This window comes from Enterococcus sulfureus ATCC 49903 (genome assembly GCF_000407605.1).
In the GTDB taxonomy this organism is placed as follows: Bacteria; Bacillota; Bacilli; order Lactobacillales; family Enterococcaceae; genus Enterococcus_G; species Enterococcus_G sulfureus.
In genome coordinates, this window is sequence record NZ_ASWO01000005.1 from 461,371 (window position 1) to 519,041 (window position 57,671).

The following is a 57,671-nucleotide window of genomic DNA, read 5'->3' on the forward strand; positions in this document are numbered from 1 at the left end:
GATAGCTGTGACACAAACAGCACCACCTAGTGGAAATGTGCCTTCTGTTGTCATATCTGGAAAATTTAAAATTCGAAACGTCATAAAAATTCCTAATCCTAATACACTCCATAAAAATCCCTGTCCAATTGATGAAACGATCATCTTACTTCTCCCCCTTTACATGTTTGACATCGTCTAATTTATTATGCACAATTCCAAAACGTGTTGCTTGTGTATCATTAATGATTTTTTCGCCCGTTGACACTACTGTAAACGGCAATGTTTTTTCTTCTTTTAAGGTTTTGACCGCTAATTGAGCTGTCTTTACTCCAAGATCATACTGGTTTTGACCAACCGTGGCCAATCCCCCTTCTTTGACCATATTGTCAACAGACACAAAAATCGGGAGATCTTTTTTATCCGCTTCTGAGACTACGGTTTGAAACGCACTTGCCAATCCATTGTCTTGAGGAATGTACAGTACATCTACAGGTGCCATTCCTTGGATCGTTGTGGCGATCTCATTACTTGAAGCAATCGCATAAGCTTTTGTTACAAGTTGATTTTTTTCTGCTTCTTTTTCGATAGCGTTGACATAACTTTTAGAATTTTCTTCGTTAGCAGAATATAAAATCCCAATGGTTTTGGCCTCTGAAAGCAACGTTTGTAAGAAAGCCACTTGATCTTTTACGGGTGCTTCATTTTTTACCCCAGTTATATTTTGTTCAGGATGTTCTAAACTTGACACAAGCCCTGAACCAATTGGATCTGAGATACCGGCTGCAACGATTGGAATCTCTTTTGTCGCATTTGCCACTGCTTTAGCAGCAGGTGTCGCAATAGGAATAATCAATTGATTGCCTTCGTCCACAAGCGCTTGACTCATCGTCGCCAGTTTCGCTTGATCACCTTGGCCATTTAAAAAATGGATCGTCGTATTGTCGCCATCTTTAAAGCCTTCTTTTGCTAATTCATCGATGATTCCTTGTTTGATTTGATCCAGTGAAGGATGACTGATGTATTGTAAGATTCCGATATCGTAGTGTTCGGTCTTTTTTGAAACAGTCGAGGACGGTTGATTCTTCCCTACCATATAACCGCCTAGACCACATGCAGCAAATAATGCGACGATACCGAGTGAAATCCCTAATGTATGCTTTTTCATCTAGTTTCCTCCTACGATCTTGGCTTCTTTTTGAATAGCTTCTGGAATGGTGATACCAAGTGTTTTGGCTTGTTCAAGATTTAAGATCGTATCGCCTTTTGTAAAGGTATAAACGGGTGTCGTCGCAGGATCTGCCCCATTTAAAACGTCCGCTACCATTTCACCTGTTTTTACACCTAAATCAAATTGATTGATTCCAACCGTGGCCAAACCGCCTTGTTCGACCATCGTATCTACTGAAGGAATAACTGGTGTATTCGATTTATTGGCTTCAGCAACAACACTTGGCATCGCATTGGCAATGGTATTGTCTAACGGAATGTAAATAAAATCATTTTCTTGTCCCATAACTTGGACGGTTTGACTGATTTCGTTTGTTGACGGAACTGCATAGGTCTTCACTTCTAAACCTAACGCTGCAGCAGCTTTTTTCGCTTCTGCGACTTGGTATTTTGAATTGTCTTCAGCAGAAGAATATAAAATCCCCATTTTTTTTGCTTTCGGAAGGAGTTTGGTTGCGAGTGTAATTTGCGCAGCAATCGGTGCCTTATCCGATACACCGGTGATATTTCCACCAGGTTTTTCCATATTTTTGACCAAATTGGCTCCCACTGGATCTGTAATAGCCCCTAATACGATTGGAATCTCACTTGTAGCATTCGCTAATGCTTGAGCTGCCGGTGTAGCGATACCTACAAGTGCATCAGCTTGTTTATTTACCAGTTGTTGACTCATCGTCGCTAATTTACTTTGATCGGCTTGTCCATTTTGAAACAATAACGTGAGATTTTTTCCTTCTTCGTAGCCTTTATTTTTTAGACCTTGTATCACTCCTTTATAGATACTGTCTAACGCGGGATGACTGACGTATTGTAAGACACCAACTGTTTTGTTAGTATCGTCAGATTTAGTCTGTTGCTCGTTTTTTGTACCTAATCCATACCCAAACATCGTAACGAGAAATAACCCTAATACCAAATAGGAAAGACTTAATTTTTTATTTTTCATATGATTCCACTCCTTTATTTTGAATAAAAAACAGCTGCATCCTATGACGCAGCTGTACAAAAAAGCCGCGTAGAACGTTGCTCTACGCGGAAGAACGATATACTAATTCCGACATAGATACAGCTTTTAGACATGTACTCTAAAAAGTCGTATCTATGGATGAAGTCCATCTATACAACTTATCTACGCCAGTTTTGCCATGTAGTGTGTTCGTTGTACATCATTGGTCTTCACTCCTTCTTGTAATGGTGATAAAAATATAACGTAATTTTTTGACTTCGTCAATCTTTTTTTTGATCTGTTAGATTCCACATCGGCAAGCGATTGATTTCAGGAATCAATTCTTGGTTTACATCAGAAAGTGTGCTGGTCAGCACACGTTTTTTTTCTTGTCCATTTTGAAAAAATAAAAAGGTCATCTCATGTGGATCTATTTTGTAAGTATTCTCTAACCCAGTCGTATCATAAACCACAGGATACCAATAGATTTTGCGATTCAGTTCGTTTTCTTTTTGTTTGATCAGCGTCAGAACCGTTGTCGCCTGTTTCGCTGTTGGTGCACCAAAAAGAATCGATACAGCTGGTTTCTCTTGAATAAATTGCTCAAGCGTTCCATAAGGGATCAGCTCTAATTTATCCGATGTATTTTCTGGTGCGACAAGTTCATTGATTTGTTGTGCGCGAATCGATTGATTGGTCATCGTAATTGCGAAAAAAATAAAAATACCAAAGAACAGAACACCTACCATTAGTCCAATGGTCGTTTTGGGTGTTAACTTGTTGGTGTTTCTTTTTTTTGCAAAACGCTGAACACGCGTTAACTCTTCATTCATCCCATCACCTACTTTTGAAATTCGTCTTAGTCATAGTAGCAATAATAAAAGCCATTCGTCAAGATATTGACCACACATCCAGAAAACTTAACAGTCAAAGAAAGAAAATTGGTATTCTAAGTCAAATTCGTTATAATAAAACGAGAATAAAAAAAGAAATGAGGGATGCAAAATGTCATTTGACGGCATTTTTACTCATTTAATGATCAAGGAATTAACGCCTACTTTATTAAATGGACGAATCAATAAAATCCACCAACCTTATCCAAATGAAGTCGTGTTGGTGATTCGCTCGCAAGGAAAAACACACAAGCTCTTACTGTCTGCACATTCAAGTTATGCTAGGATTCAGTTGACCACGATGGCTTATGCCAATCCAGAAACACCGCCTAATTTTGTTATGATGCTAAGAAAATATTTAGAAGGAGCGATTTTAACGGCGATCACACAACTAGAAAACGATCGGGTTGTTCATTTTACCTTTAGTAAACGCAATGAGTTAGGCGATTTACAATCTATCGTCTTAGTTGTGGAACTGATGGGTCGTCATTCTACGATTTTATTGTTAAATCAAGAAACCGGAAAAATCTTAGATGCAATCAAACATATTGGAAGTTCACAAAACTCCTATCGCTGGTTGATTCCTGGAGCTGAATATATCGCACCACCCAAACAAGAAAAAGAAAATCCGTATACGATCTCAGATGTCGCTGCCTTTCAGCTTCTGTCTCAGCAATCAGAATTAACCGCTGCAACGATCCAACAGCTCTTTCAAGGATTTGGTCGTGATACTGCAACTGAATTGGCGTATCGCTTAAATGAGGCACCAAATGATCGCTTACGTGTATGGCAAACCTTTAGACATCAAATCGAGACACTTCAAACAAGTGTGTTGTACCAAATCAAACAAAAAGAAAGTTTTCATCCTTTTGCTTTTGCTTCACTTGACGACCGCGCAGATGATCGACAGGAATTCTCAACGCTAAACGAATTACTTGATGCGTTTTATCATGAAAAAGCAGAAAAAGATCGTGTGAAGCAACAAGGAAGCGAATTGGTCAAAAAAATCGAGAATGAATTGAAGCGAAATCAGTCAAAATTGCAAAAACGTGAGCAAACCTTAGCCGACTCTGCTTCTTCAGAAGAATTGCGTCAAAAAGGCGAATTACTAACGACTTTTCAGCATGAAGTTCCTCGCGGAGAAACTGCCGTTGCGTTGCCAAACTATTATATTGAAGACCAGCTAACCACTATTGAGTTAGATCCTTCATTAACTCCGATTCAAAATGCGCAGAAATATTTTCAAAAATATCAAAAACTGCGAAATGCAGTAAAATTGATCGATGCGCAAATTGCAGAAACGAAACAAGAGATTGCTTATTTGGAATCCGTCTTATCTCAATTAGAACTGGCTCAACCAGCCGAATTGCCACTCATTCGTGAAGAATTACAAGCAGAAGGATATATCAAAAAGCAAAAACATGGCAAGAAACAAGACAAAAAATCACAACCTGCAAAATTTTATGCTAGCGATGGGACTGAGATTTTAGTTGGAAAAAATAATTTACAAAATGATCAACTGACTTTACGGACGGCTAAAAAATCAGAATACTGGTTACATGCGAAAAACATCCCAGGCTCTCATGTCATCATACGTTCAGAAGACCCTAGTGAGGAAACGATTTTAGAAGCAGCTGAACTAGCGGGTTATTTTTCAAAATATCGGCATTCTGCTCAAGTTCCTATCGACTGTGTCCAAGTTAAACATTTAAAGAAACCAAATGGAGCAAAACCTGGATTTGTCATTTATGAAAATCAAACAACTTATTTTGTGACACCAGAAGAACAAGTGGTTCAAAAATTGTCTCAACACCCTTAACATAGCTTTTTAGTCTATTAAAAAACTCCACGAATCACGTGATTCGTGGAGTTTTTGCTAATCAAAATAATAAATCTTACGACCATTTAGCGGTTGCGTTGGGCGATTGTTTACGACAAAATGATGGTCTGGTAAAGTTTTTAAAAAGTCTTTTGATAATGTTTGGACGGTATCAAATACAAACCATTGAATCGGACCTTTTGTCGGTGGTGTTGTTAACGATCCTTCAAAATGAAATTTAGAAGGTATTTTAGGTAAAAATTCAATTGGATTGAACGTTAATGTGTCCGTTGACGGAACAAATTCAATGGTTGCCTCTTGTTCTTCAAACGTACACAACACACCTACTACTAAATTTTCTTGCGCTTCATTTGTATGCACAAAATGAAACTCGATCGCTTCTTGTTTCCCATTTATCGTATGTTCACTTGGACGATGAAAATGAACATCTGTTAGTGTATACTTCATCTCACGATACACAACATAATTTTTTGTATCATTGGGTACATAATGGATCGTTCGGTTAATTTCTTCTTTATGAAAACTTGCGGCTTCATATGAAAATAAAATATTTTCAGCTTGATGATTTTTTGTCATAGTTTCTTGATGGGATAACGCAATTGGGGATTGATAGGCAAATTGTGCCGCTTGCGTAAATTCATCGCATAATGTCGCCCAAGAATCTGGACCTTTGATTTCGTAATCCCATGTTGTTATATTTGTCATGCTTTTCCACTCACTTTCAACCTAACATCTTGAGAGTCTCTACTTCTCTCATTTATCATTTTACAATAACTATTGTCATTCATTAGGTTTAATGCTTGTTACAAAGTGATCAAGAAAAAGCTATTTGGACTTATTTAAGCTCACCTGATTTGTTCCAATGCTCAGGGTCTTGTTTAAATGTCTCGAGTAATGCATGCTCTTGTGATGTAATTTGTTGGTATTCTTTTGCGACTTCGATCAATGTTGTATAGTCTGTCAACGTGATCAAAGGACAATGTGCTTCATCAAATCTTGTCGTAGCTTGTGTCAATTCATATGTAAAGATCGCTGCTACACCTAATACATCTGCCCCTTCATTACGTGCTGCTTTACACGCTTCTAAGACACTTCCTCCAGTTGAAATTAAATCTTCAATTACCACTACTTTAGTTCCAACCTCTAATTTTCCTTCGACTTGTTTTGTTTTCCCATGTCCTTTTGGTTTGCTACGAATATAGCTCATCGGCAGTTCAAGTTCTTGTGCGATGAAGGCAGCATGTGGAATCCCGGCTGTTGCGGTTCCGGCAATCATTTGAACATCTGGAAAAGCCGCTTTGATCTTTTTCGCCAGTTCTTTAGCGATTTGCGTACGAAATTCAGGATAACTCATCGTTAAGCGATTGTCGCAATAAATTGGGCTTTTGATCCCGCTCGCCCAAGTAAATGGTTCTGTAGGACTTAATGAGACTGCTTTGATGTCGAGTAATCCTTTGGCAATTGTTTGTTCCACAGTTTGATTCATCATTTCACTTCACTCCATTGTGTTTGAATTGTTTGGTAGGCTTGATAAGGATTTGCTTTCGTAGTGATCGGTCGTCCCACTACAATATAGTCTGCCTGATTCATTCGGGCTTTTTTAGGTGTCATCACTCGTTTTTGATCACCTATTGCATCTGTTTCTAAACGAATCCCTGGCGTGACACATAAAAATGCATCTGTGGTCAGACGATGGATCGTTTTGGCTTCTTGAGCAGAACACACTACCCCATCTAAACCTGAAAGTTCAGTCATTTTTGCGAGATGATAGGCACTTTCATGGACATCTTGATTGATTTTTTGTTCAAGATGGACCATTTGATTGTTTGTTGACGTCAGTTGTGTGACCGCGATCAATTTAGGAACAGCTGTTTTTGCTCCTTCTACTAGCCCTTCTTTTGCTGCGTGCATCATGTCGATCCCGCCTAAAGCATGAACGTTGGTCATTTGAATATCTAATTTACCGAGCGATTTCATCGCGTGATAGGCTGTATTTGGAATATCATGGACTTTGACATCTAAGAAAATATCGTGTCCTAATGCACGTAATGTGCGGATACAATCTGGACCTTTTGCATAAAATAATTCCATTCCAACTTTTAAAAATAACGATTCTTCTTTAGGGAAATGCGCTAAAAATTGCAAGACTTCTTCCATTGTTGCAAAATCTAATGCGATGATCGGTCGTTTTTCCATGATTACACTCCTCTGACTTCAGCAATTAAGGCTTCTAAGCTTGAAATATTTAATTCATCCATTCGTTTAGGCAATTGTTCGATCAATTTAGGACAAATAAATGGATCCGTAAAATTTGCTGTTCCCACAGCCACTGCACTCGCACCAGCCATAAACATTTCTAATACATCATCTACGGTATACACGCCACCCATTCCAATAATGGGTAAATTCGTTGCCTGTGCGACTTGATGGATCAAGCGAATGGCAACAGGTTTGATTGCAGGACCAGATAATCCACCTGTTTGATTAGCTAAAATCGGTCGTCTAGTTTTTAAATCGATTCGCATACCAAGTAGTGTATTGATCATCGTAAATCCATCTGCTCCCGCTTGTTCGATCGCTTGTGCTATTGGCACGATATCGGTGACATTTGGAGATAATTTCGCATACACTGGAACACTCGATACTTGTTTGACTGCGTGAATCAATTCTCCTGCAACGGTTGCATCTGTTCCAAATGCAATACCTCCATGTTTGACGTTCGGACAAGAAATATTTAATTCGATTGCGGTAACATTTGGCACCATCGAAATCTGTTGGCACACCTCAACGTATTCTTCTTGGGTTGACCCAGCTACGTTTGCAATAATCGGTAGTTCAGGATAACGCTGATAAAGATCAGGCAATAGTTCATGTTTTACGACATTTAATCCTGGATTTTGCAACCCAATCGCATTTAACATCCCACTGGGTGTTTCGGCCACTCGTGGCGTTGGATTGCCGTAGCGTGCTTCCTTAGTTGTTGCTTTGACCATGATAGATCCTAGTTGATTCAAATCATAGTACTCACCATATTCTTTTCCAAAGCCAAAACAGCCGCTCGCTGGCATGATCGGGTTTTTTAAAGCCAAACCAGGTAAGTTTACTGCTAATCGTTCACTCATAATTGCACCATTCCAGCTTGGAACACTGGCCCTTCATCACAGACTTTCACACTCTTTTGTGGATCAGCTACTTTTGGACAAACACAAGCGTAACACGCTCCAATTCCACAAGCCATTCGTGCTTCTAATGAAAGTTGTACTTCCGTGTGTGTAAAATAACTTTCTACTGACTTTAATAAGCCATTATTGCCACAACTAAAGACGCTATCAGGAGGTGTGACTTGGTCAAATAATACGGAAATCAATCCTTTTTCTCCAAAAGAGCCATCATCTGTTGCTACTAAAGTCTTTCCAAGTTGTGAAAATTTATCCAAATGATACATTACTTCTTTTGTTGCAAATCCAAAAAGATGGGTAACCTGGATACCTTTAGCGACTAATTGTTTACTTAATTCATAAAGCGGAGGGATCCCAATTCCCCCCCCTACGATCAAGGCCTGTTGTCCTTTAACTAGATGCTCAAATTCAAAGCCATGTCCTAGTGGTCCTAGTACATCAAGTGTTCCTGTTGTTAATTCGGCCATTTGAGCAGTCCCTTGTCCTTCTACGCGATAGATGATCTTACAGGTTTGTCTGTTATGATCGATTTCATGAATACTGATTGGACGGCGCATTAAAAGATCCGCACTAGGAATGCGGATATGTAAGAACTGCCCAGGAACACTCATTTCAGCAGTGAGTGCTCCTTTTAATGTCAGTTCATAAATATGTGGGGCTAATTGGATTTGATTCACAATGGTCATCATTTCTTGCTTCATCAAACAATCTCCTTTTTAAATGGCATTTGTTGCAAATGCACGAGCTTCCATAACTTTCAAGATCGCATCGGCTGTGTCAAGTGAAGTGAGCAATGGTACACCGTGTTCTACAGCTTCACGACGGATTCTAAAGGTATCTTGTGTTTGTTGGTTTCGATTTTTATCCATGGTATTGATGGCAATTTGAATGGTACCATTTTGTAGTCGTTCAATTACGTTATGGTCTTCTTCATCTAATTTAGCTACTTCTTCCACTAACAGTCCATTGTCTTTGAAATAAGCAGCGGTACCTGTTGTAGCAGTCAAACTAAAACCAACATCGGTAAAGCGCTTGGCTAGTGCTAACGCCTCTTCTTTGGTTTCATCCGCGATGGTAAAGAATGCGGTGCCGTATTCTGGAATGTGTAATCCAGAAGCTTCAAAAGCCTTGTATAAAGCTTTTGCTAAGGTTTGGTCAGATCCCATGACTTCACCAGTTGATTTCATTTCTGGTCCTAAGTAAGTATCGACTTTATTTAATTTAGTGAATGAGAAAACTGGAGCTTTTACATGAACTAAATTTGGCGTAGCATACAATCCGTCTTCATACCCTAATTCTTTCAGACTTTGTCCCAAGATAACTTTCGTTGCAACTTGTGCCATTGGGATATTTGTCACTTTACTTAAAAATGGTGCAGTACGACTTGCACGTGGGTTAACTTCGATGACATACACGTCATCTTCAAAAATAACGAATTGTACGTTCATCATCCCAATACAGTTTAGTCCGATCGCTAACCGTTTCGTATAATCTACAATGGTCTCGATGGTCTTTTGACTTAGATTTTGTGGCGGGTAGACAGCCATTGAATCTCCTGAATGGACGCCAGCACGCTCAATGTGTTCCATGATCCCAGGAATCAACACATTTTTTCCGTCACAGATGGCATCGACTTCGCATTCTTTTCCAAGTAAATAACGATCGATCAATACAGGATGTTCTGGTGAAGCTTTCACTGCATGTGTCATATAGCTTAGTAAATCTTCTTCATTGTCGACGATCTCCATTGCACGTCCACCAAGGACATAACTTGGGCGAACCAAGACAGGAAATCCGATATGTTTTGCAATTTCCAACGCTTCACTAGTATTTGTAGCGGTGTCTCCTAAAGGTTGCGGAATATTAAGTTCTTTTAGGGCTTGTTCAAATAAATCACGATTTTCCGCACGATCTAGATCTTCGATCGTTGTGCCTAAAATTTTCACCCCTGCTTGATGCAATGGTTCTGCTAAATTAATCGCCGTTTGTCCACCAAATTGAACGATGACACCGATTGGTTGTTCTAAATCGATCACGTTTTGAACATCCTCAATCGTTAGCGGTTCAAAATAAAGTTTATCTGAAATCGAGAAATCAGTGGAGACGGTTTCTGGATTGCTATTCATAATGATCGCTTCATACCCTGCTGCTTGAATGGCTTTAACAGAGTGAACTGTCGCATAGTCAAATTCGACCCCTTGTCCGATTCGGATAGGACCTGAGCCTAAGACTAAGATTGAAGGTTTAGTCGATCGGACACTTTCGTTTTCAAATTCGTATGAACTATAAAAATAAGGTGTCTGTGAAGCAAACTCGCCTGCACACGTATCGACCATTTTATAGACTGGAATAATTTGTTCAGCGATCCGAAATTCACGTACTTGTTTAGGCGTTGTTTCCCATAAATCCGCGATTTTATGATCTGTAATCCCGTATGTTTTTGCTGTTTTCAGCAGTGAAGCATCAAATGGTTGACTAGATAAGGCGTGTTCTAGCTCGATAATGTGACGAAGTTTGTCTAAAAAGAACAAGTTGATCTTGGTCATTTCAGCGATTTCTTCGATCGTATAGCCTCGACGAATAGCTTCTGCAAGATAGAATAAACGATCATCTTGTGCTTTGATCATTTTTTCCGTCAATTCATCATCGCTAACTTCACTTAATTCTTTGATTTCCATATGGGTTGTCCCGATCTCTAAAGAACGAACCCCTTTTAACAATGCTTCTTCGATAGTTCTTCCAATCGCCATGACCTCACCAGTGGCTTTCATTTGCGTTCCTAATACTCGGTCTCCCGTTTCGAATTTATCAAAAGGCCAACGTGGGATTTTTGCAACGACATAATCAAGTGCGGGTTCAAACTCTGCATAGGTTGTTTCGGTTACTGGGTTTTTCATCTCATCTAAAGTTAAGCCAACTGCAATTTTCGCTGCTAATTTTGCGATCGGATAGCCAGTCGCTTTACTTGCTAAAGCGGACGAACGCGATACGCGAGGATTGACTTCGATGATATAGTACTGGAAACTATCTGGATCGATGGCCAATTGGACGTTACAACCGCCTTCGATTTTTAAGGCACGGATAATTGTCAATGAAGCATCACGTAATAATTGATATTCATAGTCCGAAAGGGTTTGACTTGGTGCAAATACGATTGAATCTCCAGTATGAATACCTACTGGATCAAAGTTTTCCATGTTACAGACAACAATCGCATTGTCTGCAGAATCTCGCATCACTTCGTATTCGATTTCTTTAAAGCCTGCGATACTGCGTTCAATTAAACATTGCGTTACTGGTGAAAGTTTTAATCCATTTTCTGCGATGTGACGCAATTCTTCTTCGTTTTGACACATTCCACCACCTGTACCACCTAGTGTGAATGCTGGTCGTACAATAACAGGATAGCCAATCGTTTTTGCAAAATCGATTCCTTCTTGCACGGTAGTGATAATCGCAGATTCTGGAATAGGTTGATCTAATTCTTGCATCAATTGTTTAAATAAATCGCGATCTTCTGCTTGATCGATGGCTGAAAGTTTTGTTCCAAGTAATTCGATTCCTAGTTCTTTCAATAATCCTGATTTTGACAATTCCATCGCCATATTTAATCCAGTTTGTCCGCCTAAAGTAGGTAAAATAGCATCTGGTCGTTCTTTACGTAGAATTCTTGACACGAATTCGAAGGTAATCGGCTCGATATAGACACGATCTGCTACTTCACGATCGGTCATGATCGTAGCGGGATTTGAATTCACTAAAATCACTTCGTATCCTTCTTCTTTTAAAGCTAAACATGCTTGTGTTCCAGCATAATCGAATTCGGCTGCTTGACCGATGATGATCGGACCTGATCCAATCACTAAAATCTTTTGAATATCTGTTCTTTTTGGCATTAGTTTTGCTCCTTCCAAGCATCCATCATTTCAATAAATTCATCGAATAAATGTACGGCATCATGTGGTCCAGGTGCTGCGTCTGGATGAAATTGTACACTAAAGGCTGGGTAATCACGATGACGAACCCCTTCAATCGTTCCATCATTGACTTCGATATGGGTAATCAATAGTTTCTCTGGATCGATCGATTCAGCTGCGACCGCAAATCCATGGTTTTGTGAGGTAAAATCGATTCTTCCTGTCGCGATTTCACGAACAGGATGATTCAAGCCGCGATGACCAAATTTCATTTTGTACGTATCCGCTCCATTGGCTAAGGCAAATAATTGATGTCCTAGACAGATACCAAAAATTGGAACTTTCCCTTGAATTTCTTGGATCATCTTCACAACTTCTGGTAAACTTTTAGGATCTCCAGGCCCGTTGGTAAGCATCACGCCGTCTGGTGCTAGAGAGAGGATTTCTTCAGCCGTTGAATGATAAGGTAAAACCGAAACATTACACGAACGCTTTGAAAATTCACGCATAATACTATGTTTTAATCCAAAGTCGATCATCACAACATTGTGTCCTGTTCCTGGACTTGGATAAGCTTTTGCTGTTGAGACTTGTTGCACTTGGTTAGTTGGGAGAACTGCCGCTTTTAATTGGTCATACGCATGTGAAAATTCATCTCCCACATCGACAATACTGGCTTTCATCGTTCCAACTTCACGAATTTTTTTAGTCAAAGCACGGGTGTCGATCCCTGAAATACCCGGAATGTTTTTTTGTTTTAAAAATTCATCTAACGTCATTTGACTACGCCAATTACTCGGAACGCGCGCATGTTCTTTTACGACAACTCCTTTACACGTTGGAATAATAGATTCATAATCGTCGCGATTGACACCGTAGTTTCCTACTGTCGGATAAGTAAACGTAATAATTTGACCATTGAAACTTTGATCAGTGATCGTTTCTTGATACCCTGTCATACTCGTTGTAAAGACGATCTCGCCTACAACATTGATTGGCGCACCAAATCCTTCTCCTTCAAAATGTGTTCCATCTTCTAAAATTAACCAACGTTTCATTTGTCTCCACCTCTTTGATAAACTACCGTACCATCAACGAATGTGTATAAGGTTTCTCCAAATACAGTCCATTGATCAAACGGTGTGTTTGTTGCTTTTGATAAAAAGTTTGTTGAATCGATCTTATGTTCCGTCTCTAAATCTAAAATCACTAAGTCAGCTTTTGCTCCAATGTCTAGCGTTCCGCGATCAATGTCAAATAGTTCAGCAGGTTTTTGACTCATCCAATGTAAAACTTGTTCTAGTGTAAAGATGTCTTTTTTGACAAAGTATGTGTACATCAAACTAAAAGCATATTCTGATCCGACGATTCCAAATGGTGCATGTAAGAAACTTTGACATTTTTCTTCGTGGCCATGAGGGGCATGATCAGTGGCGATACAATCGATCGTACCGTCTAGTAAGCCTTCAATCAATGCTTGTTGATCTTCACTTGCACGTAGTGGAGGATTCATTTTGTAGTATCCGTGATCTGTCGGGATATCTTCATCGATCAACAATAAATGATGCGGACAAACTTCACACGTCACATGAATTCCAGCCTGTTTTGCTTCACGAATAACTCGTACACTTTCTTTAGTGGAGACATGGCAAACATGATAATGTACGCCTGTTGCTTCTGCTAAAAGTAAATCACGTGCGATTTGTGACGATTCTGTCACACTAAGAATACCTGGAAGGTTAAGCTCCTTTGCACGCTCTCCAGCATGCATTACCCCGCCAAACAGTAAGGATTCATCTTCTGTATGGGCGACAATCGCTTTATTCACTCGTTTGGCTTCTTTCATCGCTTGATACATCGTACCGGCAGTTTGCACCCCAACGCCATCATTCGTAAATGCGAACGCGCCTTCTTTTGCTAAAGCAGACATATCCACAAGCTCTTCTGAACGTAAGGCTTTCGTAATCGAGGCATAAGGTAAGACATTTACACACGCATCTTTTGCAATTATTTTTTGAATATTCCGAAAATTATCGTTACTATCAGGGACAGGATCGACATTGGGCATCGCACAGATTGTCGTAAATCCGCCTCTAGCTGCAGCTAAGGTACCTGTTTTAATGGTTTCTTTATACGTATAACCAGGTTCTCTCAAGTGCACATGAACATCGATAAATCCTGGGGTAATCAGTCCGTTTTTTGCATCGATCACCTGATCAAATTGTGTGGGATCAAATTGTTTTCCAATCGCGTGGATGTACTGGTCTTTAATCCAAATCTCTACCGCGTTCTTTGCTCCATTTTGTCCAATAATAAATCCGTTTGTAATCAGTTGATCCATTTATGCTTCCTCCTTATAATGCATGACCGTATCTAAAATCGCCATTCTAGCAAATACACCATTACTCATTTGCGTTACGATTCTTGAACGTGGTGCTTCGACTAAGTCACTGGCCAGTTCAACATCGCGATTGACTGGGGCTGGATGTAAAATAATTGCTTGATCTTTCATTTGTTGTTCGCGTATTAGTGTCAATCCATATTGTTGATGATACTGTGTTTTTGAAAATTGTTCTTGATTTTCGTGACGCTCATGTTGAACACGAAGCATCATCATGACATCGACAAATGTCACAAGTTCATCCATGTCGACATATTGACCATAGTCATTAAACCTGTCATCAAACCATTCTTTAGGGCCTGAAAAGTACAATCGAGCACCTAAACGATGTAAGATCTTCATATTGGATTTAGCCACTCGTGAATGTCTTAAGTCTCCCACGATCGCAATATGTAATCCCTCAAAAGAACCAAATTCTTCATAAATCGTCATAATGTCTAGTAAGGACTGGCTGGGATGTTCACCTGAACCATCACCAGCGTTGATAATATGGGTTTGAATAGATGGGCTATCCAGTAACTCTTTATAGAATGCTTCTTCGTAGTGACGAATGACACAGATATCTGCCCCAATTGCGGAGAGTGTCAATACAGTATCGTATAATGTTTCTCCTTTTTGAACGGAACTCGTTGAAGCTTCAAAAGGAATGACGTTCATTCCCATTTTACGTTCAGCGATTTCAAAACTTTTATGTGTTCGTGTGCTATTTTCAAAAAATAGGTTAGCAACAAATACGTGTTGATAAGCTTGTGGCCATTCGTTTGCTTGCTTAAAGGCTAATCCTTTTTGGATCAAGTACAGCAATTCCTCTTTTGAAAATGGATCTAATGAAATAAAATGTTTTGTATTGGGTGCAGATAGTGTTTTCACCGTGTCGTCCTCCTAAACTTCGCTTTTTGCTTGATCAGGTAAAATCAAGTTTAAAAGAATACCTAAAACAGTAGCCAGTGCCATTGAAGAAAGTGTGAATGTTCCAACTTCAAAGACTAAACCGCCGATTCCTACAACTAAGATGACCGAAGCAATCAACAAGTTTTTCTTTTTGTCAAAATCAACTTTATTTTCAATCAAGATTTTTAAGCCGCTTGCTGCAATTACTCCGAATAAGACAAAGCTGATTCCTGAAATCACTGGGTTTGGAATACTTAAGATCAATGCAGTTAATTTTCCAACAAATCCGAGCAAGACAGCAAAAACAGCCGCGCCTCCGATCACAAACACACTGTGTACGCGTGTAATAGCTAAAACTCCAATATTTTCTCCGTAACTGGTTACCGGAGGGCCACCAACAAATCCTGCTACGATCTGTGCAAATCCGTCTCCCATTAACGTTTTGTGTAAGCCAGGTTCTTCAAAAAAGTTTCGTTTCGTTAATTTGTTTAATACCATCAAATGACCAATATGTTCCGTCATGGTTACAAATGCAATTGGTGCCATGGTTGTAATTGCACCAAGATAAAGCTTAGGCTCGTATTCGATAAATGGAACTTGAAAATCTGGTAAAGCGAACCATGCTGCTTGTTTGATGGGTTCAACATCTACAATCCCTACCACTAAAGCAAGTAAGTAGCCACACACAATGCCTAGTAAAATTGGAATCAATCCGATGAAGCCTTTTAAGTACATATTGAAAAAAATCGTAATCGCTAATGTCGCAAGTGCTACAAATACATATTTAAAGTCATATACTTGAGCATCGGCAACAGTCTTGTACATCGCGTTATTCGCAGCATTAGCAGCCAAACCTAATCCAATCACCATAATGACAGGTCCAACCACGATTGCTGGTAAAATTTTATCTAGCCACCCAGCGCCGATTTTTTTAATGATGAAGGACACGATCAGATATACCGCTCCTGTTGTCATCGCCCCTTGTGCGATGGCCGGATATCCATCTGTTTTCATCAATAATTGCATCGCAGCGATAAAGGCAAAGCTACTTCCTAGGTAAGCGGGAATTTTCCCCTTAGTCACACATAAGTAAACGATAGTGCCAAGGCCTGAACTAACTAAGGCAATACTTGGATTAATGCCGACTAAAATCGGAACTAAGACGGTTGCACCAAACATCGTAAATAAATGTTGTAGACTTAATCCGATCCAGTGTACTGGTTTTGGTCGGTCATGTATATCTAATACAGCATCATGGTTGCGAAACTTTTGACTCATGTTCTTTATTCCTCCGTTTGATCGATTAAGATACGGTCGTTCCCATCGATTTCTTCCATTTCAACGATAATTTCTTCTGTTTTAGATGTTGGAATGTTTTTTCCAACAAAATCCGCACGAATCGGTAATTCGCGATGGCCGCGATCGACCAGTACAGCAAGTGAAATTCGTCGGGGACGTCCGTAATCCATGACCGCATCCAGTGCGGCGCGAATCGTACGCCCTGTGTATAATACATCATCTAGTAAGATGACTTCTTTTCCTTCAAGGGATAATGGGATTGTAGATGTCGTTTCGATAGTTGCATCTACTTTTTGATCATCACGATATCCTGTAATATCTAATTCACCCACAGGAACATCGACATCTTCTAATTGTTTTAAACGTTCTGCAATGCGTTGTGCAATATAAATACCACGCGTTTTAATTCCAACAAGGACTAGATCTTCGATTCCTTTGTTGCGTTCGATAATTTCATATGTGATCCGTGTTAATGCGCGTTTCATTGTCACTGCGTCGATAACTTCTTTTTTCATGATGATTCCTCCTTATTTTTGGCCATAAAAAAACTCCTACCTTCTCGCAAAGGCAGGAGTGAATGTCAGATTGTAGACAGAAGATTGATGTATCGCAATACACCGAAATAATTAGATCTGTGGATACACGCATGTATCACAGGACTAATTCACACCTTTTTAGCCTCACGGGACTATCTTTAAAGGAATTTCTTATTTGATTTGTATTTACTATACCCTTTGTTTTTTAAAAAATCAACTGTTTTTTCGAAGATTTTCTAAAACTTCTTCAAAAGCTTTTGGTAGTGGTGCTTCAAAAACCATGGATTCATTGGTTTTTGGATGCGTAAAGCCTAAAAGTTTCGCATGTAGCAATTGTCCATTTGTTTTCAATGTTTTTTTAGGACCATATACTGGGTCTCCTGCTAAAGGATAGCCGATATATTGCATGTGTACACGAATTTGATGAGTACGTCCAGTCTCAAGCTGCAATTCAACTAAGGTAAATTGGTCGAAACGCTCTAAAACGGTAAAATGTGTAACAGCTTGTTTGCCATCTTCACGCACCGCTTGCATTTTACGGTCAACTTTTGAACGACCGATCGGCGCATCGATACGCCCTTTATCATGGCCAATCGAACCATGAACCAATGCGATATATTTGCGTAAAGAAGTTTTATCTTTTAATTGTTGAGCCAATGACTCATGTGCTTGATCATTTTTCGCTACCATCAATAGACCAGATGTATCTTTGTCGATGCGATGCACGATTCCTGGACGAATCACGTCATTGATACTAGAAAGAGACGTCAAATGATACAATAAAGCATTGACGAGCGTTTGATCAGGATGACCTGCTGAAGGATGAACGACCATTCCTTGTGGTTTATTGATCACTGCGACATCTTCATCTTCATAGACGATTTCTAATGGAATATCTTGTGCTTCTAAAGTCAATTCTTTGACTTCTGGGATAGTAATTAGGATATGATCGCCTTTTTTTACTTTATAATTCGCACGGCTTACTGTCCCATTGACAAATACACATCCTTCTTTTAACCACTGTGTAATTTGTGAGCGACTATGATTGTGTAACGTAGTGGCTAGGGCTTTATCAATTCGCCCTGTCTGATCGGTAATGATAACTTCAAGTTCATTTTGCATAATGTGTTCCTTTCAAGCGATCTTCTAAGATCGTATAAATAAAAATTAAAATAACACCAATCGATAGTGCCATATCAGCAACATTAAAAATTGGAAATGAAATAAACTCCGTTTGGAACATGTCGACGACGAATCCTAAACGAATCCGGTCGATAAAATTTCCAATAGCTCCTGCTAAAATCAAGGCTAAGCCTAATGAAAATAACCAATGCCCATGACGATTACGATAGAGTAAGTAACTAACGACTACGACGGCGATAATCGTAATAATGGTAAAAAAAGTTTGTTTCCCTTCAAATAAGCTCCAAGCAGCACCTGTATTTTGCAAGTAAGTAAAGGATAATACGTGAGGGATCACTGTAACCGATTCTCCAAGTGCTAAATGAGCGACAATTTGATATTTTACAAGTTGATCTAGTACGATCACAACTAAAGCAAGAATAAGATAAATAAGCATAGCATTCTCTCTTTCTAATTATAAATCTAACACGTCTCTTGGACGAATGATTCCTTCTAAATTTCCATCTGGTTCACCATGTTCTGTAATCAAGATCGCTTCTAGCGTGCGATGCTCTTTAAATAACTGCTGAACAAAATCGATTGTCGCGTCTCTTGAAACAAAGCGATAATTACTCTTCTTTCCCTCGACTGCCAAAAGATCTTCTACTTTAATATGTTCTAGATCCGGCGTGATATCCTCAAAATGCGTTGCAAACCAATAGCCTAACACACGCAAGGTAAGCAGCCCTTTGAATTGGCCTTTATTGTACAACGGAAATTGCGAGTAACGCTTATCGGCGACGATTTTTAACAACTCTTTGACTGAAAGATCAATTTCAAAACCAGTTACTGGTTTTTTAAATCGCGGGAGAACAGTTTCAGGTTCTGCTAATTCTTTTTCGATGGTTAAAATCCGATTGACGATCCATTCATTTGGTTCAGCAATAATAAAATCATCGCCGATTTGATCATGAACAATCGCATTACGTAATTGTGAGATTTGCAATAAATCCGCTTCATATTTTTTAACTGGTAAATGTGGATTATCTGAAAGAATACGCACCAATTGACTAAATCCAAGATTTTGGTCAGTTGGATTTTTTTGTTGCAACCATTTTTCGATACGATTAAAACTACTTAAAAATAGTTGAGCGGCTTCGGCCATCAGAAAAGCCTCCTTTTTTATGTGATCTGCTCAATTAGTATAGCTTAGTTTAATCAGAATGAAAACCACAATCCCTGAATTCTTATTGTTTCACAACTGTTTAGTTTACCATAATTTTATTTTGTTAATAAAAAGACTTCTCCGTAAAGTACGAAGAAGTCAAACATCCATTAAAATAAGCCAATTGCTTGTCCGGAATTTGTAACATCCATATTTAACGCTGCGGGAGCTTTAGGTAAACCGGGCATCGTCATCACATCGCCTGTTAAGGCAACGATAAATCCTGCACCTAATTTAGGCACAAATTCTCGAATCGTCAATGAAAAGTGATCAGGAGCACCTAATTTTGTTGGATCATCTGAAAATGAATATTGGGTTTTCGCCATACATACAGGCAAGTGATCCCATCCATAGGCAATAAAATCATTTAACTGTTTTTCAGCTTTCGGACTCAAATTAACTTCTTTTGCTCCATAAATCGTTTTTGCGATAGTCTCAGTTTTATCAAGTAACGTATCTTGCGGAGAATAAAGTGGAGTAAATGCCTTCGTTTCTTGAGTCAATTGTACGACTTCACGTGCCAATTGTTCTCCTCCGGCACCACCTTTTTCCCAAACGGCACATTGGGTTACAGGAACACCTTCTTGTTGGCATAGTGTGGTAAGTGTCTCGAACTCAGCTTTCGTGTCACTTGAAAATTCGTTGATGGCCACAATCACTGGAATCGTATACCGAGACATATTACGAATATGACGACGAAGATTGGCAAAGCCTTTTTCTAAAGCAGGGATATTTTCTTGTGTTAAAGAATCTTTCGCTAATCCGCCGTGCATTTTTAATGCGCGGATCGTTGCGACGATCACAATAGTATCAGGAGCCTTATTTAGATTTGGAACTTTGATGTCTAAAAACTTTTCAGCGCCAAGATCAGCTCCAAATCCAGCTTCTGTCACTGTATAGTCGCTTGTAGCTAAGGCTAATTTTGTAGCCATGATGCTATTACATCCATGTGCAATGTTGGCAAATGGACCACCATGAACAAAAGCAGGCGTTCCTTCGATGGTTTGAACCAAATTGGGTTTTAATGCATCTTTTAATAATAATGTCAGTGCACCTTCAACCTTTAGTTGAGCTACGGTAATAGGTTCTTTTTTTGCCGTATAGCCAATCACGATTTTACCTAGACGTGTTTTTAAATCGGTCAACGAAGTCGCTAAGCATAAAATCGCCATAACTTCGCTGGCTACGGTAATATCAAATCCATCTTCTCTAGGGACACCTTGCATTGGGCCCCCTAGTCCAACAACTACATGACGTAAGGCGCGATCATTTAGATCGACGACACGTTTCCATGTGATTCGTCTCGTATCAATACCAAGTTCATTGCCTTGTTGAATATGATTGTCTAATAACGCTGATAATGCATTATTGGCTGTCGTAATGGCATGCATATCTCCTGTAAAATGTAGATTAATGTCTTCCATTGGAATGACTTGAGCACGACCTCCTCCAGTCGCTCCACCTTTAACCCCCATAACAGGTCCTAGAGAGGGTTCTCGAAGTGCTAAAGTTGTTTGATACCCGATTCGGTTCATGGCATCCGCTAAGCCGATACTAACAGTAGATTTTCCTTCCCCTGCTGGTGTTGGATTGATGGAAGTCACTAAGATTAGTTTTCCTTGATCTTGACCTTCTGCTTTTTGAATCGTTTCATACGTGATTTTTGCTTTATATTTTCCATATTGTTCTAAATCATCTTCAGAAAATCCAACTTTTTGTGCAATGTCTATAATCGGTAGCATCTTGGCTTCCTGTGCAATTTCAATATCTGACTTCATGTACATCCCCCTATTTCACGAACAATTCAGAACTTTTTTGTTCTTTCATTAGTAGATTATCGTAAAAAACATAAAAAATAAAGGAAAATTTGGCGATAAATAAAAAAAGAGTGAGAATTCACTCCTTTACAGATAGATTCAATTGTAAATATTCCAGCAATCGACGACGTTCTGTTTTACGTAACCTGCCTTCCCAGGTCAATTGATGACTTTCAATGATCAAGTGTGCACCATCAAGGGTGATTTTTTCGATTGTTTCAAGCGGAATGACCGTTTTTTTCCAAAAACGTGCATACATGATCACAAGTTGACTTTCGGTAAGGATCATTTTTCTACGATAGCCTAAATAGCAAAAGAGTAACGAGATAGCTGTAACCAATAAGCTCGTAGGATAAGGTTTTGTATTTTCTAGTGCCATGATCCAACTGAAAAAAAAGAGAAATCCAGTAAGTGACCAATAAATTAAAGAAAAAGCAAGCTCAGGTTGCCAACGAAATTTTGTTTTCATGGATAAATTCCTTTCAATCTTTTGCTTTTTTTCGTTATACTAGTGGTAATAAAAAATGAGGTGAGTTTATGTTAACGATTCATGTCGATGCATCGACCAAAGGAAACCCTGGACCAAGTGGTGGCGGGTTTGTGCTATCAGGAGAAACACTGCATATCCAACAAGCTTTTGCGTTAAATGGAGATTTAACCAATCATCAAGCAGAGTTTGCCTCACTTTTATATACACTAGAGTATCTAATTGCGCACAATCTAACTGATAAAACGATTATGATTTATACCGACAGTAAGATTTTAGCGCAAACGATCGAAAAAGACTATGCTAAGAATTCAGAATATCAAAAATATTTACTAGAAATTAAAGAAAAATTACAAATGTTTCTATTGATTTTTATCAATTGGATTCCTGAAGCGAAAAATAAAGGTGCCGACCATCTTGCTAGACAAGGCTTATCCAAAAGACTAAAACAAGTCTAGAGTAAAACACTAAAATCGTGTAACTCTAGACTTGTTGGATTTATAAAATTGGAGACAATAAGCGTGAAAAGTTTTGTTTAAATCGCAACCATCGAGATTGCTTTTTAATCATTTCAGTAGTCAATAAAGTAGATTGCTCCATATCACGTTCAAAAATCGCAGCCAATTCCTCATTGACTTTATGGTTATATGCAAAAGCACTTACTTCAAAGTTCAATTCATAACTTCGAATATCTTGATTGGTCGTACCAAAACTAGAGATCGTATCGTCCATGATCATCGTTTTAGCATGGATAAATCCATTGTTATAGATATAGACTTTGACTCCACGTTTTTGAAGATAATTCGCATAATATTGCGTAGCACGATAGATAAATGGATGATCTGGCATGCAAGGAATCATCACACGAACATCGATACCCGATTTTACAGCAATGACCAAAGCCGCAATCATTGGATCATCTGGAATCAAATAAGGCGACTGAATCCACACTCGCTTTTCAGCTCCAAGCAGCATTTTTATAAAGCCACCTTTTAGTACTTGTTCCTCACGATTTGGTCCATCACTGACGATTTGCAATGTCACATCACCGACTTCTTCAGGTTCTGGTAGTACAAAATAACGTCCTTCGTATTCCATTTCTTGTGCTTCATGTTTCACTGAAGCGTTCCAGTCTTTTAAAAAAACTTGTTGTAATCCAAACGACCCTGTTCCTAAAATACGTGCATGTGTATCTCGCCAATAGCCAAATTTTTTACTTTCACCGAGATATTGATCACCCACATTAAAACCACCAGTCCAACCAATCTTCCCATCAATGACTACGATTTTTCGATGTAAGTGATAATTTAATCGGGTTTTACGAATCAAATTGCGTGAAGTGATAAAGGCTAACACTTCACCACCAGCTTCTACCAAAGGATTAAAGAACTTAATGGATGTTTTTCCGCCCCATGGATCAAAAATCAAGCGAACTTCTACGCCCTCTTTTGCTTTTTTGACTAATTCATCTAAAAAACGATTGCCGATTTTATCATTGAAAAAAGCGTAGTATTCTACATGGACAGAATCTTTAGCAGCACGTATATCTTCAAATAAATGCTCAAACTTTTCTTTTCCATCTGTAAAAAAGGTCACATCATTCCCCATTGATAGAGGTGATTCTTCTACATTATAAAAATAATTGCGTAATAAACGCGCTTCAGCATCTTTGATTTTGATTGGAAATTGTTGATTATGTGCTGTAATTTCTTCTTCAATAGTATGAATCCGCTTTTTATGTTTATCTTTCATCAAATAAATCGCTTCACCATCGATACCGCGACCACAAAATGAATACAAAATAAATCCAATTACAGGTAAAAATACCAATGCCATCATCCATGCAAATACACTAGCGATCGAACGCGGTCGACGAAAAACAGTAATAAATGCACCGATCGTATTCAATACAATCAATGCGATAATTACGCTATATACCACGCTCATATCCATTTTTATACTCATATCTTTACCCCCATACCTACAAAATAGCCTATATTTCTTCTTAACTAGAGAAAAATAGATTTGCTAAGATTATAACATAAAAAAATTCTATATCCTTCCAGAAAGAAGGATATAGAACAGAATCAAATAACAAAACTACTGTTGTTCAATAAATGTTTCCGCTTGAGCGAGTGCGTCTTTGATTCCAGCAGGATTTTTCCCACCAGCTTGTGCCATATCTGGACGACCACCACCGCCACCGCCAACTAAAGGAGCGATTGATTTGATAAGATCACCAGCTTTTAAACCTTTTTCGTTTGCAGTTTTTGACATCGCAACAAGCAAACTAACTTTTCCATCTGCAGCATTAGCTAATACCAATACATCAGAAGCAGCTTTTTGTTTCCATTGATCGGCTAATTGACGCAACTGGTTCATATCTTTGACTGAAACTTCAGCTGTAATGACTGACATCTCATTGATTTCTTTTGTATCATTGAAGATATCACCAGCTTGTTGACTTGCTAATTTACTTGCTAATTGTTCATTTTCTTTTTGAACATCACGTAATTGTGCTTGTAGTTGTTCTACTTTGCTTACGACTTCTTTCGCTTGTGGTGTTTTCAATCGAGCCGCAATAGCTTTTACGCGTTCTTCTTCTTCACGGAATTGTTCATATGCTTCTGTACTTGTCACCGCTTCGATTCGGCGTACACCTGCACCGATTCCAGATTCTGAAACGATTTTGAATAAACCGATCGATTCCGTATTCTCCACATGGTTTCCACCACATAATTCAATTGACCAATCCGATACATTGACCACACGAACGTTTTGACCATATTTTTCGCCAAACAAGGCCATTGCGCCCATTGATTTCGCGGTTTCGATATCAGTTTCGACTGTCGTCACCGGAAGTGCTTCCCAGATTTTTTCATTGACCATACGTTCCATTTGAACCAATTCTTCTGGTGTCACTTGACCAAAATGCGTAAAGTCAAAGCGTAAGTGCTCTGGTGTCACTAATGATCCAGCTTGGTTTGCGTGATCGCCTAGTGTTTCTTTTAAGGCTTTATGCAATAAATGCGTTGCCGTATGGTTTTTTGTAATTTTACGATGACGTGCTTCATCGACTTCTAGTGTATACTGTTCGTCAATCGCTAATGGCATCACGACTTCGACTTTGTGTAAGAACTGACCATTTGGAGCTTTTTTTACATCTAAGACGTACGCAACGATATCGCCTTGCAGATTGTAGATCGTTCCTTTATCGGCGATTTGTCCACCCATCTCGGCGTAAAATGGTGTCGTATCAAAAATAAGTTGCGCGGTACCTTCTTTTACTGTATCGACTAATGCTTCTTCTTGGATGATCGCCACTAATTTTCCTTTTGCTGCAAGTGCATCGTATCCAACGTAAGTACTTTCGACTTTAAGGTCTGTAAGTAAATTCGATTGAATACCCATTGATGTTTCCTTGCTACGGCCAGCACGTGCACGGTCGCGTTGTGCTTGCATTTCAACTTCAAAGCCATCATGATCGACTTCTAGCCCAGCTTCTTGTGCGACTTCTTCTGTCAATTCTACTGGGAAGCCATACGTATCATATAATTTGAAGATATCTTTTCCGTCAAGTGTCGTACCATTTTGGGCTTTCACTTGGTCAATGACTTGGTTTAAAATGTCTAAGCCTTCATTAATCGTTTCGTGGAAACGTTCTTCTTCATTTTTAACTACTTTTTCAATAAAATCTTTTTGTGCTAAGACTTCAGGATAGTAACTTTCCATAATTGAACCCACTACTGGAACTAATTTGTATAAGAAAGCTTGTTCGATACCTAATTTTTTCCCGTGCATGACCGCACGACGTAATAAACGACGCAATACATAACCGCGGCCTTCATTTGAAGGTAACGCGCCATCACCGATCGCAAAAGATAACGCACGGATATGGTCAGCGATAACTTTAAACGATACGTTCGTTACTGGACTATCGCCGTATTTTACATTGCTACCTAATTCTTCTACTGCATGGATAATTGGCATAAATAAGTCAGTTTCAAAGTTTGTGGGTGCATCTTGAATAATAGAAACTACGCGCTCTAGACCCATTCCCGTATCGATGTTTTTATGTGGTAATGGTTCATACGTATCATCTGGTTTGTGGTTGAACTCAGAGAACACTAAGTTCCAGATTTCTAAGTAGCGTTCATTTTCGCCACCAGGATAATTTTCTGGATCGTCTTCTGCTAAATCATTGTAGGCTTCTCCACGGTCATAAAAAATCTCGCTATCTGGTCCACTTGGTCCGGCACCGATATCCCAAAAGTTATCTTCGATTTCAATGATATGTTCTTTTGTCAAGCCCACTTCTTCAGCCCAAATGCGTTTTGCTTCGGTATCTTTAGGATAAACCGTTACGTATAATTTTTCTGGATCAAATCCTAACCATTTAGGATCAGTTAAAAATTCCCAAGCCCAGTGAATTGCTTCTGTTTTGAAATAATCCCCAATAGAAAAATTCCCTAACATTTCAAACATCGTATGGTGACGTGCTGTACGTCCTACATTTTCGATATCGTTTGTACGAATCGATTTTTGAGCGTTGGTAATCCGTGGGTTATCTGGTACAACAGAACCATCAAAATATTTTTTCAGTGTTGCAACACCTGAATTGATCCATAATAAAGTTGGGTCGTTTACTGGAACAAGTGAAGCACTTGGTTCAATCGTATGTCCTTTTGATTGGAAGAAGTCTAAAAATAATTGGCGGACTTCTGCACTAGTAAGTTGTTTCATCTTCTATTCCTACTTTCTTTTTCAAATAAAAAAACACCCTTGCAGACAAGGACGTCTACACGCGGTACCACCTTGTTTGCAATGATGTTGATCATTACCTCTTCATTCTTCTTAACGCGAAGTCACGTCGGTTTTTCAACCGATTGGACAAAGGGAGCCATCTTAAGATCCGTCTGTTTCCGTTTCAGCCTAGCGAAAACTCTCTGTAAAACGCATTGCCTTTGATGTTATCCTTTACGTTTGAAGTATAGCGAAGAGTCTATAAAAAGTCAATTTTTTCTCAAGTAAATCACGAAAAAAATAGTGTCTTTTTTTATTTTATACATATAGTCTAAATTATTTTTTTATTAAAGAAAGCATAACCCGAAATAATCGGTAGAGCCCCCATATTAAAACAGAAGCAACTATAATTTCAAATACTCTAAACATAACACGTAAATCATAAGCAAAGCGTAAAAATAGTATCCAAAGAAGAACAAAAAGAACTGTTTTTTGTAGTCCTGTTAATTTCCGATGAAGTATATATGCCAAAAAGTCTTCATTATCTACATGCTGAGTTTGATATTCTTTATATATTTTCTTTATATATTTTTTTGTAATGATCCCCCCTCTCTTCAGTTAAGTATTTGATAAAAATACATCAAAGCGATAGGCTTCATCGATTACTGTATAGGTATCAAATGTACTTGTACGTGTTTGTTCTAATATGCCTCCAAGATGTTGGTAAAATGCTACAGCAGGATAATTTTTTTGCATGACCCAGATTCTGACTTGTCCGATACGTAACGTTTCAAAATAAGTCATGGCTGTTTGAAATAATAATTTCCCGATTCCTTTGCCTTTAGCTTCTTTTGCGACATATAGTGCATAGATCTCTCCAATATGTCGCTCTTGTTTAATCGCGATGAATCCCAATAATAGTTGGTTATGATCACGATAGAGATAAATGTTCGGCGATGTGTGGGCGTCTGCTAAAAAAAGCTGCCATTTGGTCTGGATCTCTTTAGTCGATAAAGACTGTAAGTAGTCTTCTGGAACTAGTTCCTTATAGGTGTTTTGCCAAGATGATTTATATAGCGTGGCAATATCTTGTATATCTTTTGTTGTAGCGAGTGTAATCATCTCCTCTCTCCTTTCTCTCCTTTAAAAGACAACGTACGTATTTTTTCGAGTAAATAGTCGTCTGGATTTATGCATAAAAGTGTGGTGTTTGCTTGATAAACTGATAAAAAATAAGGAAAATGTGTACAGCCAATCAGGATGCATTCGACATCAACTTGTTCAAAAAAATCAATCGATGCAAGCAGTCCAGTATAATGAAGGATCCACTCAGGAGATTTTTTGGCTTCTACTGCCTCTACCCAATCTAGATTTGTCATACTATAGACCGTAGCGTTTGGATTATGTTGAATGATTTCTTTTTCGATTCCCGCAGCACCTTGTGCGTTAGCAGCTAGAATCCCAATTTTTCGATTCTTTAATTTTTGGTAAGCCGCAAATGGTGTAATGATCGGAAGCTGCACTTCTTTTTCAAGACGAGCAAACGAAAGACTAGCACTTAACGAATTACAATAGACGACCACTGCTTGACAACCTTCTTCTTTTGCTTGAAAAAGGAGGTTCAATATGGTGTTTTGTTTCACCTCTAAAGAAGACGTTTGGAATCTGGTTTGCTCTTGTGGAGAATGAGAAACTGGAAATGCACTTGTTTGACAAGACAATTGTGTTTCGAATAAATGACATCCCATCATGGTATCAATTTTTGTTCCGCCAAGTATGGCTAGTTTCATATCAATATTCCTTTCTTTATCCTAACTTTTCTAGTACTTTATATAGTATAGTAGAATAAAAAAAGTTACAAATCAAAATAAAGGAGTATATAGGAGATGCTTTATACGAGAAAAAATTTAAATCAACTTACCCAAGAATTTCCTCTACCTGAATACGTTCGTTGTATCGCGACGTCTCAAAGTTTTGCTAGTCCTAGTAGCCATGTTGTGATTTTACTTAATGATACACAACTTGTTTTGGTTTTTTTAAATTTTTTTCAAACCCGTGTAATTGCAACAAAAATCTATCCGCGGACTACGCTTTCAAATAATCAGTTTCGTTCATTCGGGATTCAGGTAAAATGGACAGTAACGTGTGACAAAACTTCCTATCGATTTTTAATTCCTAAAACAATCCTTACTTTAGGAAAAGAACAAGATGCTGGATTAACTCAGTTGATGAAACTTAAATAAATTAACTAACGTTATTTTATTTAAAGTGTTTCAAAAATAAACCTTGTTGTTTAAATAGTTACAGGCATTTCATTTTCTATTTATAACAAATCCATGTTATCTTAATAGTAGTTAGAGATTTTCTCTATTAGGGGCCATTCATAATACGCGTTTCAGATGAATGGATTAATTTATTGGAGGGTGATAGAAATGGAACACAAAAGAAACGAATACTTTACACCAAATGAGGCGGGAATCAACATTTCGTGGGGATCCGTCGTTGCAGGAGTCATTTCATTTTTTGCTATTTTTATGACATTTGGCTTGATCGGCTCAGCTATTGGTTTTGGTGCAGTCGATCCTACAGCAAAAGATCCATTTGACGGTGTAGGAACAGGTTTACTGATTTGGACGATCGTGACACTAGTTGTCTCTTTAGGTCTTGCTGGATTTATTTCCGGAGTAGCGGCTCGAAAAGTCGGTTGGATGCATGGATTTTTAACTTGGGCTACAAGTATGATGGTTGTGACACTAATCGTGAGCTTTACTGCCATCACTACACTATCAGCAGTAGGTTCTCTACTTGGAAACGTTACGTCTACCGTAACAGATGGTGCTAGTAGTGTCGCTTCAGCAACAGGTGATGCAATTTCAAAAAGTTTTGACACTGTAACTAAAGAAGTTGGATCAGTGAATACAGATGACTTACAAGCAAATGTAACAAAGTACTTACAAGATACTGACGTTGCGGAATTACAACCAGATTATTTAAAAAATCAATTAAGCGAAGCGACAGATGAAATTACAAATGCAGGAAAAGAAATCGTAAAAAATCCAGACGATGCCGATAAAATTATCGATACAACTGCAGATTCATTACAAGAAAAAGCGAAAAAAATCGGGGATTCTGTTGACCGTGATGCAATCGCAAATGCTGTTTCAAAAAACACTGAGCTTTCTGAAGAAGAAGCACAACAAGCTACAGATACCATTTACAATCAATTACAAACAGCCTCTTCCGAAGCACAAAAACAACTCGATATGGCTCGTGAAAATGTAGATCAATTAAAATCAGAAATCAAAGATACTGTTGAAGAAGCAAAACAAACTGCAGACGACGTATCAGATACAACAGCTAAAGCATCAATTTGGGGCTTTGTAGCGATGATCTTAGGTTTAATCATCACTTCAATTGCTGGGATGTTTGGTGCATCATTAGCTCGTCCTAGAGATTAATGTAAGCTAAACCAATCAAATAAAAAAAGAGCTACTCTTTTGGGTAGCTCTTTTTTTATTTCGCTTTCTTCCCTTCTTCCCTTCTTCCTTTTACTATTTTAAGCCTTTTCATGATAGACTAGATGTAACTATAACGAAGGAGGAAGTTATGCTTTATAAAAAAGGTATTTTTATCAGTTTATTTTTTATTGTGTTAATCATTCTTGGTCTTTTTTATACCTTAAGACATCACGAAGACCAAAAAGCGACGATATCCTATCAAGATGGGCACTACTATGTGACACCCTCTCTTAACGAAACAGTAAAGATCCATGCAAATAACTTAATTTCTCATGAGCAACAAGATGAAGTATTAACAAAATCATTCAATTTACCAAAAGAGACTACGTTGATTACAACTTTTTCGGCAAAAGAAAAAGAATTTTTGATTGAGTTAACTGCAACCAGTGATTCAAATTTCAAGCAAACAACGAAGATCCCTAGTACGAAACGATATAATGCGTATATCCCCTACTCTGTAATCAAAGATGGAAATACTGGTCTATTTGTTGGAACCGATGATCCTAGCATTTTGAAACAGATTAAAGAACAGCCTGATCAGCTTGATCAGTTTTTTACAGATGATATCATTTTATTGGAACAATCGATTTTATTCGAAAAAAATAAATAAGTCGTTTAATTTAGGAGTGTATGTTAAATGGATAAAGATCAGTTTTTATCTCAAATCAAACAAGGTTTGATTGTCTCTTGTCAAGCTTTACCCGGAGAAGTTTTTTATACAGAAGAAAAAAGCTTGATGCCTTATTTTGCAAAAGCAGCAGAAAAAGCTGGTGCAGTGGGAATTCGAGCCAATTCTGTTCGCGATATTTTAGCTATCAAAGCCCAAGTAAATTTACCGATTATTGGGATCATTAAACGAGATTATCCACCTGAAGCACCTTTCATTACGGCGACGATGAAGGAAGTAGACGAATTGGTTGCAACTAAAGTAGAAGTCATCGCTTTGGATTGTACACTACGCCCTCGTCATGATGGACAAACGATAAATTCATTTATCAGACAAATTAAAACTCGGTATCCTGATCAGTTGTTAATGGCAGATATTTCGACTTTAGAAGAAGGGATAAACGCCTTTCAAGCTGGTGTTGATTTTATTGGCACGACGCTAAGTGGCTATACAAAGTACAGTCCAAAACAAGAACAACCAGACATTCACTTGATTACGGCATTATTGGATCAAGGAATTCCTGTCATTGCAGAAGGCCGTATTCATACACCCGAGAAAGCTAAAGAAATTCAAAAATTAGGTGTTGCTGGTATTGTAGTTGGCGGAGCCATTACTCGTCCTCAAGAGATTGCAGAACGATTTATCCAAGCACTAAATTAACCTACACGTATCTTTTCATTTAAGAAAAGATACGTGTAGGTTTTTAGTTTGTTCCTTTATGGGATTTTTAATTAGCCATATATAAACTAGTAACATCGATTAGTCATTCCAGACTTGTGCGATGTTTTGCTCGATAATTTTAAAATTGTATTCACTTAGTGGATAATCAATCGCACATACTCGTTGATTAGGATAAGTTGAAGGTAAATTAGTCAAAATAATTTCAACATGACCGCACTCATCTATATGCTCACATAAATAAATATTATATTTCCGATCAAAGTAATTATATAAATCTCGCTTTAGCTGATTGCGAATTAATAAAGGTAAATCAGAAGCCAATAAAATATTGATTTGCTTTTCATAATGGATAGGATTTTCAAAAGCACTTACTAACATATAATATTTGCCTATTAGATATTCCTTTTCTAAAAAAATGGGATCTTTAGTTAGATCGTATAGCGAATCTAAAAAATGATTGATTTTAATAATCAACTCTTTATGTTCCACTTGATCTTCTGAAAGAATATATCCATCGATATCCACAGTGACATGACGAAAAATACGGCAATATAGATTGGCACAAAATAAATAAATAAAAATAAATCCATTTCGATTTTTAGGAATAGGAAAAAAATATTGACTAAACAGCTCAACACATTGAGTAGTCAATCGGAAAATATCTGAATTTGTTTTTTCGTGGTAATTTAAAATACGTTCTCTTACTTCTTCAGAGTCATAAATTTTCGTCTTCATCTGAATCAATAACAAATAAAAATAGATTTCCCCTTCATCATATACATTATATTTGCTAATGCCTGATTGAATCATTGTCACTTCTTTTAATTTTCTGACACTCCACACGACTAAAGTCATGGGGTTCTTAGGTAATACACCCTAACGGACGCAAATTGACTAAGCTAGCCCCGAAAGTCCTTCGGTTTTAATATTTATGCTTGCATTAATATCTCTGTCATGAAGTGTTCCACAATGTGAACATACCCATTCACGAATATTTAGCTCTTTTTTGCCATCATTATGACCGCAAGAAGAACAAAGTTGTGAACTTGGGAAAAATCGGTCGACTTTCACTAAAGTACGACCTTTCCACTGGCATTTATAGTCTAATTGTCGAACGAACTCATTCCAAGATACATCTGAAATCGACTTCGCTAATTTATGATTTTTAACCAACCCTTTTACATTCAACTCTTCAACACAAATGATTTGGTTCTCATCAGTTAGTCGTGAAGAAAGTTTATGTAAAAAATCCATACGTTGGTTCGCGATTTTCTCATGGATACGTGCCACTTTTACTTTTTGTTTTTGGTAGTTGCGACATTCATCTAATTTGCGATTGTGCTGTTTCGCAACTTCTAAACGTTTTGAAAGTTTTCGTTGTTCACGTATCAACCGTTGTTCAAGAGAACGATAAAATCGTTTATTGTCGATTTTTTCTCCTGCGGATGTGATACAGAAATGAGTTAAGCCTAAATCTAATCCAATGCTATTTGTTACAGGTTCTTTCAAACTATTCTCTGTTTCCACTAAGAATGTCGCAAAGTATTTCCCTGATTTTGATTGACTGATCGTGACGTTCATTAATTTACCTTTGAAACGTAATTCTTCTGCCATCTTGACCCAACCTACTTTAGACACATAGAAGTAACGACCGTTGACTTTCATGCCTACGGCAGTTCGATAGGACTTCTTAGAATATTTTTTACTCTTGAATTTAGGAAATCCAAATTTAGAGTTGAACGTATTTTTGTACGCTTTATTCAAATCCATATTTACTTGACTTAGAGGTTGTGCTTCAATTTCTTTCAACCAAGCAAATTCTTCTTGCTTTTTCAGTCCAGCATAGGTCAGTTTGTTTTCAATATATTCAGGATTTTCTTTTTTCTGCTTGTAGTTGGTAATTCGCTGGTCGAGTAAAAAATTCCAGTAGAACCGGACACAACCAAAAGTTTTTTGAATTTGGATTTCCTGTCTTGAATTCGGATAGATTCTGATTTTATGGGCTTTTTTCATATCTGTACACCTCCTTGCTGTATACCCTAAGTATACTAAAATCGGTGTGAGAATCCTAAATGTAAGCATAAATATTAACCCTTATTTTGACTTTATCATGTAGAGTTTGTTCACACAGGTTCGCTAATCCCCATGCAGTTCTCTGATGAACTTCTTACACTTTCATGCAAGCACAGACTATATCTTATCCTTCAACTTTACTTGTTCAGGCGAAACCACTTCCACACGCTTGTGTGTACTTCCCTCAAGAGGAATAGTCGTTGAACCTTCCTATTTCTAGGCTTGGCTGCTGATTTTCGATTGTGTAAGCACTTAGGATTTAACCTTATGCTATCTAACGAATTTTTTCTGTTTTCACCACGTTCACGCTTGGGTTTATTATCCCTACGTTGTCGTTTCGTTAGCTTTACGAGTTCCCAGCAATTCAGTTTCTTCATTGGACAATACGAGTATTTGTATTGCCTCTAAATGCAAGTTTCCCTACATTCTTACAGTACGTCTACGGGCTATCATCCCACCATTAAAATAGTGGGTTTTCTCGCCCGCAAATTCTATAATATTAATATAATCGTCCCACAATGGATCTTTAGCTATAAAGTATTTTTTATGGAACCGTAAAATATTGATAGCCAATAAATAGGCTATTTGCTTTTTATGGATAGTCGAAAAATAAAGGTCAGCTTCTGTTGAGAACGTATCAATCGAATCGTAGATTTTGGTTTCTGCGATAAATTGAAATGGCCAATCACGATCTTTATATAAAGACCATAAAAAAATAAAAAAACATAATCGGATATTTACTTCTTCCCCATTGAAAAAAGGTTCTTTTGTTTTGACTTGTACATTGAATTCTTGTGCAAATTGATTGATTCGTTTAATCGTTGATCGCACTAAACTTTCACTAATGTATTGTTCTCGTGCATAGGATTGAATGGAATGCACCCGATCAAAAATCAAATCTAAAAAAATCATAATCGTGATGTCATTTTCTAATAGATAATTTTTAAGTGTATAGGGTGTATATCCATTAAACTCTAAATTAACGCCTTTAAATTTTGCATACTCTAACTTTAATTGGGCTGAGAATGCTGTATTAAAGTTGTCGATCAGTTCTTCTAAATCATGAATATAGCGTTGAACACTTCGTTCATTTAGCTCTAAATATTGGCTCAAGGTATGTACATCTGTTGCACTACTTTCTAAATGTAAAACATCGATCATTCGACATAATATTTTATGCTTTTTTTCTAATAAATTATAAATTTGATAATCCATAGATGCCTCAATCCTCCGTTTAAGTCGATTTTTGAAGTAATGGGTTATGTTTATTGTAATGGACTTTAGAATAAGGCACAAATATTAATGTTTATGACATTTGTTGATTAAAAAGAATTGGCTGGTTCATTTTGTTTAGTTCTTTTGATTTAATTTATTTTTATTTCGAATGCGATAATAGTTAAGAAATAACCAACTCTCTTGTTGCTTATTCGTGTGTTCTTTTATTTTTCTTTTATACAGCTCGTTATATTTTTTTATTTGATCTATTGTGCTGTCACTCGTTTTTCTATATACTTAATACTCTTACTTTCCCTATTTTATGTACAGAAAGGTGGTTGCTTATGAATTTAAAACAAGCAACGTCTCGAGAATTAGCTGCTATTGAGACATTTTATGAAAAAACAATTCCTTTGATCGATCCAGATACCACTAGTTGGATTTTAGGTGTTTACCCTTCCATAGATAGCGTTCTATCAGCCATCAATAAAAAAGAATTTTATTTATTCGTAGACGATTCAATGACGATTCTTGCTACGGTTATCTTAAATCATCAAGCGCATGAGAATTATCAAAAATTAACTTGGCTTACACAAAACACTACTGCGCACGATCATTTGATTGTGCATACTTTAATTGTCGACCAAACACGCAAAAATCAAGGAATTGGTACCAAATTGATGAAAGCCATTAAAACATACGCTCAAGATCTAGGTGTAGTCTCTATTCGTTTAGACACCGCTAAAACGAATCTTCCAGCACAACATTTATATGAAAAGCAAGGATTTACTTATATCGGACAAGTAGATTTGCCAAAATTTGATCAAACTGGTGTTGATGAATGTGTGTGTTATGAATATCTTTTATCTTAAAAAATCAGAAAAAGTTTTTATAGACTATACCTCTATTTTTTTGCTTGATATTTTTAACGTAGTAAATTAGCCGATTTTTCTGAGAATAAATAAAAAAACCACCTTTACCAAGCGGCAAAGGCGGTCTTTTGTGCAAGGGCGGTTGCACGTAAGGAGCTAGTTATCATAAGTTTACTTATGTAAGACCATAAGCAAGTGAGCTAAAAACTAGCTACACTAAAATTATATTTATCGACCCTAATTTTGTCAAAATACTTACTTAAAGTTTAAACTTTAAGTAAGTATTTTTTATTTTCATTATTTTTGTAGCACCTGATTTCTAGCAGAATTCCCTGAATAATCAAATTTAGCGCCACTCAATTCGAATTCATGTCGTTCACGGCTAACATATCCGACGATTTGATCACTTTGGTAAAGTTCCCATAAAAATTCAGCTAGTTCTTCGCTTGTATGATATGTACCAAATGCTTTATCGTAATCATAGGACTCGACTTGATTTGCAACTGCTCCAAATTCTGTTTTTGTCGCTGCTGGTGCTAAGACTTTTGCTTTCATTTTGGCTTTGGTTTCATTTAACTCATGAGCCAATCCTTCTGTAAATGCACTGACATAAAATTTTGTTCCACAATAAGTAATTGCAGTTGGAACGACTGTATATCCTCCTGCAGACGACACATTGATCAGTTGGGTTTGGTCAACATCTGCATATTTTTTGACAAATAGCATCGACAAAATAGTCACTGCTTCAATATTTAATCGTAAAAGCTGTTCGGTACGCATAAAGTCTTGATCTACTATATGACTATACATCCCGACACCGGCATTATTGATCCATGTGTCGATAGATAAATGTTCGAGTTCATCAAACAATCGATAGCAATTTTTGATTTCACTCAAATCGACGACTTTGATGATAACCTCACTATTTGGAAAATTCGTATTCAATGTTTCTTTTAGCTGTACTAATGCTTCTTTTCGTCTGGCAATTAAGATCAAATTTTTCCCTTGTGAAGCAAAAACACGCGCAGTAGCTTTCCCAATTCCTGCGCTAGCTCCGGTAATTACAGTATATGTTTTCATATTGATTCCCCCTTAGTTGTTAAAGAGAATGATACATCCTGGAGCACACTCCAGGTCAAGGGGGAATCACAACTTTTTTTATCGTTTATGAGATTTGAGTATTTTTGGTTAGCATTTCTTGATACAGCGCAATTTTTTTATCTAAAAAGGCTAAATTGTTCGCGAGTTCTTGCTGTTTATCTAGTAAAACACTCGTTTGTTGCGTTAACAATACCAAGCGTTCTTCTATGGTTTCTTCTCCTTGTTCCCGCAGTTTAGCATACGTTTTAATATCGGCTAAACGCATTCCTGTTTCTTTTAATCGTTTAATAAATTCGATCCATTTAATGTCTGTCTCATCGAATACACGCCGATTATTTGAATCACGTTTCGGGATAATCAAGCCTTCTTTTTCGTAGTAGCGTAATGTGTCAATTGAAAGCTCAATCTTTTCAGACGTTTGACCAATTGTATAGCACATTTTATTCACTTCCCTCATCCTATTTCTTTTCTCATATTATCTTGAATCTCATTTTAGCGCAAATCAATACGAAATAAAGATTATTTGATATACTTAAAGAAAAAGGAGTGAGAAAAAATGAAATCTTATCATTGGGTTTTATTAGGAATAGGTTCTATCGGATTAGGAGTAAGTAGTCCCGTTGCAGCTAGTGAGATGCATCGCGTGTACAATCCAAATAGCGGTGAACATTTTTATACTGCAAGTACAATCGAATCGCAAAATTTGATTTCTTTAGGATGGAAAGATGAAGGAATTGGTTGGTATGCTCCAGAAGTTGGAGAAGATGTTTACCGACTTTACAACCCAAATACTGGAGATCATCATTATACCTTAACAAATGCTGAAAAAGAATTTTTGCTCACTAAAGGTTGGAAAGATGAAGGAATCGGCTGGAAATCAGATACTCGTAAAGAAATTCCAATCTACCGTGCTTATAACCCAAATGCAAAATCTGGTAGTCATAACTATACAAGCAGTTTAAATGAACAAGCACACTTAGCTTCAGTAGGATGGAAAAGCGAAGGAATCGGCTGGTATGGACAAAATCCTGAAGGTGATGGAGAGCTCTACCCTGAAATTACGAAACAACTTTTGAACGGTAAATCTTGGTATGAAGGAGCTTCAGTTGATATCCTGATGCAGCCAAGACAAGGCTTTAAAAACGAAAAATTTTATAATTTGTTAGGTCAATCATTTGATTATACGATCACGTCTTCTGAAAAAGAAGTATATTCTATTTTAGATTATCGTCAAAATAGTACGGTTTCAGTTGATGTCACCACTCAGCTTCTTATCCCTAAAGTAGATGCATATGGTAATAAAAAAACCGATACGTTTCTTCTATACTATAAATCAGATGGTACCTTGATGATTGCGTATAGTACAGACACAACAAATACTCATGCTACTTATATCGGTTTTCCTTTAGAAAATGTCTCGTTATTGTCAAACTAAGACTGGAAAAGGAGCAATAGATCATGAACAAACTGACTTGGTATGCAAGTAGACAAGAGCGTTCTGAAGCAACAATTACTATTTTGATGGATCTAATCAGGGAGTTACACGAACCCAATACAGCACCACTACGAGAATTATTTGCCGAGTATGTCACTGCATTGTCTGATGAATCTAACTCGATTTTGATTATATTGAATCGACTTCAATTAGATAGCGCTAACTGCTTAATACACCACAACATTACCTTAACAAAAGAAAATCAAGCACGAATGCAACAGATCCGAAAATTAAGTGAAATCCGTTACGGAAATTAAAGGAGAAATTAGATGCCAACAGTTGAATTGACACGTTTTCGGGTTCTTCCTGATAAGACCCAGCTCGTGGATGAATGGCTCTTGTTTTTAAACGAACATATGCAAGAGACATTACTTACATTGGAAGCGGAAAAAATGTATATTGAAACTATTTTTCGAGAAGTATTAGACGGATATGAATATCTTTACTGGTACTCTGTCCAAGGAGAAAATGGACAAGCAGTCGAAGATTCGCAGCACTGGATCGATAAAAAGCATCTAGAGTACTGGAATAAGTGTATTGACAAAACCTTTCGTCCAGTAGATTTAACTCCTGAAGTGATTATGATTCCAGAGAAAATAAAATACGCTATGAATGAAACGTGAGGATATGAAGATGACGATTCGACCTGTAACCGAAAAAAATTGGCGTGAGATCATCGCTCTAGATGTCGCCTCTTCTCAAAAAGACTTTATAGAGCCAAATAGTCATTCTCTACTTGAAGCTTATTTTGATCATCATTTTGCTTGGCAGCCTTTTGGGTTGTATACAGATGATCGATTAGTTGGGTTTGCTATGATCGGCGCATACCAACAAAAAGAACAGTTTATTTGGTTAGACCGTTTTATGATTGATCAACATGCTCAAAGCAAAGGATACGGCACTTTATTTATTCAAGAACTGCTCACTTTCATTTCAAAAAACTGGGTAGTAAAAACTGTCGTCTTAAGTATCCATCCCAACAATGAGACGGCAGCTCTATTTTATACACAGATTGGCTTTGTGGATACAACTGAATTCGATCCAGAAAATGGTGAGCGATTATTTGTCTACACGTATTCAGATAGAAAAGAAAATACCTCACATAAACCGTGAGGTATTTTTTACAATTGAATATGAGACAGAAAACGTTCAACATCTTGGTAGCATAGTCACTAATCGAGGTTATTCAGACTGGGCAATGACCGTTATTGATGCTTCTATTACAGAAATTTGGTATCGTTTTAGTCGTAGACAAGCTGATTTTTATATTGAGTCTTCATTTGATGGCTTACATTTTACTCAAATGCGAATATGCCACATGGAGTTAGAGTAATGCTGTCAAACTCATCATTTCAAGTAATCCTTGGGCGACTTCGCTTCCTTTATTTCCAGATTTTGTCCCCGCTCGTTCGATCGCTTGTTCGATTGTCTCAGTAGTTAAGACACCAAATACTACGGGAATTTGAGCTTGTAAGCCCACTTGAGCAACCCCTTTTGCAACTTCATTGGTGACTAGATCATAATGGCTCGTTGCACCTCTAATGACTGCACCTAAAGTAATGATTCCATCGTAATCTTTTTTAGTCACGATTTGTTTTGTGATAAAAGGAATCTCAAATGCACCTGGTACCCAATAAACATCAATTTGTTCCTTTTCTATCCCATGGCGAATCAAATTATCCATCGCACCACTCAATAATTTAGATGTGATAAATTCGTTGAATCTTGCTACAACAATTGCTACCTTTTGATGGTTACCTTGATATTGTCCTTCATAAATCATTTTTTCTACCTCCAAATTAGTGAATCGTTAATTCATGATGAAATTTTTCTTTTTTTGTTACTAAATAATGATGATTGTGCGGATGAGGATTAACTTGTAAAGGGATTCTTTGATCAACTTGGATTCCCATTTTTTCAAGTTCATGTACTTTATCTGGATTATTTGTCATCAGTTGAATCCTTGTCACACCGATTTCGTTTAGCATAGTTGCAGCAAATGAATACGTTCGTTCATCTGGTAAAAAACCAAGAGCGATATTGGCTTCGTAAGTATCCATTCCAGCTTCTTGCAGCTGATAAGCACGTAACTTATTCTTCAATCCGATACCTCTACCTTCTTGTCGTAAATAAAGAAGAACACCTCGTCCAGCTTGTTCGATTTTTTCCATAGCAAGCTGTAATTGTTCCCCGCAATCACAACGTAAAGAGCCAAACACATCACCCGTTAAACATTCAGAGTGCACTCTGACTAAAATTGGATCAGTAGATTCTTGCTCTAATCCTTTAGATAACGCTAGATGTTCTCGATGTTCCTCATCTTCGAATAGTTGTAAAGTGAACTCTCCTACTTTTGAAGGAAGCGATACCTTAATTAATGTATTTTGTAGATAATGGACCAATTCATCAATAGTAATCAGTGGTAATTCCCATTCTTTTGCGAGTTGTTGCAATTCAGCTTTACGAGCCATTGTCCCGTCAGCCGATAAGATCTCACAAATATAAGCAGCTTCTGTCGCTTGTGCTAATTTTGCTAAGTCGATAGCAGCTTCTGTATGCCCTCGTCTAAAACGCACACCACCTGGTTTTGCAATCAAAGGAAAGACATGTCCGGGACGATGAAAATCAGTGGGTTGTGTTGCGTGATTGGCTAGCGCTTGAATTGTTTGTGCGCGTTCTATCGCTGAAATTCCAGTATGGGTAGAAATATGATCGATACTGATCGTAAAAGCGGTTTGAAAGCTATCTGTATTTTGTTCAACCATCTCCGATAATTTGAACTGTTGTGCAATTTTTTCAGATATTGGCGCACAGATCAACCCTCGTCCATGCGTGGCCATAAAATTAATCGATTCAGCTGTGGCATAATCAGCTAAACCAATCAAATCTCCTTCTGCTTCCCGATCTTCATCATCAGCTACAATAATCAAGCCACCTTTTTTTAACCATTGAACCGCCTGTTCTATTTTATTCATAAACAGTCTCCTTTGCTTGCATACGCTTTTGTTGTACCTCCACATATTTGCCAATCATATCCGTTTCAAGATTCACAGATTCCCCAATGACTAACTCTCCTAACGTAGTTAGATGACTAGAATGTGGAATAAGACTAACTGAAAATTTATTTGTCGTCGTCTGCGTAATCGTTAAACTTACACCTTGAATGGCAATCGATCCTTGAGCAATAAGTTGCCCGTTTAGCTTTGGTGGATAAGAAAACGTAAGGATCGTAGCATGATCCAGTATTTTTTTATCTAGTAAACGAGTTGTCGTATCAATATGCCCTGCTACAAAATGTCCTTCAAAGCGCTGGTTTTGTTGCATTGCACGTTCTAAATTTACTTTATCGCCAATTTTACTGGCCTGAAAAGTCGTTCGTTTTACTGTTTCAGGCATAATCAGTACGGTAAATGTCGTTTCTGTACAATGGATTGCCGTTAAGCAAGCTCCATTAATCGCCATACTATCGCCAATATTATAATCAAGTAGTAGCTGACGTGAAGCCTCACACGTGATCTCCATACTTGAGGCATACCGTTTTATTCGACGTATTATCCCAATTTCCGCAATCAGGCCTGTAAACATGGACGATCTCTCCTCGCTACAATTTTTAAATCTTCTCCAACTAATTCGATATGGTGAAGACTAAGTTTTTTCATAGTAGGCACCGTAGTATGATCAAAAAAGCTTGATACGCTATTTCCTCCGATTAAGGTTGGCGACAAATAGGTGATCACTTCATCGACATAGTCAGCTTGTAAAAAAGCATTATGAATATGCGCGCCACCTTCCACATATACTGACTGAACGCCTTCACGTTTCAAATACATCAACACTTCCGTTATCGAATCATCTGTTGTTAGCTGACAGACCTGTACATGTTTAGGTAGTTTAGGGATCGACGCGTATTTGGTGAAAATCCATACTGGAACATTCGTTTCTTGAAAAATCGCATACGTCAGATTAGAAAATAACCGACCTGTACGATCGAGTACGATTCGAAGTGGCGGAAATTTTGTTGACTCCGTAGTCAATAAGCTAGGATTATCTGCCAGTACTGTTTGACTTCCAACTAAAATCGCTTGATAATATGCGCGCTCTTTTCTAACTTGAGCTATAGCATCTACACTTGTAATATTCGTTCGTTGATTGTGGACTATAGAGATTTTGCCATCTAAAGTGATTGCTTGTTTTAAAACTACATAGGGTCGATTTTGTTCGTAAAAGGTTAGATAAGCACGGTTCAATGCCCGAACCTCTTGTTCTTGAATCCCCACAATAACCTCGATTCCACACGATTCAAGATAAGCTTTACCTTGTCCTGAAACTAATGGATTTGGGTCAAGTTGCCCAATTACCACACGTGTAATTCCACTTTCAACGACCGCTTGTGTACAGGGCGGTTGTTTTCCAAAATGATGACAAGGTTCTAATGTGACATAAAGAGTTGAATTGTGTACATCTTCAGGGGATTCACATTGCGTAAGCACATGTCGTTCTGCATGTGGCTGTCCATAGGCTAAGTGTGCACCAGTCGCAATAATCTTATCGTTTTTTACAAGTACAGCACCTACTCGTGGATTTTTATAAGTAGTATAGGTTCCCTTTTTGGCCTCTTGTATAGCTAAATCCATGTATTGCTTATGCATGTTACCACCTCCTGAAAATTGACTGAATAAAAAAACATGCCTCGTAAAATATACGAGGCATGCCTAAATAAGACCACTTCATTTCAAAAATTGGGTAGACTCTACCCCTTGAAATCGTTTGGTTTTCTTCTCACATCCAGACTTTAACTGTCGGCGCCAGACTCACACTGGCTCCACCGCGTTATGCGGGTCACGGACTTCAAATAGGGTATATTTGTCACCGCCGGTCGGGAATTGCACCCTGCCCCGAAGAATGTATTCAATTCACAGAGTATCGTAACGTAAAGGATTTTCTTCGTCAAGCATTAAAATTTCTTACTGGACTAATTCAAAATGAAATAGTTAGTAGATTTTCGTTATTTTATTAAAAGGGATTCAACGTGTTTTACTAAACATTTATATTAATAGAAATATTTTTAAAATCAGGTAGTAAAAATATTTGAATATATGTTATTTTATAGTGATAAACAGAGGAAAAAAATAATTTTTTCCACTTGTTTATAACCACGATTTTTTGACCATTATTCATAATTTTTGTGTTCTTTCATTTTTATACGATGCTTGACTTGCTGATTGCAAAAAAAAAATGTATAGTAGAGTCGAACTTAGATTTCACTATTTAGGAGGGATCCTTGATGACAATTTCATCATACATCGTACGCCCAAAGAACTTTATATACCCTATTATTTAGTTCTTTGATGGAAAATTTCCTCAAAGAAGAAAAGAGGAAATCATATGACAACAATTACACCATCCGAATATTGGTATGCTAAAGAACAAATTAAATCACTTGTCGGTGCATATCACTCTGTAAATGACAAACGTACCATTCAAACGCAACAAGCTTTGATTTATGAACATACTGCATTTATTTTTGAACGTTCTAACGAGCTATTGGCGATTTGGGACCGATTTTTAGATGTAACGACAACTAGAGAACAGGCTGAAGCATATTTTACTGCAATGAAAATGTTCGTCTTGCCTATGGAGCTTCCTTCAACGAAACAAATCGATAAATTATTTCGAAAAGTTAAAAAAATGAATTATCCAAATCTCGAGCAATTTGATCCAAGAGAGCTATCTTATCTGGGATGGACAGATGCCGGGACGAACCGTAAATTTATTATACGGAAACGCGAAAATCGTTTTGAAGGTGTTTATGGCACATTTAGTACCGATATCAAAAAAGGCCATTGTGCAATCTGTAACCATATCAGTGCTGTTGGATTTTTTCTAGCCACTACTAAAACTTCAGGTGATGGCACGTATACGAAAAATGGAAATTATATTTGCAGCAATAGTATTCAGTGCAATCAACAGCTGACACATATCGAAACATTTGATCGTTTTTTTGACACTGTTTCATTAAAAAAATAATCTTTACTCGTTTACAATCAACAAAAAACACCTTAAGCATGTATCACAAAGGCTTAAGGTGTTTTTTTATTTACTAGATGCTTATCTCTCGATCAACAAATCAGGATACTGATGTTGTAAATGATAGAGGGTTTCTTTTAAGGCTTCTTTTCCAGCTTTATCCAATACATACAATTCTGTGATATCTAGTTGCTGATACTGTCTTAAGTCAGTATCAACTAATTTTTCTTTTAACGTATGTGTTGAAGCAAAAAATAATTGTCCAGAAATATACAATTGATTCTCATTTTCATCAACTTGTAATTTTGAAGCTTTACTGATAAAAAACAAACTACTGGCAATCACTCCAACTAAAATACCAATAGCTAGATTATGCGTATACACTACGATTATAATCGTACACAGCATGACTAAACTATCTGTTAGAACCGTCGTACGTAAAAATCGAATACTATCCCAATCAAACGTTTCAAAAGCCACGGTGATCATAATTCCAATCAGTGCCGCTGTAGGAATTTGGACCATAATACTTTTTAATCCTAAAATCATTATAAATAGCATCATTCCAGCAGTAAATGTGGATAGTCTACCTTTTCCACCTGATTTTACATTGATAACCGCTTGACCAATCATCGCACAACCTGCTTGACCTCCAAAAAATCCAGTTATTATATTTCCAATTCCTTGTGCTTTTACTTCCTGTTGACTATCTCCTTTTGTTTGTGTCATATCGTTCACTAAAGGCAACGTCAGCAAGGATTCAATCAGTCCTACCATCGCTAAAGCGAGCGCAGTTGGAAAAATCGTCAATAGCGTGGCCATTGTAAGTGGAACATCCGGCAGTCCAATTTGAGGTAAGCCACCTGTCATATCCCCTAAATCTCCAACTTGTTGCAGTTGGAGTCCTGAAAACATCGCGATCACTGTCATCACAACAATGATAATTAAAGCAGGAGGAATTGATTTTATAAATTTCGGTAAGACAAACATCAATAAAATTGTCAGTCCAGTCATGCTATACGTGACTAAATTTTGATGGAACAATTGTTGGATTTGAGCTAAAAAAATTAAAATTGCCAACGAATTAACAAATCCTAACATGACGGATTTTGAGATAAACCGCATCAACTTATGAATACCTAAATATCCTAAAATCACTTGTAAGATACCAGCCAAAATCGTAGCTGCAATCATATAAGATAGCCCATGATCACGTACTAGACTGACCATTACTAATGCCATCGATCCTGCAGCAGCCGATACCATCGCAGGACGACCACTAGTAAACGAAGTAACAACACACAATATTACCGAGGAAAATAAAGCAGTAATCGGATTAACACCTAAAATAATAGCAAATCCGATTACTTCAGGAATCAGTGCGACAGAAGTAACCAATCCCCCAAAAATATCGTCTTTTACATGACTGAACCAGTCTTCTTTCTTTACATAAATCACTTGTATTCTCCTTTATTTTACAATTAAAACTGGAACATCTACTTTTGTAGATACGGCGTGACTGACACTACCTAACATTAATTTTTTTATTCTGGTCAATCCTCGATTTCCCATAATGACTAAATCAAAAGTATGTTCTTTGATATAGTCGATAATTTTCGTAGCAGGTTCTCCTACTACGATATCAATCGTATGGTTGCCTAATAATCCAGTAATTTCTTTTTCAATTGTTTGAATCCGTATCCGTTTTTTTTCTTCTTCTGATAAAGACAAATCCAAGCACTGGTCTTTCGCTTCTGAGACCTTCAGCACTTTTAACAGCGTAACGTGTGCATCAGGAAATAGTTGTTGATATTTTTGTGCTTCTTTAACAGCATTTAAGGCATGAGTAGAACCATCAAATGCAACTAAAATCGTTCTCATCGTTTTCTTTTCTCCTTTAGACTAATAGAAACATCCTAACATATATCTATAAACTTTCAAGCTAAATATTCTTGAAAGTGAAAAGATTTTCTGAAAAATAAAAAGGAATGTTTTATTCAAAAAAAAGAGAAGAGTATAACCTTAAGGTATAAGGCCTTTGCTTAAAAAGAATTGGAATAAAGAAAAAGTTGTTAGTATACTGATTGTATTAGAAAGGAGTGAATATTTTGAGTATTACTGTATTGATTACCTATACCGGAAAAGAACAACGCGCTCAAGAATTTATGCAAGAAATGCTCGCTAGCGGACTTGTCGAAAAAATTCGTGCGCAAGCAGGAAATGAACGTTATGAGTATTTTTTGCCTGTCGATCATGTACATTCGGTTTTATTAATTGATCGATGGACAGATCAACATGCACTCGATTCTCACCATCGTTCTCCGATGATGAAAGAAATTGCCACATTAAGAAAAAAATATAAATTAAGTATGCAAGTCGAAACGTTCCAACATGAGTAAGATATAAAATCGCCTTTATCAAGACAGATAAAGGCGATTTTATGTTAAAGTTTTTCTAATTTCGTCAGCAGTTGAAATGTTCCTAACGCTGTACCTTCTAATATTATTGGCTCACAATTCGAAATTTTTAACGTCAAAGTTTCCTCATCTGATAACGCCAGTAATGTACGTAGCATCAAACGAGTTGCAACAAAATGAGAAAAAATACTAACAGTTTGTGTACTCGTTAACGGTAACTCGTTTAAAAATGATGTTACGCGTTGACTGACATCTTGATAATTTTCTCCATTTGGAGCAGCAGTCTGAAAACTATGTTTAAATTCCTGTGTAGCAATAAATTCACGATACTCATGTAACTCAGACTCAGATCGTCCATTAAATAACCCTAACGAGCGCTCATTTAATCGTTTGTCGCGAATAATATCTATACGTTGTGTCGCTAAACGTGCTGTTTCATAGGCACGTGTCAAATCAGATGCATAAATAAGTGTACTATTGTTTATCTCGGAGTGTTCTTGCAACTTTTTGGCTTGTGCTGTTCCTTTGGTAGTCAACAAAATATCCGCTTGACCTGAGAACACTCGAGTATGTGGATTTTCTTTATTTAAAGCATTAAATGCAGATTCTCCATGACGAATTAAAATTAATTTCATGCTAAACTCCATTTCTTTTCATTCAATTTAAGACTATATCTACACTAGCAAATTTTAGTTGGGTTTTCAATTTATTTTTTTAAATTTATCGTGATTGCGATAATAGTTAGGTTAAAACCCGATTGATGTTGCAACTATCGTTTTCTTTTTTGACGCCATAGATTAAAGCGCTGTAGTTGATTTCGTGTCCGTTTTATTTGACGATAACGTTTTGGTTCTTTTTTATAAAAATCTTGATGCATCGCTTCTGCTTCATAAAATGGGCCGCTCGGTAAAATCTTGGTTACGATCGGATTGGTATAACGGCTACTGTTGGCTAGTTTAGCTTTTTCTTCTTTTGCAATACCTTCCTGAGTTAGATTGGCCACATAAATAACGGGTTGGTAATGAGGTCCACGATCTTGAAATTGGCCAAATGCATCTGTTGGATCTGTCACGTCAAAATAAAGTTCAACTAATTTGCGATAGCTTAATTGTGTCGGATCAAATATGATCTTTACTGCTTCAACATGTCCACCTTCTCCACTAAGTACTTGGTCATAAGTCGGTCTAGTCGTTGTCCCTCCCGTATAACCAGATCGTATGTTAATGACACCTGGATAGGTATCAAATGGTTCAACCATACACCAAAAACATCCTCCAGCAAAAATCGCTTCTTCATAAACAGATGAACTTTCTTTAAGTGGCTTTGAATCAATAGTCTTTTTTTGTTCTCCTCGCAATTGCGTGAAGTAAAAATCATGAACATCTGGTGTCAGCGTCCCTCTTAGTGCTAAAGGCCGCAGTGTATATTCTAATTGAGCTAAAATCGTCGCTTGAGATTGCTCGTCCCATTGATTTTTAGCTTGAATCAACTGTTCACGTTCCCATTGCCTAGTTCCTGGGTTTAAAATAAGATTGTATAATTGGTTTAATCGTTGTTCCTCCATTTTACGCCCTCCTCATCCTTACTTGTAGTATAACATGTTCAACAATAAGGTATTTAATCTACTACAGCTAGCGGATATAACAATAAAATAATAACGTTATTTTATTGTTATATATTTCCCAAATGTTTCATTGTCTTTTTTACAATCTTCTGTGTTAGAATAAAGTTAAATGGGATATTTTACTATTCTTTATCTTTCAATATTTACATAAAAACAGTTATTTAATAACATACATAGTTTATTTTGGGGAACAAGCTGTATTTTCTACAGTATAAAAAGGGGGATTTGTAATGAATGCATCTAAATTAAAACAAGGATTAGAGTTAAAAAAACCTGGCATTATCAACTGGTTTCATATCAATGGCTATTCGTTAGAAGAATACCAAGCAGGACGTATTCAAATTGAAGATAAAGCACAGTTTATCAGCGAGCAATTGCAACATTTTGCCAAAAATGAAAATTTTGTCTTATTCTCAAATTCTATTCAAGATCTTGAGTATAGCTTTATTATTATCGATCAAGATGATGAAAACGGTTCTTTTCGTCTATTCAGCGATTTTTCAGAAGTGGTCGCAGCATTTGATAACGTTCTGGCAAAAATGAGTTAAACGACAAAACAGGAGGTGTTTTATGTCTGAAACAAGTTTCGATCCAATTCTCCCTCAACATATGCACACTCTAATCCTTGGTAGTGCACCGGGAAAACGTTCTTTAGCTACACAACAATACTATGCACATAAAGGAAATGCTTTTTGGCCGTTAGTCTTTTCATTTACAAAACATGTGTATACAACAAATTATGAAGAAAAATTAGCATTACTTACACGTAAGAAAATCGGATTATGGGATGTTTTTGACCAGTTCGTACGAGAGGGCAGCATGGATCATCAATTTCAATCCGTAACATTACAACCTCTAGCCACTCTATTTGAAGAATTCCCCTTATCTTTAGTTATTTTAAATGGAAAAACTGCGACAAAAACGTACTATACTAACTTAGACTCGACTAGGTCGCAATGGTTGACACTTTCTTGCCCTTCTACAAGCGGTGCGAATAATCGTCAACAGCAGTTTCGCCAAAAACAATGGTTTCTAGCTTATCAGATTAGCGAACAAATCAATGTTTTAGCTCAAAAAGGCTATCGTTTGTATTTTGGACATACACCGTTTATTTGGAGCCATGTGACACACTTGCGAACAGAAGTTTTTATACAAGAACAAGGAATTCAATTTAATGATGAGTTTGATGATTTACATACCGTTGATCAATTTGACTATTTTTTATTGATGGATCATGATACACCACTTGCTACCCTTCGTTTCCAAACAAAAGATAACCAAACGATCCAACCAGATCGTTTTTGTGTTGCACAAGGCGTTCGTAATCAAGGGATTGGAACGATACTTTTATCTCTTTACGAACATTATGGGAAATTTCTGGGTTATTCTAGTAGCGAACTTGTTGCAGAATACCAAGCACTTGAATTTTATCAAAAACTTGGGTATCATGCGATAGATGCGCCACATAGTGTAGATAACATCTTGTGTCAAACCGTGATCAAGTCATTCGATTAAAAAATGAGCCAAATTATGTTCCCTCCTATTTCGGGCATAATTTGGCTCATTTCTTGAAGTTGCTTTTTGAAACAACATAAGAGGGTGTGACAGATTTCTGTCACACCCTCTTTTTGATTAACCTTGGCTTGATTTTTTCTTATGTTTACGGGCTTGTCTTGTTTCTTGACGACGTTCGATTTTACGTTTTTGTTGCTTCGTTTTATCGATTTCCCATTGAATTTTTTTCTTATATCCAGGTTTGATTTTTTTCTTTTTCTTTTTCACTAGACCAATCAACGTTGGATCTAGCTCATCTGCTTTTTTCTGTTCACGTTTTTTACGACGATTACGATCATAAGTATCTACAACCTCATCATTTTTGATTTCTTTTGGTTGGAAATCAACACCTAGATCTTCGATTGCAGTAATCAATTCATCTTGACTTGGCTCATATAATGTAATGGCCGTCCCATGTAATTGATTACGTCCAGTACGTCCAACACGATGAATAAAGAAATCCAAGTCTTCCGGAATATCTGCATTGATTACATGCGACACTCCCTCGATATCGATCCCACGTGCTGCAAGGTCAGTTGCGACAACAAATTGATATTCTAAGTTTTGAACTTGGCGCATAACACGTTTACGCTCACGTGGTGGGATACCTCCGTGGATCTTCGCGACTTTAAGTCCTTTTTCACGCAAATACGTGGTAATTTCATCTGCTCGTTGTTTCGTATTGGCAAACACGATCGCCAAATACGGTTGGCCTGTTGTCAGTAATTGATAAATCAAACGGTCTTGATTTTTCCCTTTTGTAGAAATAAGCCAATTTTCAATCGTATCAGAAATCACAGCATGTGCTTTGATTTCTTCAATTACTGGATTTTGCATATATTTTTTCAAAAATGGACGCAATTTCTCAGGGATCGTAGCTGAAAAGACTAACATTTGTAACTTTTCAGGTAAATGAGAGGCAATTTTATCGACTTCTTCTAAAAATCCCATATCTAAAGTCATGTCTGCTTCATCGACTACAAAAGCCGAAGCAGTATGCACTTTTAATGCACGCTCATTGATCAAATCTAAAATTCGGCCAGGTGTTCCAATCACAACTTGAGGTTGTTGACTCGCTAAGCGATCGATTTGACGCTTTTTATCGGTCCCTCCAACAAAATTCGTAACACGGATTTCTGGAGTCGCATGTGTTGCCAATTGTTTCGCTGCTGTATAGATTTGTGTGGCAAGTTCGCGACTCGGCGCTGTGATTACAAGTTGGACTTCTTCTTTAGTCGAATCGATTTTATCAAATAACGGCAATAAAAATGTATGGGTCTTTCCACTTCCAGTTTGGGATTGCCCGACAACACTTTTGCCTTTTTGGATAACCGGAATCAATTTTTCTTGTACCGGAGTCGGTTGTGTAAATTTCTTTTCAGCAAGTGCTTCGTAAATAAACGGCTGAAATGCAAATGTTTCAAATGACATTTGAGCACCTTCTTTCTTTTAACATCTTTTGGATTATACCATATTCTCCAAGAACTTCCTATTTTGTTTCTGAATTCGTCATACTTATCTCGCTTGTCTGTGATTTTTTCTCATAAAACAAACGACGTTCTTTCTTAAAAATCGCCCAAGCGATCGATCCGATAAATAAAGCTTGGAGTAAAAATAAAAAGAGTGTCAGCATCAATAAGATCACTAATGCCATGCCTTCGCTAGTGGGAATATAAGGATTAAGCAGTACCAATACTTGTGCGAGGCTACCATAAATACCATATAGCAATCCATAACGAACAAGACAGTCTTTAAAACTTGGTGCTTCACCGGTCGTATCGACAACACGTATTTTGACTAATTTCTTTCCGATCGTATATCCTTTTGTCACATACGTACATCCAATAAAGTATATGATAATCGTAATCAAATACGTCCAATAACTAGTCGTCCAAGATTCATTCGCTGTCAAATGCAACACATGTAAAAAAACAGCGAGCACCGTTCGGACTATATAAATAATACCCCAATCGATCAAAAAAGCGATAAACCGTCTAGGATAGGTCACAATATTGCCTAGTTCTTTTGACTTCTGATCCATTTCTTTGCGTGTTGGGAATAAGATCATGACTAAAGGCGCACTAAAATAGCCAATCACACCACCTAGTGTATTGTGTAGTAGATCATTAACATCAAATAAACGATACGGTCGTGGATAGATAAAATATAAACCGGTCAGTTGTGTCGTTTCAAAAAAGAGCGACCATAAAAATGAAATAAGCACGACCTTCTTTAGAGAAAAGCGAAAATAATACCGCAAATACACACCTAATGGGAAGAAGAACAGCAAATTAAATAATGGTTCTAATGTAACAGACTGCTTTAAAGCAGGTAAATAGGTATGGATATCGGTCGGACGCCACACTGTCTGAGCCAAAAAGTCTTGAAGTGATTTTCCTAACATCAATTCATACTTTGGCGTCGTTAATTGTGCGACTGCTTCGCGACTTGGTAAAGGTAAGATAGCGAGAAAATAGGAACAGAGTAAATAAAAAACAAACGAATACAAGACAACGGCACGAATAAATAAAAAGCGACCATATTTACGATATTGAAGAATAAAAAAAGGCAATGAAATCAACAGTGCTAAAAAGGGAAAGACAATTATAGCAATTTTAATGGGCTCAGTATACGCAGTAAACATAAAAATCCTTTCTTCTTTCAAAATTGACTAGGGTTTCCATTTTTCAAAAAAAAGAGTATTCTTAACATGGAGGTGTTGACATGTTATATCCTATTTTTGCATTTGGAATCCCTATTTTTTTATGTGTTCTCTATTGTTTATTTTTAGGGATTCGCCATTATTCGACGATTCCTTATCTAAGTTTTGTTCTAGTTATTATTTCAGGTTTTCTCATCGTACTCAGTATTCAAATCCTAAATGAGGCCGATCGGGTCGGAAAACAACAAAATCTAACTGCCGTCTATGGCTATAATCCTTCACTATTATGGACAACATTAGGTATAGGGATTATTTTATTCGTCATAAGTTGCATTATCGTCTATAAAGAATGGAAAACTACGTAATGCATGGAAAAACCAGACTAAAATAGTCTGGTTTTTTTAATTCTCGATAAATTCATAGTAAACAAGATCTAAGGCTTGAACCGTAGGCAATACGGATAGTACGGATAGGTCGACTTGAATCAACCATTCGGCTAGCGTGCGATACAAATTATCTTCTAAAGCTTGCTCGATAAAAGGCAGTAGCTGCTCTTCATCGCCTTGTGTTTGATTGACAATTGCATATACTTGATGAAACACACGCATATCTTGAATACGAAAATAACTTTCTTGGTATTTGTAAACAGCTAATTGATACGTACGATCTGGTAATTGAACATTGACAACAAAGAAACACTCGGACACATGTGGCAATACAGACAATAATTCTTTAGGCTTCATCGCTTGTTGAAAAAACATGGTATCCTCTCCTTATCTTCATTATATGAAAAGTATAAAGAAAAGAAACTAAAGTGACTCATTTTGTTGAAATTTTAATCAAAATCGAGCTCGTGATAAAATTCAGTTAAAAATTCATTCATAAATCGTTCACGACGTTGCGCTTCTTTTTTTCCAGTTGGCGTGTTCATTTGATCGATCAGTAGAAAAAGTTTCTCGTAAAAATGATTGATTACTGTCGTTCCTTTACGGTACGTTGCTTTGTCTTGGGTTAAGTTGACTTTGATGTTTTCATCATAGATCGGATGTCCATGACTTCCCCCATAATAAGCCGTTCTTAAAATCCCGTAAGCACCTAAAGCATCTAGTCGATCTGCATCTTGAACAATTTGTCCTTCAATCGATAACTTCTGTTTTACTGTTAAATTTGCTGAAAATGACATGTGTTCAATAATATCAAAAATCAATTGACACTCGTTTTCTGTGGCGACTGTCGTTAAAAAATGACGCAATGATTGCTTTGCTGTATCCACGTCACAAACGACTTTATCATCGATGACATCATGTACATAGGCTGCACTTAATGTGATAAAAGGATCTGCAGTCGGATAGTCTGTTTCTAAAATCACTTTGGCCCAATGTGCTACTCGTGAAACATGAGCATAGTCATGCCCTGTTTGATCTTGTGCTAGCTGTTGTTTTGCGTATTCTTGAACTATAGCAAGTCGATTCATTTAGAAGGCACCTGATACACAGTAAAGTAAAGATCACGCATGTATTCTAGTAAATACTGTGGATTCAAAGGCTCATTTGTTGCATTTAAAATCAATTCATTTGGTTTTTTACTTGCTCCATATTGATGAATGTGTTTTGTTAACCACTGTTTAATCGGTGCATAATCATCAGAAGCTAAGATCGCATCGACATCTAGTTCTTTTTTCATTGCATGGAACAATTGTGCCGCATACATATACCCTAGCGCATAAGATGGGAAATATCCAAAACTACTGCCTGACCAATGAACATCTTGTAAGATTCCTTCAAGATCTGTATCCGGACGGATTCCTAAATATTCTTCATATTTATCGTTCCAAATTTTTGGTAATTCGTCGATAGCTACTTCTTCGTTAAACATCATTTTTTCAATTTCGTATCGAATAATAATGTGCAATGGATACGTCAAACTGTCGGCTTCGATTCTCACTAAACTAGCTTGCGTTTTTTTCAATGCTGCATAAAATTCATCAAATGGAACATCATCAAATGTCCCTTCTGTGCACGTTTGAAATAATGGATACTGTTTTTCCCAAAAAGCACGATTGCTTCCGATAATAATTTCATTAAAAAGCGATTGTGATTCGTGGATTCCCATTGATGCACCTTCATGAGCTGGTGTGTATTCATATTTTTCATCAATGTTTTGTTCATACATGCCATGGCCTGCTTCGTGAATCACACCAAATGTCGCCATCGAAAAATCATGCTCGTTCCATCGTGTCGTGATCCGAACATCACGGTGGTTGATGCCAGTGGCAAATGGATGGATTGTATCATCTAAACGACCACGAGAAAAATCATAGCCCAATTGCGTAATGACATTGCGAATAAATGTTTCTTGTTGCGCTTTTGATACATAGCGAGACAAAATCGTTGTATCCGGTACAGTCCCTTTTTCCTCTAGTGTTTGGCGAATATCCATAATTCCATCACGAAGCGTTGCAAATACTTCGTCTAAAATTTCTGTTGTCATATTCGGTTCATATTGCGTCAACAAGACGTCATAAGGTGTTTTTTCTGTACGACGCCAATAAGGAATCAATTCTTTTGTCAAGCGGATATTTTCAGCTAAAGCTGCTTTAAAGACATCAAAATCGTTTTGTTCACGACTATTTAACCATGCCGTATGCGCCTTTGAAGTTGCTGCCGAATATTGAGCCATCAACTCACTTGGTACGGCATGATTTAGTTCATAGTCCTCTTTCACAAGTCGATAGGCTGCTTGGCCAACTTCAGACAATTCGTTTGGATGAGCTTCAAAATAATCAAGCGCTTCTTTGATTTTTGGCCCTACTTTTTTCTCAAAGTAAATACTAGATAAATAGCCCATCGTTTCACCACGGTACTCACTACTTGCTTCAGGCATTCCTGTTTGAGAATCCCAGTCGATTACCGTCATCGCTTGTTGCAATAAATCTAATTCTTTTAATTCTTGTAAGAAAATTTGTTCATTCATTTTTTACTCATCCTCTCGATTATTCGGTTGGTTTGGCAGGTCTAGGTGGTCGTTTGCCCCAATATTGGAACAAGTCCGTACGTAGAGCACCATTGTATAGTTTACGTTTTTTCGTTGCTTTTTGACCGTAGAACTCTTCAAATAATAAGTCGCTTGTTAAAATATATTTACTCCACGTATCCAATGGTTTAAATGCTTGTCCCATTTCTTTATACAGTTGACGCACAGACTCTTCTTCGCCTAAACGTTCACCATAAGGAGGGTTGGCTACGATCACACCGTATTCTTTATCGGTTTTAAAATCTTTTACAGCTTGTTGTTTGAAGACGATGGAATCGCCTAAGCCAATTTCATCCGCATTCGCTTTTGCAATATCGATCATACGGCCATTGATATCAGATCCCATAATATCTAATTCAATATCGTAGTCTGCTTGTGCTTCTGCTTCTTCGCGCACTTTTGCAAACACCTCTTTATCGACCCAATCCCACGCTTCACAGGCAAAGCTACGATTAAATCCTGGTGCAATATTGTGTCCAATCAATGCAGCTTCAATACATAACGTACCTGATCCACATACTGGATCTACAAACGGACGATCTTTACGCCAATTGGTCAACATCACTAAAGCGGCTGCCATATTTTCTTTTAATGGCGCACCACCTTTATCCAAACGATAGCCGCGTTTAAATAAACTTGGACCTGTCGTATCGAGTGTCACCATCACGTGATCTTTTAATAACGCGACTTCTAATTTAAATAACGCTCCAGTTTCTGCTAATGGCACACTTGTGGGACGATGGTAGTACTCACGTAAGCGATTAACAATGGCTTTTTTCGTGATGGCTTGACAATCTGGTGTACTATATAACGTCGACTTGATCGATTTTCCAGCTACTGGAAATTCTGCATCAAGTGGCAAGAAGTCTTCCCAAGGCAATGCGTTGACTTGTTGGAATAATTCTTCAAACGTCACGGCATCAAATTCACCAACGACAATTTTGATTCGATCGGCCGTACGCAACCATAGATTGGCTTTAGCGATCGTTTCGATTGTTCCTTCAAAACGGGCACGCCCATTTTCTACGGTGCAGTCAATGCCCATATCTCGTAATTCTTTTCCGACTAATGCTTCTAATCCACTTGCTGCTGTTGCGACTAATTGAAATGTTTGATTTGGATTCATTTTTCTCTCCTTAATGATAAAAAAAACCTTCCAATTTGGAAGGATTTCCCTGATTCGTGTGATTTTCTATAAGCCATGTTTTGTCCAGTCAAGTTACAGGGAGCAACTCAACTTGGATAATCATCTATCTGCAATTTCTTGCCTCTTTGGTTCCGTTCTTTATCTTTCCGTTCCAAAAAGCGCCCCGACCATTGTTTGGGTTGCTCGCTCGAGGGGTTTACCGCGTTCCACCGATAAGATTTCTCCGATCGCTTCGTCACTGTGGCACTTTCAAGGGTACTCAAGCATAGCAAATGCCTTAGCTTTTTTTCCTGCCGTTACATTGCTGTACTCTGGCTTATGGTTTCGCCAGACACGAACACTACAAGCATCGCAGCTTGTGCGAGCATGGACTTTCCTCAGCCTACATCTAGTAGACCGCGATTATCTAAAAATCACACTGTTCTCGTTATATTTTATTGACTATCGTTCTAACGATTAAAATTGACGTGTTCGCTCATTGTCATCTTCTAGATCTGCTTGTGTATAATTTGATGTGATAACAGGTTGAACAGGTTCTGTTTTTTCTTCGATTTTGATTTCTTTTACAGCACTAGTATCTTGTTGTAATTTTTTACCAAATACTTCTTTTTCAAGATTTGATAATCGTTTCAAAATATCAAAGTTTGTCACAGTTTGACTTTTTGGTTGTTCACTTACTTGTGCACGTGGTGTTGGTGTTGCTACTGGATTTTTGCTTAATTGTGCGATTTTAGCATGTAAACGATCGTTTTCTTCTTGCAAAGATACGATCTCTTTTGCGTACGTTTCATAGTCTTTGATAATGTTATCTAAAAATTCATCTACTTCGACTGGATCATATCCACGCATTTTGTTTTTAAACTCTTGCTGTAAGATATCTTTCGGAGAATAGATCAAATTTGCCATGTTTACACCTCTTTTAAATTGAATACAATTTCATACTCCCCTATCATATCGAAAATTACTACAGAAATCAAACACATTTAGTCAGAATATGCCGCATTTTGCAAATCATCCATCGTAATATAAAGAATTTCATAAGAATGCTCAAGTTGATAGCGCTTGGCATCGGCTAAAAGA

General features: G+C 37.4%; 61 protein-coding genes, 1 other RNA gene, 1 pseudogene and 1 riboswitch (2 of these 64 only partly in view). Of the genes and pseudogenes, 17 read left to right on the plus strand and 46 right to left on the minus strand.

The window, feature by feature from the left end; genetic code table 11:
* From I573_RS08240 to I573_RS08255, 4 genes are all read right to left on the minus strand, one after another.
* Window positions 1-144 carry the beginning of an ABC transporter permease gene (locus I573_RS08240; RefSeq protein ID WP_016185475.1) on the minus strand. It extends 741 nt beyond the left edge of the window, so only the first 144 of its 885 coding nucleotides appear in the window; it begins with the start codon at window positions 142-144; its stop codon lies beyond the left edge, outside the window.
* 1 nt (window position 145) lies between these two features.
* The gene (gene trpX, locus I573_RS08245; RefSeq protein ID WP_016185474.1) at window positions 146-1,147 is read right to left on the minus strand and encodes a tryptophan ABC transporter substrate-binding protein; all 1,002 of its coding nucleotides are present in this window, start codon (window positions 1,145-1,147) and stop codon (window positions 146-148) included.
* The gene (trpX, locus tag I573_RS08250) at window positions 1,148-2,155 is read right to left on the minus strand and encodes a tryptophan ABC transporter substrate-binding protein (protein ID WP_016185473.1); all 1,008 of its coding nucleotides are present in this window, start codon (window positions 2,153-2,155) and stop codon (window positions 1,148-1,150) included. It abuts the gene before it with no gap.
* A gap of 281 nt (window positions 2,156-2,436) precedes the next feature.
* Entirely contained in the window at window positions 2,437-2,988 is a 552-nt protein-coding gene (locus I573_RS08255) for a hypothetical protein (RefSeq protein ID WP_016185472.1), read from the minus strand.
* 172 nt (window positions 2,989-3,160) lie between these two features.
* On the opposite strand from I573_RS08255, the gene efbA reads away from it, so the two are divergent.
* Window positions 3,161-4,867: a fibronectin-binding protein EfbA gene (gene efbA / locus I573_RS08260; RefSeq protein WP_016185471.1), complete on the plus strand. Its 1,707-nt coding sequence runs from the start codon at window positions 3,161-3,163 to the stop codon at window positions 4,865-4,867.
* A 57-nt stretch (window positions 4,868-4,924) separates the two neighbouring features.
* On the opposite strand, the gene I573_RS08265 is transcribed toward efbA, so the two are convergent.
* The 16 genes from I573_RS08265 to I573_RS08340 form a co-directional block, all read right to left on the minus strand.
* The gene (locus I573_RS08265; RefSeq protein ID WP_016185470.1) at window positions 4,925-5,593 is read right to left on the minus strand and encodes a carbonic anhydrase family protein; all 669 of its coding nucleotides are present in this window, start codon (window positions 5,591-5,593) and stop codon (window positions 4,925-4,927) included.
* Window positions 5,594-5,723: 130 nt separating this feature from the next.
* On the minus strand, window positions 5,724-6,377 hold the full coding sequence (pyrE, locus tag I573_RS08270) for an orotate phosphoribosyltransferase (protein ID WP_016185469.1): 654 nt from the start codon (window positions 6,375-6,377) through the stop codon (window positions 5,724-5,726).
* On the minus strand, window positions 6,374-7,084 hold the full coding sequence (gene pyrF, locus I573_RS08275; RefSeq protein WP_016185468.1) for an orotidine-5'-phosphate decarboxylase: 711 nt from the start codon (window positions 7,082-7,084) through the stop codon (window positions 6,374-6,376). The genes pyrE and pyrF overlap by 4 nt, the downstream gene beginning before the upstream one ends.
* A gap of 2 nt (window positions 7,085-7,086) precedes the next feature.
* The gene (locus I573_RS08280) at window positions 7,087-8,010 is read right to left on the minus strand and encodes a dihydroorotate dehydrogenase (protein ID WP_016185467.1); all 924 of its coding nucleotides are present in this window, start codon (window positions 8,008-8,010) and stop codon (window positions 7,087-7,089) included.
* Window positions 8,007-8,768: a dihydroorotate dehydrogenase electron transfer subunit gene (locus I573_RS08285; RefSeq protein ID WP_016185466.1), complete on the minus strand. Its 762-nt coding sequence runs from the start codon at window positions 8,766-8,768 to the stop codon at window positions 8,007-8,009. The genes I573_RS08280 and I573_RS08285 overlap by 4 nt, the downstream gene beginning before the upstream one ends.
* A gap of 15 nt (window positions 8,769-8,783) precedes the next feature.
* Window positions 8,784-11,963: a carbamoyl-phosphate synthase large subunit gene (gene carB, locus I573_RS08290; protein ID WP_016185465.1), complete on the minus strand. Its 3,180-nt coding sequence runs from the start codon at window positions 11,961-11,963 to the stop codon at window positions 8,784-8,786.
* Entirely contained in the window at window positions 11,963-13,042 is a 1,080-nt protein-coding gene (locus I573_RS08295; RefSeq protein WP_016185464.1) for a carbamoyl phosphate synthase small subunit, read from the minus strand. Before I573_RS08295 ends, carB begins: the two co-directional genes overlap by 1 nt.
* Window positions 13,039-14,325 (minus strand): dihydroorotase, encoded by a 1,287-nt coding sequence (locus I573_RS08300; protein ID WP_016185463.1) that lies wholly within the window; start codon window positions 14,323-14,325, stop codon window positions 13,039-13,041. Before I573_RS08300 ends, I573_RS08295 begins: the two co-directional genes overlap by 4 nt.
* Entirely contained in the window at window positions 14,326-15,255 is a 930-nt protein-coding gene (locus I573_RS08305) for an aspartate carbamoyltransferase catalytic subunit (RefSeq protein WP_016185462.1), read from the minus strand. It abuts the gene before it with no gap.
* 12 nt (window positions 15,256-15,267) lie between these two features.
* Window positions 15,268-16,554, minus strand: coding sequence for a solute carrier family 23 protein (locus tag I573_RS08310; protein WP_016185461.1), 1,287 nt, complete (start codon window positions 16,552-16,554; stop codon window positions 15,268-15,270).
* 5 nt (window positions 16,555-16,559) lie between these two features.
* On the minus strand, window positions 16,560-17,093 hold the full coding sequence (gene pyrR / locus I573_RS08315; RefSeq protein WP_155855542.1) for a bifunctional pyr operon transcriptional regulator/uracil phosphoribosyltransferase PyrR: 534 nt from the start codon (window positions 17,091-17,093) through the stop codon (window positions 16,560-16,562).
* Between the two features lie 231 nt (window positions 17,094-17,324).
* Window positions 17,325-18,233 (minus strand): RluA family pseudouridine synthase, encoded by a 909-nt coding sequence (locus I573_RS08320; protein WP_016185459.1) that lies wholly within the window; start codon window positions 18,231-18,233, stop codon window positions 17,325-17,327.
* A complete protein-coding gene (gene lspA, locus I573_RS08325; RefSeq protein ID WP_016185458.1) occupies window positions 18,223-18,690 on the minus strand; it encodes a signal peptidase II in 468 nt (155 codons plus the stop codon). Before lspA ends, I573_RS08320 begins: the two co-directional genes overlap by 11 nt.
* A gap of 18 nt (window positions 18,691-18,708) precedes the next feature.
* Window positions 18,709-19,398 (minus strand): CBS domain-containing protein, encoded by a 690-nt coding sequence (locus I573_RS08330; RefSeq protein ID WP_016185457.1) that lies wholly within the window; start codon window positions 19,396-19,398, stop codon window positions 18,709-18,711.
* A gap of 170 nt (window positions 19,399-19,568) precedes the next feature.
* Window positions 19,569-21,236, minus strand: a complete 1,668-nt coding sequence (locus tag I573_RS08335; protein WP_016185456.1) for a formate--tetrahydrofolate ligase — start codon at window positions 21,234-21,236, stop codon at window positions 19,569-19,571.
* 118 nt (window positions 21,237-21,354) lie between these two features.
* Window positions 21,355-21,744 carry an EbsA family protein gene (locus tag I573_RS08340; protein WP_016185455.1) on the minus strand — a complete coding sequence of 130 codons (390 nt, stop codon included), beginning with the start codon at window positions 21,742-21,744 and terminating at the stop codon, window positions 21,355-21,357.
* A gap of 68 nt (window positions 21,745-21,812) precedes the next feature.
* On the opposite strand from I573_RS08340, the gene I573_RS08345 reads away from it, so the two are divergent.
* Window positions 21,813-22,220: a ribonuclease HI family protein gene (locus tag I573_RS08345; RefSeq protein ID WP_016185454.1), complete on the plus strand. Its 408-nt coding sequence runs from the start codon at window positions 21,813-21,815 to the stop codon at window positions 22,218-22,220.
* 40 nt (window positions 22,221-22,260) lie between these two features.
* On the opposite strand, the gene cls is transcribed toward I573_RS08345, so the two are convergent.
* The 4 genes from cls to I573_RS08365 form a co-directional block, all read right to left on the minus strand.
* Window positions 22,261-23,727: a cardiolipin synthase gene (gene cls / locus I573_RS08350; protein ID WP_016185453.1), complete on the minus strand. Its 1,467-nt coding sequence runs from the start codon at window positions 23,725-23,727 to the stop codon at window positions 22,261-22,263.
* A 135-nt stretch (window positions 23,728-23,862) separates the two neighbouring features.
* Window positions 23,863-26,505 (minus strand): alanine--tRNA ligase, encoded by a 2,643-nt coding sequence (gene alaS / locus I573_RS08355; protein ID WP_016185452.1) that lies wholly within the window; start codon window positions 26,503-26,505, stop codon window positions 23,863-23,865.
* Between the two features lie 618 nt (window positions 26,506-27,123).
* Window positions 27,124-27,627, minus strand: a complete 504-nt coding sequence (locus tag I573_RS08360; protein ID WP_016185451.1) for a GNAT family N-acetyltransferase — start codon at window positions 27,625-27,627, stop codon at window positions 27,124-27,126.
* Window positions 27,624-28,295 carry an aspartate/glutamate racemase family protein gene (locus I573_RS08365; protein ID WP_016185450.1) on the minus strand — a complete coding sequence of 224 codons (672 nt, stop codon included), beginning with the start codon at window positions 28,293-28,295 and terminating at the stop codon, window positions 27,624-27,626. Before I573_RS08365 ends, I573_RS08360 begins: the two co-directional genes overlap by 4 nt.
* Window positions 28,296-28,391: 96 nt before the next feature.
* Between I573_RS08365 and I573_RS08370 the strand changes: the two genes are divergently transcribed.
* The 4 genes from I573_RS08370 to I573_RS08385 all read left to right on the plus strand — a co-directional run bounded on the left by I573_RS08370 (window position 28,392) and on the right by I573_RS08385 (window position 31,350).
* The gene (locus I573_RS08370) at window positions 28,392-28,748 is read left to right on the plus strand and encodes a hypothetical protein (RefSeq protein WP_016185449.1); all 357 of its coding nucleotides are present in this window, start codon (window positions 28,392-28,394) and stop codon (window positions 28,746-28,748) included.
* A 189-nt stretch (window positions 28,749-28,937) separates the two neighbouring features.
* Window positions 28,938-29,963: a hypothetical protein gene (locus I573_RS08375; protein WP_016185448.1), complete on the plus strand. Its 1,026-nt coding sequence runs from the start codon at window positions 28,938-28,940 to the stop codon at window positions 29,961-29,963.
* 148 nt (window positions 29,964-30,111) lie between these two features.
* The gene (locus I573_RS08380; RefSeq protein WP_016185447.1) at window positions 30,112-30,633 is read left to right on the plus strand and encodes a hypothetical protein; all 522 of its coding nucleotides are present in this window, start codon (window positions 30,112-30,114) and stop codon (window positions 30,631-30,633) included.
* Between the two features lie 27 nt (window positions 30,634-30,660).
* The gene (locus tag I573_RS08385) at window positions 30,661-31,350 is read left to right on the plus strand and encodes an N-acetylmannosamine-6-phosphate 2-epimerase (RefSeq protein ID WP_016185446.1); all 690 of its coding nucleotides are present in this window, start codon (window positions 30,661-30,663) and stop codon (window positions 31,348-31,350) included.
* A 99-nt stretch (window positions 31,351-31,449) separates the two neighbouring features.
* On the opposite strand, the gene I573_RS08390 is transcribed toward I573_RS08385, so the two are convergent.
* From I573_RS08390 to I573_RS08400, 3 genes are all read right to left on the minus strand, one after another.
* Complete coding sequence (locus I573_RS08390) at window positions 31,450-32,181, minus strand: hypothetical protein (protein WP_016185445.1); 732 nt, start codon at window positions 32,179-32,181, stop codon at window positions 31,450-31,452.
* A gap of 84 nt (window positions 32,182-32,265) precedes the next feature.
* Window positions 32,266-33,384: an IS200/IS605 family element RNA-guided endonuclease TnpB gene (gene tnpB, locus I573_RS08395; RefSeq protein ID WP_016252706.1), complete on the minus strand. Its 1,119-nt coding sequence runs from the start codon at window positions 33,382-33,384 to the stop codon at window positions 32,266-32,268.
* A 480-nt stretch (window positions 33,385-33,864) separates the two neighbouring features.
* On the minus strand, window positions 33,865-34,659 hold the full coding sequence (locus I573_RS08400; protein WP_016185443.1) for a helix-turn-helix domain-containing protein: 795 nt from the start codon (window positions 34,657-34,659) through the stop codon (window positions 33,865-33,867).
* 344 nt (window positions 34,660-35,003) lie between these two features.
* Between I573_RS08400 and I573_RS08405 the strand changes: the two genes are divergently transcribed.
* The gene (locus tag I573_RS08405; RefSeq protein WP_016185442.1) at window positions 35,004-35,531 is read left to right on the plus strand and encodes a GNAT family N-acetyltransferase; all 528 of its coding nucleotides are present in this window, start codon (window positions 35,004-35,006) and stop codon (window positions 35,529-35,531) included.
* A gap of 297 nt (window positions 35,532-35,828) precedes the next feature.
* Here I573_RS08405 and I573_RS08410 read toward each other — a convergent pair whose 3' ends face one another.
* Window positions 35,829-36,611 carry an SDR family NAD(P)-dependent oxidoreductase gene (locus I573_RS08410; RefSeq protein ID WP_016185441.1) on the minus strand — a complete coding sequence of 261 codons (783 nt, stop codon included), beginning with the start codon at window positions 36,609-36,611 and terminating at the stop codon, window positions 35,829-35,831.
* Window positions 36,612-36,696: 85 nt separating this feature from the next.
* Complete coding sequence (locus tag I573_RS08415; RefSeq protein WP_016185440.1) at window positions 36,697-37,071, minus strand: MerR family transcriptional regulator; 375 nt, start codon at window positions 37,069-37,071, stop codon at window positions 36,697-36,699.
* Between the two features lie 117 nt (window positions 37,072-37,188).
* Between I573_RS08415 and I573_RS08420 the strand changes: the two genes are divergently transcribed.
* The 5 genes and pseudogenes from I573_RS08420 to I573_RS11410 form a co-directional block, all read left to right on the plus strand.
* Complete coding sequence (locus tag I573_RS08420) at window positions 37,189-38,067, plus strand: hypothetical protein (RefSeq protein ID WP_016185439.1); 879 nt, start codon at window positions 37,189-37,191, stop codon at window positions 38,065-38,067.
* A 23-nt stretch (window positions 38,068-38,090) separates the two neighbouring features.
* Window positions 38,091-38,384 (plus strand): bacteriocin immunity protein, encoded by a 294-nt coding sequence (locus tag I573_RS08425; RefSeq protein WP_016185438.1) that lies wholly within the window; start codon window positions 38,091-38,093, stop codon window positions 38,382-38,384.
* A gap of 12 nt (window positions 38,385-38,396) precedes the next feature.
* On the plus strand, window positions 38,397-38,750 hold the full coding sequence (locus tag I573_RS08430; protein ID WP_016185437.1) for a DUF6176 family protein: 354 nt from the start codon (window positions 38,397-38,399) through the stop codon (window positions 38,748-38,750).
* 10 nt (window positions 38,751-38,760) lie between these two features.
* Window positions 38,761-39,240, plus strand: coding sequence for a GNAT family N-acetyltransferase (locus tag I573_RS08435; protein ID WP_016185436.1), 480 nt, complete (start codon window positions 38,761-38,763; stop codon window positions 39,238-39,240).
* Between the two features lie 10 nt (window positions 39,241-39,250).
* Window positions 39,251-39,448: pseudogene (locus tag I573_RS11410) on the plus strand (DUF1349 domain-containing protein); the annotation flags it as partial.
* Window positions 39,449-39,451: 3 nt separating this feature from the next.
* On the opposite strand, the gene ribH reads toward I573_RS11410, so the two are convergent.
* The 4 genes from ribH to ribD are packed head-to-tail and all read right to left on the minus strand — an operon-like array spanning window position 39,452 to window position 42,776.
* A complete protein-coding gene (ribH, locus tag I573_RS08440; RefSeq protein WP_016185435.1) occupies window positions 39,452-39,910 on the minus strand; it encodes a 6,7-dimethyl-8-ribityllumazine synthase in 459 nt (152 codons plus the stop codon).
* A 16-nt stretch (window positions 39,911-39,926) separates the two neighbouring features.
* Window positions 39,927-41,102, minus strand: coding sequence for a bifunctional 3,4-dihydroxy-2-butanone-4-phosphate synthase/GTP cyclohydrolase II (locus I573_RS08445; RefSeq protein ID WP_016185434.1), 1,176 nt, complete (start codon window positions 41,100-41,102; stop codon window positions 39,927-39,929).
* Window positions 41,095-41,712, minus strand: a complete 618-nt coding sequence (locus tag I573_RS08450; RefSeq protein WP_016185433.1) for a riboflavin synthase — start codon at window positions 41,710-41,712, stop codon at window positions 41,095-41,097. Before I573_RS08450 ends, I573_RS08445 begins: the two co-directional genes overlap by 8 nt.
* On the minus strand, window positions 41,697-42,776 hold the full coding sequence (ribD, locus tag I573_RS08455) for a bifunctional diaminohydroxyphosphoribosylaminopyrimidine deaminase/5-amino-6-(5-phosphoribosylamino)uracil reductase RibD (protein WP_016185432.1): 1,080 nt from the start codon (window positions 42,774-42,776) through the stop codon (window positions 41,697-41,699). Before ribD ends, I573_RS08450 begins: the two co-directional genes overlap by 16 nt.
* A gap of 120 nt (window positions 42,777-42,896) precedes the next feature.
* Window positions 42,897-43,034: riboswitch (FMN riboswitch) on the minus strand.
* A gap of 478 nt (window positions 43,035-43,512) precedes the next feature.
* On the opposite strand from ribD, the gene I573_RS08460 reads away from it, so the two are divergent.
* Complete coding sequence (locus tag I573_RS08460) at window positions 43,513-44,154, plus strand: FusB/FusC family EF-G-binding protein (protein WP_016185431.1); 642 nt, start codon at window positions 43,513-43,515, stop codon at window positions 44,152-44,154.
* An 81-nt stretch (window positions 44,155-44,235) separates the two neighbouring features.
* On the opposite strand, the gene I573_RS08465 is transcribed toward I573_RS08460, so the two are convergent.
* Together I573_RS08465 and I573_RS08470 are read right to left on the minus strand one after the other, a co-directional pair.
* A complete protein-coding gene (locus tag I573_RS08465; RefSeq protein WP_016185430.1) occupies window positions 44,236-45,612 on the minus strand; it encodes a SulP family inorganic anion transporter in 1,377 nt (458 codons plus the stop codon).
* Between the two features lie 12 nt (window positions 45,613-45,624).
* The gene (locus I573_RS08470) at window positions 45,625-46,035 is read right to left on the minus strand and encodes a universal stress protein (protein ID WP_016185429.1); all 411 of its coding nucleotides are present in this window, start codon (window positions 46,033-46,035) and stop codon (window positions 45,625-45,627) included.
* A gap of 227 nt (window positions 46,036-46,262) precedes the next feature.
* Between I573_RS08470 and I573_RS08475 the strand changes: the two genes are divergently transcribed.
* Complete coding sequence (locus tag I573_RS08475) at window positions 46,263-46,553, plus strand: putative quinol monooxygenase (protein ID WP_016185428.1); 291 nt, start codon at window positions 46,263-46,265, stop codon at window positions 46,551-46,553.
* Between the two features lie 44 nt (window positions 46,554-46,597).
* Here I573_RS08475 and I573_RS08480 read toward each other — a convergent pair whose 3' ends face one another.
* Window positions 46,598-47,206 (minus strand): histidine phosphatase family protein, encoded by a 609-nt coding sequence (locus tag I573_RS08480; RefSeq protein ID WP_016185427.1) that lies wholly within the window; start codon window positions 47,204-47,206, stop codon window positions 46,598-46,600.
* A 134-nt stretch (window positions 47,207-47,340) separates the two neighbouring features.
* Window positions 47,341-48,135: a peptide-methionine (S)-S-oxide reductase MsrA gene (gene msrA, locus I573_RS08485; protein ID WP_016185426.1), complete on the minus strand. Its 795-nt coding sequence runs from the start codon at window positions 48,133-48,135 to the stop codon at window positions 47,341-47,343.
* 290 nt (window positions 48,136-48,425) lie between these two features.
* On the opposite strand from msrA, the gene I573_RS08490 reads away from it, so the two are divergent.
* Entirely contained in the window at window positions 48,426-48,743 is a 318-nt protein-coding gene (locus I573_RS08490) for a hypothetical protein (protein WP_016185425.1), read from the plus strand.
* Between the two features lie 22 nt (window positions 48,744-48,765).
* Window positions 48,766-49,710 carry a DNA-deoxyinosine glycosylase gene (locus tag I573_RS08495; protein WP_016185424.1) on the plus strand — a complete coding sequence of 315 codons (945 nt, stop codon included), beginning with the start codon at window positions 48,766-48,768 and terminating at the stop codon, window positions 49,708-49,710.
* A 117-nt stretch (window positions 49,711-49,827) separates the two neighbouring features.
* On the opposite strand, the gene I573_RS08500 is transcribed toward I573_RS08495, so the two are convergent.
* On the minus strand, window positions 49,828-51,180 hold the full coding sequence (locus I573_RS08500; protein ID WP_016185423.1) for a DEAD/DEAH box helicase: 1,353 nt from the start codon (window positions 51,178-51,180) through the stop codon (window positions 49,828-49,830).
* 58 nt (window positions 51,181-51,238) lie between these two features.
* Window positions 51,239-52,393 (minus strand): VanZ family protein, encoded by a 1,155-nt coding sequence (locus tag I573_RS08505; protein ID WP_016185422.1) that lies wholly within the window; start codon window positions 52,391-52,393, stop codon window positions 51,239-51,241.
* An 80-nt stretch (window positions 52,394-52,473) separates the two neighbouring features.
* Between I573_RS08505 and I573_RS08510 the strand changes: the two genes are divergently transcribed.
* Entirely contained in the window at window positions 52,474-52,776 is a 303-nt protein-coding gene (locus tag I573_RS08510; RefSeq protein WP_016185421.1) for a hypothetical protein, read from the plus strand.
* A 36-nt stretch (window positions 52,777-52,812) separates the two neighbouring features.
* Here I573_RS08510 and I573_RS08515 read toward each other — a convergent pair whose 3' ends face one another.
* From I573_RS08515 to I573_RS08540, 7 genes are all read right to left on the minus strand, one after another.
* Complete coding sequence (locus I573_RS08515) at window positions 52,813-53,172, minus strand: hypothetical protein (RefSeq protein WP_016185420.1); 360 nt, start codon at window positions 53,170-53,172, stop codon at window positions 52,813-52,815.
* Window positions 53,173-53,246: 74 nt separating this feature from the next.
* A complete protein-coding gene (locus tag I573_RS08520) occupies window positions 53,247-53,885 on the minus strand; it encodes an HD domain-containing protein (RefSeq protein WP_016185419.1) in 639 nt (212 codons plus the stop codon).
* A complete protein-coding gene (locus I573_RS08525) occupies window positions 53,882-55,384 on the minus strand; it encodes a carboxypeptidase M32 (RefSeq protein WP_016185418.1) in 1,503 nt (500 codons plus the stop codon). The genes I573_RS08520 and I573_RS08525 overlap by 4 nt, the downstream gene beginning before the upstream one ends.
* Before the next feature lie 19 nt (window positions 55,385-55,403).
* Complete coding sequence (locus tag I573_RS08530; protein WP_016185417.1) at window positions 55,404-56,570, minus strand: THUMP domain-containing class I SAM-dependent RNA methyltransferase; 1,167 nt, start codon at window positions 56,568-56,570, stop codon at window positions 55,404-55,406.
* Between the two features lie 64 nt (window positions 56,571-56,634).
* Window positions 56,635-57,005: RNase P RNA component class B (gene rnpB, locus I573_RS11415), an RNA gene on the minus strand.
* Window positions 57,006-57,047: 42 nt separating this feature from the next.
* A complete protein-coding gene (gene gpsB / locus I573_RS08535) occupies window positions 57,048-57,497 on the minus strand; it encodes a cell division regulator GpsB (protein ID WP_016185416.1) in 450 nt (149 codons plus the stop codon).
* Window positions 57,498-57,574: 77 nt separating this feature from the next.
* On the minus strand, window positions 57,575-57,671 hold the final stretch of the coding sequence (locus tag I573_RS08540; RefSeq protein WP_016185415.1) for an SLOG family protein. The gene runs 446 nt beyond the window's last position; only the last 97 of its 543 coding nucleotides appear in the window; its start codon lies beyond the right edge, outside the window; its stop codon occupies window positions 57,575-57,577.

What these genes read in the sequence shown, in the direction of transcription:
- pyrF (WP_016185468.1), bottom strand. Translation starts at nt 7,084, where the DNA reads ATGGAAAAACGACCGATCATCGCATTAGATTTTGCAACAATGGAAGAA.
- I573_RS08495 (WP_016185424.1), top strand. Translation starts at nt 48,766, where the DNA reads ATGTCTGAAACAAGTTTCGATCCAATTCTCCCTCAACATATGCACACT.
- I573_RS08385 (WP_016185446.1), top strand. Translation starts at nt 30,661, where the DNA reads ATGGATAAAGATCAGTTTTTATCTCAAATCAAACAAGGTTTGATTGTC.
- trpX (WP_016185474.1), bottom strand. Translation starts at nt 1,147, where the DNA reads ATGAAAAAGCATACATTAGGGATTTCACTCGGTATCGTCGCATTATTT.
- trpX (WP_016185473.1), bottom strand. Translation starts at nt 2,155, where the DNA reads ATGAAAAATAAAAAATTAAGTCTTTCCTATTTGGTATTAGGGTTATTT.
- I573_RS08500 (WP_016185423.1), bottom strand. Translation starts at nt 51,180, where the DNA reads ATGTCATTTGAAACATTTGCATTTCAGCCGTTTATTTACGAAGCACTT.
- I573_RS08295 (WP_016185464.1), bottom strand. Translation starts at nt 13,042, where the DNA reads ATGAAACGTTGGTTAATTTTAGAAGATGGAACACATTTTGAAGGAGAA.
- msrA (WP_016185426.1), bottom strand. Translation starts at nt 48,135, where the DNA reads ATGGAGGAACAACGATTAAACCAATTATACAATCTTATTTTAAACCCA.
- ribH (WP_016185435.1), bottom strand. Translation starts at nt 39,910, where the DNA reads ATGATTTATGAAGGACAATATCAAGGTAACCATCAAAAGGTAGCAATT.
- I573_RS08345 (WP_016185454.1), top strand. Translation starts at nt 21,813, where the DNA reads ATGTTAACGATTCATGTCGATGCATCGACCAAAGGAAACCCTGGACCA.
- I573_RS08490 (WP_016185425.1), top strand. Translation starts at nt 48,426, where the DNA reads ATGAATGCATCTAAATTAAAACAAGGATTAGAGTTAAAAAAACCTGGC.
- I573_RS08310 (WP_016185461.1), bottom strand. Translation starts at nt 16,554, where the DNA reads ATGAGTCAAAAGTTTCGCAACCATGATGCTGTATTAGATATACATGAC.
- I573_RS08435 (WP_016185436.1), top strand. Translation starts at nt 38,761, where the DNA reads ATGACGATTCGACCTGTAACCGAAAAAAATTGGCGTGAGATCATCGCT.
- I573_RS08320 (WP_016185459.1), bottom strand. Translation starts at nt 18,233, where the DNA reads ATGCAAAATGAACTTGAAGTTATCATTACCGATCAGACAGGGCGAATT.
- I573_RS08380 (WP_016185447.1), top strand. Translation starts at nt 30,112, where the DNA reads ATGCTTTATAAAAAAGGTATTTTTATCAGTTTATTTTTTATTGTGTTA.
- I573_RS08415 (WP_016185440.1), bottom strand. Translation starts at nt 37,071, where the DNA reads ATGTGCTATACAATTGGTCAAACGTCTGAAAAGATTGAGCTTTCAATT.
- I573_RS08450 (WP_016185433.1), bottom strand. Translation starts at nt 41,712, where the DNA reads ATGTTTACAGGCCTGATTGCGGAAATTGGGATAATACGTCGAATAAAA.
- I573_RS08530 (WP_016185417.1), bottom strand. Translation starts at nt 56,570, where the DNA reads ATGAATCCAAATCAAACATTTCAATTAGTCGCAACAGCAGCAAGTGGA.
- gpsB (WP_016185416.1), bottom strand. Translation starts at nt 57,497, where the DNA reads ATGGCAAATTTGATCTATTCTCCGAAAGATATCTTACAGCAAGAGTTT.
- tnpB (WP_016252706.1), bottom strand. Translation starts at nt 33,384, where the DNA reads ATGAAAAAAGCCCATAAAATCAGAATCTATCCGAATTCAAGACAGGAA.
- I573_RS08520 (WP_016185419.1), bottom strand. Translation starts at nt 53,885, where the DNA reads ATGAATCGACTTGCTATAGTTCAAGAATACGCAAAACAACAGCTAGCA.
- I573_RS08280 (WP_016185467.1), bottom strand. Translation starts at nt 8,010, where the DNA reads ATGAGTGAACGATTAGCAGTAAACTTACCTGGTTTGGCTTTAAAAAAC.
- cls (WP_016185453.1), bottom strand. Translation starts at nt 23,727, where the DNA reads ATGAGTATAAAAATGGATATGAGCGTGGTATATAGCGTAATTATCGCA.
- I573_RS08430 (WP_016185437.1), top strand. Translation starts at nt 38,397, where the DNA reads ATGCCAACAGTTGAATTGACACGTTTTCGGGTTCTTCCTGATAAGACC.
- I573_RS08405 (WP_016185442.1), top strand. Translation starts at nt 35,004, where the DNA reads ATGAATTTAAAACAAGCAACGTCTCGAGAATTAGCTGCTATTGAGACA.
- I573_RS08265 (WP_016185470.1), bottom strand. Translation starts at nt 5,593, where the DNA reads ATGACAAATATAACAACATGGGATTACGAAATCAAAGGTCCAGATTCT.
- I573_RS08425 (WP_016185438.1), top strand. Translation starts at nt 38,091, where the DNA reads ATGAACAAACTGACTTGGTATGCAAGTAGACAAGAGCGTTCTGAAGCA.
- I573_RS08505 (WP_016185422.1), bottom strand. Translation starts at nt 52,393, where the DNA reads ATGTTTACTGCGTATACTGAGCCCATTAAAATTGCTATAATTGTCTTT.
- I573_RS08420 (WP_016185439.1), top strand. Translation starts at nt 37,189, where the DNA reads ATGAAATCTTATCATTGGGTTTTATTAGGAATAGGTTCTATCGGATTA.
- I573_RS08285 (WP_016185466.1), bottom strand. Translation starts at nt 8,768, where the DNA reads ATGAAGCAAGAAATGATGACCATTGTGAATCAAATCCAATTAGCCCCA.
- carB (WP_016185465.1), bottom strand. Translation starts at nt 11,963, where the DNA reads ATGCCAAAAAGAACAGATATTCAAAAGATTTTAGTGATTGGATCAGGT.
- I573_RS08460 (WP_016185431.1), top strand. Translation starts at nt 43,513, where the DNA reads ATGACAACAATTACACCATCCGAATATTGGTATGCTAAAGAACAAATT.
- I573_RS08365 (WP_016185450.1), bottom strand. Translation starts at nt 28,295, where the DNA reads ATGAAACTAGCCATACTTGGCGGAACAAAAATTGATACCATGATGGGA.
- I573_RS08480 (WP_016185427.1), bottom strand. Translation starts at nt 47,206, where the DNA reads ATGAAATTAATTTTAATTCGTCATGGAGAATCTGCATTTAATGCTTTA.
- I573_RS08360 (WP_016185451.1), bottom strand. Translation starts at nt 27,627, where the DNA reads ATGATTACACTCGCTACAACAAAAGATATACAAGATATTGCCACGCTA.
- ribD (WP_016185432.1), bottom strand. Translation starts at nt 42,776, where the DNA reads ATGCATAAGCAATACATGGATTTAGCTATACAAGAGGCCAAAAAGGGA.
- I573_RS08510 (WP_016185421.1), top strand. Translation starts at nt 52,474, where the DNA reads ATGTTATATCCTATTTTTGCATTTGGAATCCCTATTTTTTTATGTGTT.
- I573_RS08335 (WP_016185456.1), bottom strand. Translation starts at nt 21,236, where the DNA reads ATGAAGTCAGATATTGAAATTGCACAGGAAGCCAAGATGCTACCGATT.
- I573_RS08390 (WP_016185445.1), bottom strand. Translation starts at nt 32,181, where the DNA reads ATGATTCAATCAGGCATTAGCAAATATAATGTATATGATGAAGGGGAA.
- I573_RS08370 (WP_016185449.1), top strand. Translation starts at nt 28,392, where the DNA reads ATGCTTTATACGAGAAAAAATTTAAATCAACTTACCCAAGAATTTCCT.
- I573_RS08470 (WP_016185429.1), bottom strand. Translation starts at nt 46,035, where the DNA reads ATGAGAACGATTTTAGTTGCATTTGATGGTTCTACTCATGCCTTAAAT.
- lspA (WP_016185458.1), bottom strand. Translation starts at nt 18,690, where the DNA reads ATGCTTATTTATCTTATTCTTGCTTTAGTTGTGATCGTACTAGATCAA.
- alaS (WP_016185452.1), bottom strand. Translation starts at nt 26,505, where the DNA reads ATGAAACAACTTACTAGTGCAGAAGTCCGCCAATTATTTTTAGACTTC.
- I573_RS08340 (WP_016185455.1), bottom strand. Translation starts at nt 21,744, where the DNA reads ATGAAAACAAAATTTCGTTGGCAACCTGAGCTTGCTTTTTCTTTAATT.
- I573_RS08400 (WP_016185443.1), bottom strand. Translation starts at nt 34,659, where the DNA reads ATGGATTATCAAATTTATAATTTATTAGAAAAAAAGCATAAAATATTA.
- I573_RS08515 (WP_016185420.1), bottom strand. Translation starts at nt 53,172, where the DNA reads ATGTTTTTTCAACAAGCGATGAAGCCTAAAGAATTATTGTCTGTATTG.
- I573_RS08445 (WP_016185434.1), bottom strand. Translation starts at nt 41,102, where the DNA reads ATGAATAAAATAGAACAGGCGGTTCAATGGTTAAAAAAAGGTGGCTTG.
- I573_RS08375 (WP_016185448.1), top strand. Translation starts at nt 28,938, where the DNA reads ATGGAACACAAAAGAAACGAATACTTTACACCAAATGAGGCGGGAATC.
- efbA (WP_016185471.1), top strand. Translation starts at nt 3,161, where the DNA reads ATGTCATTTGACGGCATTTTTACTCATTTAATGATCAAGGAATTAACG.
- I573_RS08255 (WP_016185472.1), bottom strand. Translation starts at nt 2,988, where the DNA reads ATGAATGAAGAGTTAACGCGTGTTCAGCGTTTTGCAAAAAAAAGAAAC.
- I573_RS08300 (WP_016185463.1), bottom strand. Translation starts at nt 14,325, where the DNA reads ATGGATCAACTGATTACAAACGGATTTATTATTGGACAAAATGGAGCA.
- I573_RS08525 (WP_016185418.1), bottom strand. Translation starts at nt 55,384, where the DNA reads ATGAATGAACAAATTTTCTTACAAGAATTAAAAGAATTAGATTTATTG.
- I573_RS08410 (WP_016185441.1), bottom strand. Translation starts at nt 36,611, where the DNA reads ATGAAAACATATACTGTAATTACCGGAGCTAGCGCAGGAATTGGGAAA.
- I573_RS08330 (WP_016185457.1), bottom strand. Translation starts at nt 19,398, where the DNA reads ATGGCCGAAGCCGCTCAACTATTTTTAAGTAGTTTTAATCGTATCGAA.
- pyrE (WP_016185469.1), bottom strand. Translation starts at nt 6,377, where the DNA reads ATGATGAATCAAACTGTGGAACAAACAATTGCCAAAGGATTACTCGAC.